We start from the raw sequence: 57,671 nt of genomic DNA on the forward strand, positions 1-57,671 counted from the left end.
TAAAAGCGTCATCTCAACGGCATAACTCTCTTCATACCAATCAAAGTTTGCATCACCAACGACTACTTTTAACTTTGATCTTCCGTAAATATCAATAATTAACTCATTGTTTTTAATAATGTTATAATCATTAGACAAATGAATGCTTCTGGGGTTCCATGCTGTGATTATCGCGTATTGTTTAGCTCGCCATTCTCCTTCAAACCTAAAGCAAGCATTTGCATAAGAATCCCATAACTGCGCATTAACACACATATTGATTACCGCACTCGATTTACCTATTACTATTAATATTTGTTACAAGTCAGCTATTGATTTAAATCAACAAACTGCAAGTAATTAACATTTGACCATTGTTAGCATGCTGTTAACATATTAGAATTCGCCTCAATGACCTAGCGGAATAATAAGAGATTTAAGGGATTTCTCGTTAGCTGGCAGCTTCATGGATGGCGACACATATCGTAACTGTTTCTCTGATTGTAAGCAGAACATCCAAGAAACATTACCTATATGTTAACTTATTGCCTAGAATTTATTCTACTACAGCCCGATTTATCACAAGTTTAATTTAGGTACAGCCAATGCAAAGCCCGCAAATTCTTATTGTTGAAGATGAGCAAGTAACACGTAACACTCTTAAGAGCATTTTTGAAGCAGAAGGATATGCTGTATTTGAGGCCAGCGATGGTCAAGAAATGCATCAGGTCTTGTCTGACAACTCTGTAAACCTTGTTATCATGGATATCAACCTTCCAGGTAAAAACGGTCTGCTTCTCGCTCGTGAACTGAGAGAGCAAGCTAATGTTGCCCTTATGTTCTTAACGGGACGTGACAATGAAGTGGATAAAATCCTTGGTTTAGAGATCGGCGCAGATGATTATATCACTAAGCCATTTAACCCACGTGAGCTAACAATTCGTGCTCGTAACCTGCTTACTCGCTCTATGAGCAGTAACGTATCTCAAGAAGAGAAACGTAGTGTTGAAAAATACGAGTTTAATGGTTGGGTACTTGATATCAACAGCCGCTCACTGGTAAGCCCTAGTGGTGATGGTTACAAGCTACCACGCTCAGAGTTCCGTGCCCTGCTTCACTTCTGTGAAAATCCAGGAAAGATTCAAACTCGCGCCGACCTTTTGAAGAAAATGACAGGCCGTGAGCTTAAACCTCATGATCGTACTGTTGATGTGACAATTCGTCGTATCCGCAAGCACTTTGAGTCAGTTTCTGGTACGCCAGAGATCATTGCGACGATTCACGGTGAAGGCTACCGCTTCTGCGGCGACCTCGAAGAATAATCACAACATAACTGTAAAAAAGGGACGCATCGGCGTCCCTTTTTATTACGTATCGTTTTTGTTGCTTCCGTTCGCTTAGTAAACGGTATCAACCGAAACATGCGTATTGAGCAGCCATGTTTCTTTACCTTGATCCACCAATAGCAGTGCCACATCGACCGGCTCTGAGTTATTGAATTCTAATTGCCACTTAAAAGCCACTTCCCATTGCTGTTCACTATGGCTACGCAGCTCAAAATCATCAGCACCTAATTCCCAGACCTCATCGCCTTGCTTCAAGAGCACCTTAAGTACATCCATATCCGCAGGTAACTGATCTTCTCCACTTAGATTTATTGCGCCGTGGAGCATTTGCTCCTTCATAAGCGGTTGTGCTTCACCCACCTTTGGCATCATATCAATCCACAAGTTCGAGGCCATTGAGATCGACTGCTGCTCAACCATAACGGTTTCCGTTGCCGTCCAGGCATCTACGTGACTATTCGACGATGATACGCACCCACCAAGCGCAATGGCCAATGCCACTGCTGTGATCATTCTTTTCATTATTAATCCTTACTTTCTAACCAAGACTTTAAAACTTGAATATCATTACGGTATTCATTTTCTATTTCTTCGATCCAATCTTCTATATTTTCCCACCAAGCCGGTAACTCTGGTGATTGTGCTTGTTGTGCCACGGATTGAATTCGCTTCAGACCAATAGATCCTGCTGCACCTTTAATTTTATGGGCTTCAGACGCAATCCCAGGCTGATCCCGTGCCGTCATGTTGGAATGTAAGATATCCATATAGCCCGGCATCATATCTTCAAACATTGTGATGCTATCAAGTACAGGTTTTGTTCCCACGATATCAACGTACGAGTCTAACATCCCAATATCAAGTAAGCGTTCGTATAAATCACGGTTAGTGTTCATCAACTCTTCATCCTCTTCTTTAGGTACCAGTGCTACACTAGGCTCGACAGTGGATGATAATTCACTGATCACCTCTGTTAGTGCTTTCACATCTAATGGCTTACTCAGCGCATCATCCATTCCTTGCTCGAGATAATCTTGCTTATTTTTAACGACGTTCGCAGTCAACGCTACGAGTGGAGGCAGTTGGTCATAATGGTTTCGATAGTATTGGGCAACATCAAAACCTGTCATGTCAGGTAACTGAATATCCAATAGCGCTAAATCGTAATCTTGAGGCTGAAATAGGCTAATGGCTTCCTTACCCGTCATCGCAACCGTCACGGTGTGTCCTAAGCTTTCTAGAAGACTACGTGCTACCGTTATATTTAATTCAATGTCCTCAAGCATGAATATTCGTAACCCCCGCTGGGAGTGAATAGGCTCTACAACCAATTGTTTCTCATCAGCACAAGGAACATTAATCGAAATAGTAAAGGTGCTACCAAACCCTTCTTCACTATCAACGGTAATCTCTCCATCCATCATATGAATCAACTGCTGCGAAACGGCGAGTCCGATACCAGTACCCACGGCATGCAAATTGTCCGTTTTTGACTTCACCTGATAGTACATGGCAAAAATCTTATCAACCTCAGCTTGCGGTATACCAACACCAGTATCTTCTACCTCAATAACGATGTGAGCAATGCCATCAATGACATCAGCGCTGACCGTCATCACAACCCCACCTTGTTTAGTGAATTTCATCGCATTGCTGACAAGGTTCCATATCACTTGCCTTAATCGCGTCGCATCCACGCAGATCCCTTCTGGCAGTTCCGTTAATCGCTCTAAATCAAAGCGTAAACCTTTCTGTTCTGCCATCAATGCCGAAATACTCTCGATCTCTACAATGAAATCTTCAAATTTTAAGGGTTCTGGATAAAGCTCCAATTTACGGCGGTCAAATTTATCCATATCGATAATGTCATTAAAAATATGACCCAGCGTTATTGCACTTACATTAATCGTTTGCATGTGACTGCGCTGTTCTTTATCTAACGAACTCTCTAACAGCATTCGGCTTAAGCCTACGATGCCATTAAGCGGTGTTCTTAATTCATGACTAATTGTCGAGATAAACGTTGTTTTATCCCGACTGGCTTTTTCCAGTGACTCTTGATGGCGTTTTCGCTCAGTAATGTCACGTCCAAACCCCACAAGGCCAAGGTGGCGCCCATCTTTGCTATAGAAAGGAACTTTACGAAGTTCGTAATAGCTCTTCTTACCATCAGGGTACTCTAACCACTGTTCATACGTCAGAGCTTGATTGTTACTCATTACTTTATGATCGGTTTCGACCACCTGTTCTGCAATTTCTTCCGAGTAAACGTCCCAGGGCGTTAAACCGACCAATTCTTTTTCTTTTTTGCCCGTGAGTTCTTCCATCGCCTTGTTGCAGCCAGAAAACACACCTTCTGCATTGCGGTAATAGATCAAATCAGGGGATGCATCGATAAAGGAGCGTAATAACGCGGTTCTCTCCGCTAATTCAAGCTGCGTTCGTTCGCGTTGATACACTTCATTTTCTAGATCCTTGATGGCCTCTTCACGTGCTTCTTCTGCCTTTTCTCGCTCTTCTATTTCCAGATTAAGTTTACTGATGTTTTGTTGAAGCTTGATGTTCAACTCTTGGTCACGAGAACGCATGTCTTTAAGCTTGGACACCATTTTGGCTAATCGTTGTCGCGACTCTTCCAACTGATCGACAACCACTGACAAGAAATAAACGGCCCATGGGGTGATAATGAGACCAAAAAATACCGAGCGAACGATATCAATGTCATCCACTCGACCGTTTAGTACCAAGGTAATGCCAACCTGCACAACCACGGCAAGAGCCACGAGTGCAAGGGCAAGTAAAATAGAGAAACGAACAATGCCAAGTCTCACTAAGAGATCGACATAATATTGCGCGAGATTTTTGATGGGTTTCATTCAGCACTCCGTGCATGGCAACTCAGCTAAGTGTATCACTTCGCCTAGTTGCCATGCACGAATGCTCGATTATTTGAGTTGAGGTTTGTGATAAGTGAAAGGATTATCAAGGAGCGCCCCTTGCGGGCCTTCAATACAAAGCTTTCTACCTAATTCAGTCATCGCTAACCAGCGATTTTCACACCAAAGTGGCGCAAGCAGTGTTGGTCTTCGCGCAGACGATGCCACACGGTGGAAAACAATGTCGGGTGGCGTGCGACGAATCATTTCACTGGCGACATCAAGATAGAAATCTAATGTTGGGGCTTCTAACCGACCAGCATGCCATGCTTTAGCCATGGTACTGCCCTCAACAATATGCAATCCGTGCAACTTTATTCCATCCGTCCCCGTTAGCAGAACTTTGTCTAACGTATCGAGGTTATCTTGTTTACTTTCTTTTGGCAGCCCAACAATGAGGTGAGTACAAACCTTAATACCTAACGCCCGTGCGCGCTTGGTAATGGCATCATACACTTCAAAGTCATGACCACGATTAATACGTTTCAATGTCTGATTGTTTGCCGTTTGCAGACCCAACTCTAGCCATATTTCATAACCTTGTTTGACATAATCCGCTAATAAATCTAACACAGCATCAGGAACACAATCTGGACGAGTCCCCACACATAATCCTACTATGTCAGCGTATTTTAGTGCCTCTTCATACATGTTTTTAAGAACTTGCACTTCGGCGTAGGTGTTCGTATACGCCTGGAAATAGGCGAGATATTTTTTAGCTCGTTTAACCTCGCCTGCTCGGTCGGTTAATTGCTCGTGAATCGATTGTATTCTCGTGTTTTCATTTGCAAACGATGCGACATTACAAAAAGTACATCCACCACGCCCAATGGTACCATCTCTATTTGGGCAACTAAATCCACCATGCAAGGTCAGCTTATGTACTTTTTCGCCATAGCGACGCTGAAGATCTTGACCAATCGTATTAACTAATTCGTGTAACTGCATATCAAACAAACTCGATTAAATAAGAATGACTATCACTCTAATTTTTGAAACTAAATTACATCCCTGCAAAATAAAACCAGGCACAGTAGCAATCCCCCCCTACTGTCAACTTAATCAAAATCAATAAATATGCACAAAAACAATAAAAAAGCGCCAAATGTTAGCGTTATGTTACCAATTGTATTCAATTTCAAATAAAAAAAATGGGTTACAGAAGTAACTTTAGTTGGAATTACCGAGAACAAAATTGTAGGATACTTACACAATTCTTCTGATTATGCTGTTAGGATTACAGGTTACATTAGTAGAATAAAGGCGATATTCCTTTCCCACCAAAATAATTCACTAGAAAGTGAGTATACGTTGCGGAATATCACCACGGATTGTTTTTCTCGCAATACTTTTCCTGCGAGATGCAGAATGGAATCGACACTGCCCCCTCTGGCAGTCAAGAATCAAAATTACAAAGGACAAGGCACAACCACACACTTTTGTTGTGCCTGGATTTAACTGGAAGGAAGTATCTATGGTAGATAGAGAGCAGAATACACAAGGTCTGTATACTCCAGAACTGGAGCATGACGCTTGTGGTATCGGTTTTGTTGCTCACCTTAAAAACCGTAAATCGCATGATGTAGTAACGCAAGCCCTAGATATGCTTGCGCGCATGGAACACCGTGGCGGTCAAGGCTGTGATCCATGCAGTGGCGACGGCGCTGGCATTTTACTGCAAAAGCCCCATGAATTTCTTTTAGAAGAAGCGGTTAAACTTGGTATCAAGCTGCCATCTTTTGAAAAATATGGTGTTGGTGTTGTACTTTTCCCTAAAGATGAACACAAACGTGCACAGTGTCGTGACATTCTAGAACGCAATGCACAACGCCTTGAGTTAGAAGTTATCGGTTACCGTGAACTTCCAACTGACAATTCAATGATTGGTGCTGACCCACTAAGCACTGAACCTCAATTTGAACACGTATTTATTTCTGGCGGCCCTGGTATCACACCAGAAGAGCTTGAGCGTAAACTGTATGTTCTACGTAACTACACGGTTCGTGTATGCCTAGAAAGCGTTTCAAATATCGGTGATGACTTCTACATCAACTCTATGTCTTACAAGACATTGGTGTACAAAGGTCAGCTAACAACTGAACAAGTTCCTCAGTACTTCCTAGACCTGCAAAACCCAACGATGGTGACAGCTCTAGCACTTGTACACTCTCGCTTCTCTACCAATACTTTCCCTCGCTGGCGTTTAGCTCAGCCTTTCCGTTACATCGCGCATAATGGCGAAATCAATACGGTACGAGGCAACCTAAACTGGATGAAAGCACGTGAAGCAATCCTAGAATCGGATCTGTTTACACAAGCTGAAATCGATATGCTTCTGCCTATCTGTCAAGAAGGTAGCTCGGATTCATCAAACTTCGATATGGCGCTTGAGCTACTTGTTCTTTCAGGTCGCACTCTGCCCCATGCGTTGATGATGATGATCCCGGAAGCATGGCAAGAAAACAAAAACATGGATCCAACTCGTCGTGCGTTCTACCAGTACCACGCGAACGTAATGGAACCATGGGATGGTCCGGCTTCAGTGTGTTTCACTGATGGCGTACAAGTCGGTGCGACACTCGACCGTAACGGTCTACGTCCATCTCGCTATACCGTGACTAAAGATGACTTCCTAGTAATGGCGTCTGAATCTGGGGTAGTTGAAATTGCACCAGAGAACGTTGAATACCGTGGTCGTCTACAACCAGGTCGTATCTTCGTTGCTGATCTTGAGCAAGGCCGCATCATTTCTGATGAAGAAGTGAAAGATGGCATCGCTAAAGCACAACCTTACGAGAAATGGGTTGAAGAGAACCTTCTGAGCTTGAAAAAGCTACCAGATGCGAGCAACGAATTTAGCCAACCTTCTCCAGAGAAGCTTCTGCACAAGCAACAATCGTTTGGTGTGAGCTCTGAAGAAGTAAACGAAATCATTCTACCTCTTGCGAAAACGGGCTACGAGCCACTTTCTGCAATGGGGGCTGACTGGCCGCTAGCGATTCTTTCTCACCAATCGCAGCACCTTTCAAACTACTTCAAACAGTTGTTTGCACAAGTAACCAACCCGCCAATCGATCCGATTCGTGAGCGCATGGTTATGTCTTTGAACACTTACCTAGGTAAAGATCAGAACCTCCTTGCTGAAACACCTGAGCACTGTCAAAAAGTAGAGCTTGAGTCTCCAGTACTGTCTAACTCTGAACTAGAAAAGCTACGTGCTATTGATAATGAGCACCTTCAAGCGAAGACGCTAGACATCGTATTCCAAGCAAATGGCGACCAAGGTAAGTTAGAGCGTGCACTGAAACGTATTTGCCAATATGCCGAAGATGCAGTGAACGATGGTTACTCCATTATTCTACTGACAGACCGTGCGGTAAACTCTAACCATGCTGCTATTCCAGCAATGCTTGCGGTCGGTGCTGTACATCACCACCTGATCCGTAAAGGCTTACGTGCTAAGTGTGACATTGTTGTTGAAACGGGCGACGCTCGTGAAACACACCACTTTGCAACGCTGATTGGTTACGGTGCAAACGCAGTTAACCCATACCTAGTTATTGAAACGATTGTTGAACTGCAACGTACTAAGAAGCTAGATCCAAACGTACACCCACGTGAGTTATTCGATAACTACCGTAAAGGTGTCAACGGCGGTCTACTGAAGATCTTCTCTAAGATGGGGATCTCTACGCTGCAGTCTTACCACGGTGCACAAATCTTTGAAGCACTGGGCGTAAGCAAGTCAGTCGTTGAAAAATACTTCACTGGTACTGTTTCTCGTATCCAAGGTCTAACGATCGACGATATCGCACGAGAAGTACTGGTTCGTCACCGTGTTGGTTACCCTACTCGTGAAATCCCAGCTCAGATCCTTGATGTTGGTGGTGTTTACCAGTGGAAACAACGTGGTGAGAAACACCTATTTAACCCTGAAACCATTTCTCTACTTCAAGAGTCGACGCGTAACAAAGATTACGGTCAGTTCAAGAAGTACGCAAAAGCAGTCGATGACCAAGGCGACAACGCAGCAACGCTACGTAGCCAACTGGATTTCATCAAAAACCCTGCAGGCTCTATTCCTCTAGCAGAAGTAGAACCAATCGAGAACATCCTTAAGCGTTTCGCAACCGGCGCAATGAGCTTTGGTTCAATCTCGCATGAGGCTCACTCAACACTGGCTGTTGCGATGAACCGCATTGGCGCGAAATCAAACTCAGGTGAAGGTGGTGAAGATCCAGCACGTTTTGAACGTAAAGAAAACGGTGACTGGGAACGTTCAGCTATCAAACAGGTGGCCTCTGGTCGCTTTGGTGTCACGTCTTACTACCTATCTAACGCTGATGAGTTGCAAATCAAGATGGCTCAAGGTGCGAAACCAGGCGAAGGTGGTCAACTACCTGGTGATAAGGTTGATGATTGGATCGGCGCAACGCGTCACTCGACTCCGGGCGTAGGTCTTATCTCTCCACCGCCACACCACGATATCTACTCAATCGAAGATTTGGCTCAGCTGATCTACGATCTGAAAAACGCGAACCGTAACGGCCGTGTAAACGTGAAGCTAGTATCAGAAGCAGGCGTAGGTACGATTGCATCTGGTGTAGCGAAAGCGAAAGCTGACGTGGTACTTATCGCAGGTTTTGATGGTGGTACAGGTGCATCTCCGATGTCTTCTATCCGTCACACCGGTCTGCCTTGGGAGCTGGGTCTAGCGGAAACGCACCAAACACTACTGAAAAACGGCCTACGTAACCGTATCGTTGTTCAGTCTGATGGTCAGATGAAAACACCACGTGACCTTGCAGTAGCAACGTTACTAGGCGCTGAAGAATGGGGCGTAGCAACAGCAGCATTGGTTGTTGAAGGCTGTATCATGATGCGTAAGTGTCACAAGAATACCTGCCCTGTTGGTATCGCAACACAGAATAAGACTCTACGTGAGCGTTTCGACGGCCGCGTAGAAGACGTAGTGACGTTCTTCCAATATATGGCGGAAGGTCTACGTGAAGTGATGGCTGAACTTGGCTTCCGTTCTATTGATGAAATGGTTGGTCAATCTCATAAACTTAAAGTTCGTGATGACATCGGCCACTGGAAGTACAAGAACCTAGACCTAACACCAGTACTGCATATTGAGCAGGCTCGTGCAGAGGACGGTATCTACAACCAGACGCAACAAAACCACAACCTAGAAGATGTTCTAGACCGTAAGTTGATTCAAGCTGCTATTCCTGCGCTTGAGAAAGGCGAAGCCGTTGACGCAACCTTCCCTATCATCAACACAGACCGCTCTGCGGGTACCATGCTGTCGAACGAAATCTCGAAGGTTTACAAAGACCAAGGTTTACCGCAACCAATGAACGTCAAGTTCTACGGTAGTGCTGGTCAATCTTTCGGTGCGTTCCTTGCGAAAGGCGTTAAATTCGAAGTAGAAGGCGACGCGAACGATTACTGGGGTAAAGGTCTATCTGGCGGTACGCTAGTGCTGTATCCAGATGCGAAATCTTCTATTGTTGCCGAAGACAACATCGTGGTTGGTAACGTATGTTTCTACGGTGCAACTTCAGGTGAATCTTTCATTCGTGGTATGGCTGGCGAACGTTTCTGTGTTCGTAACTCAGGTGCGAAGGTTGTTGTTGAAGGCGTCGGAGACCACGGTTGTGAATACATGACTGGCGGTGCCGCAATTATCCTTGGCTCAACAGGTCGTAACTTTGCGGCAGGTATGAGTGGTGGTGTGGCTTACGTTTGGGATAAAGCAGGGGATTTTGAAACCAAGCTTAACCCAGAATTAGTCGACCTAGATCCAATCGAGCAAGAAGATAAAGATCTTCTACTCGATATGCTAACTAAGCACGTTGAATTCACAGGAAGTGAAGTTGCTCAGTCTTTCCTTGCTAACTTTGAAACCAACCTAGCCTCTTTGGTTAAGGTGATGCCGCGTGACTACAAAGCGGTTCTTCAAAAACGCAAAGCTGAAGCACAACAAGCACAATCGGAAGAAGTGGAGGCAGTATAATGGGTAAGCCTACTGGATTTTTAGAACACGGCCGCGAGCTACCAAACAAGCTTGATCCGTCGGTTCGTATTGAAAACAACAAAGAGTTTGTTCTCAATGAAGAGTTTGGTTCAAAAATCAACACTCAAGCATCTCGTTGTATGGATTGTGGTGTGCCGTTTTGTCATAACGGCTGCCCAATTGGTAACATTATCCCTGAGTTCAATGACGCGGTTTTTCGTGACAGTTGGGAAGAAGCATGGAACATTCTAAGCTCAACCAATAACTTCCCTGAGTTTACCGGTCGTGTTTGCCCTGCTCCTTGTGAAAGTGCCTGTGTACTGGGTATCAACCAAGACCCGATTACGATTTGTAATATCGAAAAAACAATCGTAGAGACAGCATATCGCGAAGGCTACGCTAAACCGAAAAAGCCTCGTATTCGCACTGGCAAGACAGTCGCAATTATTGGTTCAGGCCCCGCGGGGCTTGCAGCTGCAGAGCAGCTCAATAGTGCGGGTCACTCTGTCACTGTATTTGAGCGAGATGAAAAAGTTGGCGGTCTACTTCGATTCGGCATCCCTGACTTTAAACTCGGCATGGACATCATTGATCGTAAGATCAACCTAATGACCGATGCTGGCGTGAAATTTGAAGTCAATGCGCACATTGGTGTCGACATCAATGCACAGCAGCTACGCCAAGATTTCGATGTGGTTCTGCTAACCGGTGGCTCAACGGTACCTCGCGATTTACCTATTCCAGGCCGCGAGTTACAAGGTGTCCATTTTGCAATGGAATTCTTAGGTCAAAACAATCGTCGTGCAAACGACCTTGATCTTAAAACCAAAGAAATTCATGCAAAAGACAAGCACGTTGTGGTTATTGGTGGTGGTGACACAGGTTCAGACTGTGTGGGTACCTCTAACCGCCACAAAGCCAGCAGTATCACTCAAGTGGAAATCATGCCGATTCCACCAGAGAAACGTCCTGCTAATATGCCTTGGCCTCAATACCCAATGATCATGAAAACCACAACCTCTCATGAAGAAGGCTGTGAGCGTCATTGGAATATCTTAACCAAAGAATTTATTGGTAATGATAAAGGCGAAGTCACAGGCTTACGTATTGCCGATATCGTATGGCAAGACGCAAAACCAGGCGAACGCCCAGGCTTTGACGAAGTCGCGGGTAGCGAGCGTGTTATTCCATGTGATTTAGCTTTCCTTGCGATGGGCTTTCTACACCCTGAACCAACAGGTGTACTAGCACAATTGGACGTGAAACTTGATGATCGTGGCAATGTAGCAACGCAAGATTTCCAAACTAACCAACAAGGCGTATTTGCTGCTGGTGACATGCGTACTGGCCAATCTTTGGTCGTACGTTGTATCAACGAAGGGCGTGAGTGTGCACGTTCTATCGATGAGTTCCTAATGGGTAACACCAACCTTGAAGCGAAAGCCAATTCGTTGATGCTTTCTGCATAGCAATAAAGGCATGGCTGCATCAATAAGCAGCCAGCATATTCCTTCCTAATTTGGCCAGCGTTTGCTGGCCTTTTTTGTCGCTTTTCCTCTTGTTTTATTCGTCACTTTTCTAGCAATGTTTCAATATTTGCTGCAACACTTCCTGACGATTCAGGTAAATGCATGGTTTTTCTCAGTTCTACATGATGACATGCTGAATACTTGACGTTTACAACCATAAGCTATACGTTGTGAAGTTGGTGCAAACAAAATTCGCACTATTTGTTAACAACATAACTCATAAATTTTTGATTCTTATAAAAAGAAAAGTCATTAAAAAGCATCAACTTACTGTCAGGAAGACAGCACGCTCAAAGGGAGAAAGGCAATGGCTCTTTATGATCCAAGTCTTGAGAAGGACAACTGCGGATTTGGCCTTATCGCACATATGCAAGGTCAACCCAGCCACAAATTAGTTCGAACTGCAATTTCTGCGCTCGATCGCATGACTCACCGTGGTGGTATCGCTGCGGATGGAAAAACAGGAGATGGTTGTGGTCTACTACTGCAAAAACCCAACACCTACTTCCGTCTACTTGCCCAAGAAAATCAATGGAATCTAAGTAAGCAATACGCCGTCGGCATGCTGTTTCTATCCAATGATCCTATACAAGCGCAAGCCACCAAAGACACCATCGCAAAAGAACTCGCGCAAGAAACCCTCACTATTTCTGGGTGGCGCAAGGTTCCAGTCAATCCAGACGTTTTAGGCCCAATCGCGGCAGAGTCACTACCTAACATCGTGCAATGTTTTGTCTCAGCACCAGCAGGCTGGCGTGAGCAAGACGTTGAGCGTCGCCTTTACATTGCGAGAAGACGCATCGAGAAAGCGACCACTGACGACCCTGAATTCTATATTTGTAGTCTATCTACACAGGTTATTGTCTACAAAGGTCTTTGTATGCCTGCGGATCTTCCGCGCTTCTACCTTGATCTGGCCGATCTTCGAATGGAGTCAGCGATCTGTTTATTCCACCAGCGATTCTCTACCAATACCCAGCCTCGCTGGCCGCTGGCACAACCCTTTCGTTACCTGGCTCATAATGGTGAAATCAATACGATTGAAGGCAACCGTCAATGGGCAAAAGCACGCGCTTACAAGTTTTCCTCCCCCTTGTTACCCGATTTACAAACCGCCGCTCCCTTTGTTAACGAAACAGGTTCAGACTCTTCAAGCCTAGATAATATGCTTGATCTGTTCTTGTCGGGAGGAATGGATATATTCCGAGCGATGCGAATGCTCGTGCCACCAGCATGGCAAAACCACCCAGATATGGACCCGGATCTGCGCGCTTTTTACGACTTCAACTCAAAACACATGGAGCCGTGGGACGGCCCGGCAGGTATTGTACTTTCTGATGGGCGCTACGCCGCATGTAACCTTGACCGAAACGGATTAAGACCTGCCCGCTATGTCATCACGAAAGACAACCTTATTACCCTCGCATCTGAGGTAGGAATTTGGGATTACGCCCCAGATGAAGTCGCAGAAAAAGGACGCGTTGGTCCAGGAGAGTTATTGGTTGTCGATACTCAAGATGGCAAATTATGGCATTCAAATAAAATTGATGACGATCTAAAAAGCCGCCACCCTTATCGAGAGTGGATGGAAAACAATGTCCATAAGTTGACGCCTTTCACTGAGCTATCGGACGATGAGGTGGGTAAACGCAGTTTCGATGCTACACAGCTCAGTACTTATCAGAAACAATTTGCCATGAGCAATGAGGAAACCGATCAAGTACTACGAGTATTAGGCGATATGGGACAAGAAGCGGTGGGATCCATGGGTGACGATACCCCTATGGCTGTCCTATCTTCTAAAGAGCGCCTCATCACTGACTATTTTAGGCAAAAATTTGCTCAAGTGACCAACCCGCCTATCGATCCACTGCGTGAAAAACATGTCATGTCACTCGCGACCAGCGTAGGGCAAGAGATGAACGTCTTTTGTGAAACAGACGGGCACGCTTACCGCGTAGCCTTTAACTCCCCCGTACTGCTTTACTCAGACATGCAGCAACTACTCAACCTAAGTGAAGAGCATTATCGCCACACCGTTCTAGACATTAACTTTGACCCGCAACAAAAAGATCTAAGGCAAGCCATTATCGACTTATGTGCCCAGGCCGAAGAAGTGGTGAAAGCTGGGACGGTATTGCTGGTGCTTTCCGATCGAGCGCTAACGAAAGGTCACTTACCTATTCCTGCGGCAATGGCAGTTGGCGCGGTACAAACGCAACTGATTAATGCCAACGTACGTTGTGACACCAATATCTTAGTGGAAACCGCGACCGCAAGGGATCCCCATCAATTTGCCGTCCTATTAGGTTTTGGGGCAACGGCGGTATACCCTTATCTCGCCTATGAAACACTCAGCAAAATGGTCGAAGATGGCGTACTCGACAAAAGCTACCGTGTTGCTATGCAAAATTATCAAAACGGCATTAATAAAGGTCTGTATAAGATCATGTCGAAAATGGGCATTTCGACCATCGCTTCCTATCGATGCTCACAGCTTTTCGAAGCAGTTGGCCTCCATGACGACGTTGTTGACCTCTGCTTCAAAGGAGTGACGGCTCGAATTCAAGGCGCCAGCTTTGAGGACTTCCAGCAAGATATTTTCAATCTATCACGTAAAGCTTGGACAAAACGTAAACCAACCGAGCATGGCGGTTTATTAAAATATGTGCACGGTGGCGAATATCATGCGTACAACCCTGATGTGGTTGGCACCCTACAACAAGCAGTAAAAACCGGTGATACCCAAGATTATCAGACGTTTGCGACGCAAGTGAATAGTCGCCCCATTGCCATGTTGCGCGATCTCATGACCTTGAAAAAGCCTGCGTCTCCGCTTTCCTTATCGCAAGTTGAGCCTGCTAGCGAATTATTCAAACGCTTTGATTCTGCTGCCATGTCTATTGGTGCGCTAAGCCCTGAAGCACATGAAGCACTCGCAATGGCAATGAATCAGCTCGGTGGCTACTCAAATTCTGGTGAAGGCGGTGAGGATCCAAGACGATTTGGCACCAACCGAAATTCACGAATCAAACAAATCGCTTCTGGCCGATTTGGCGTCACGCCGCACTATCTAAGTAATGCCGACGTACTACAAATCAAAGTTGCGCAAGGCGCAAAACCCGGAGAGGGCGGCCAACTCCCTGGCCACAAAGTGACGGCTGAGATCGCGAAGCTTCGCTACTCCGTTCAAGGGGTGACATTAATTTCGCCTCCTCCTCATCATGATATCTACTCCATTGAGGATCTTGCCCAACTTATTTTCGATCTCAAGCAAGTTAACCCGAACGCCTTAGTTTCGGTGAAGCTCGTTTCTGAGCCCGGTGTGGGCACCATCGCAACAGGCGTCGCCAAAGCTTACGCCGATCTTATTACTATTTCAGGCTATGATGGCGGCACCGCAGCAAGCCCTCTAACGTCCGTTAAATACGCGGGATGCCCATGGGAGCTAGGGCTTGCGGAAACTCAACAAGCCTTAGTTGCCAATAGCTTACGTCATAAAATCCGCCTACAAGTGGACGGCGGTCTAAAGACAGGGCTTGATGTGGTCAAGGCGGCTATTTTGGGTGCTGAAAGCTTTGGGTTTGGAACGGCGCCAATGGTCGCTATGGGTTGTAAATTTTTAAGGATCTGCCACCTAAACAACTGCGCCACAGGGGTGGCAACTCAAGATGAAACCTTACGAAAAGAGTACTTTAAAGGGCTGCCAGATATGGTGGTTAACTACTTCACTGGCTTAGCCGACGAGGTGCGCTCGCTCCTTGCCCAACTGGGTGTAGAAAAACTAACGGACCTTATTGGACGTACGGATCTCTTGCAAGCGGTGGAAGGATTAACGGCAAAACAAAGTAAACTGGACCTATCGCCAATATTAGAAGCCCCGGTATCACCACAGAATTTCCCGTTGTACTGGACCCAACCCAACAATCCGTTTGATAAGGCCGAACTCAATAGCCAGATAGTGGAAGATGCACGCACCGCCGTGGAAGGTAAACGGTCCACCAGCTTGTATTACAACGTTCGAAATACTGATCGCTCCCTCGGCGCACGTTTGTCCGGTGAAATTGCCAAGCGTTATGGTAACCAAGGCATGGCAAGCTCTCCCATTCAGTTACACCTTGACGGAACGGCCGGTCAATCTCTCGGCGTTTGGAATGCTGGCGGCGTTGATATCACGCTAACCGGTGATGCCAATGACTATGTAGGTAAAGGCATGGCAGGCGGAAAGATTGTTATTAAACCTCATGTCGGCACAACCTTTGTCTGTAACGAAGCAACCATCATAGGAAATACCTGTTTGTATGGTGCCACGGGTGGCAAGCTGTTTGCGGCAGGCACCGCCGGTGAGCGTTTTGGCGTGCGTAATTCTGGCACCATCACGGTAATTGAAGGGGCTGGCGATAATGCCTGTGAATACATGACGGGAGGAATTGTCGCTATCTTGGGTGCAACAGGGGTGAACTTTGGTGCCGGTATGACTGGCGGATTTGCTTATGTCCTTGACGCCAATGAAGACTTCAATGGTCGCGTCAACGAGGAATCCGTTGAAGCCCTTGCTCTATCTGACCTTTACATTCACCAAGAACATTTAAGAGGGTTAATTGCAGAGCACCTTGAAGAAACCGGATCGGTACACGCCGAGAATATCCTAGCGAATTTTGATGAATGGATTCCGAAATTCTACCTAGTTAAGCCAAAAGCTGCGGATTTACGTACGCTTTTGGGTCACCAAAGCCGAAGCGCTGCCGAGCTGCGCGTTCAAGCCCAATAATTGCAAGGAGCGAAAATTATGAGCCAGAACGTCTATCAATTCATCGACGTTAATCGTGTAGACCCGGCAAAGAAACCGATAAAAATTCGTAAAATTGAATTTGTCGAAATCTATGAGCCTTTTACCAAACAGCAAGCGACTGCCCAAGCTGATCGGTGCCTAGACTGTGGTAACCCCTATTGTGAATGGAAGTGCCCAGTCCACAACTATATCCCTCAGTGGTTAAAGCTTGCCAATGAGGGACGGATTATTGAAGCGGTAGAGCTGTCACACCAAACCAACAGCCTACCTGAAGTGTGCGGAAGAGTGTGCCCACAAGATAGACTTTGTGAAGGTGCCTGTACCCTAAATGATGATTTCGGTGCAGTCACCATTGGTAATGTGGAAAAATACATTACCGACAAAGCGTTTGAAATGGGTTGGAAACCAGATACCTCTCATGTTGAGTGGACGGATAAAAAAGTCGCGATCATTGGCGCAGGGCCAGCTGGCCTTGCTGCCGCGGATGTCTTGGTTCGCAATGGGGTCAAGCCCGTTGTTTTTGACCGATACCCTGAAATTGGTGGGCTGCTCACCTTTGGGATCCCATCCTTCAAGTTAGAAAAAGACGTGATGACCAACCGTCGCCAAATTTTTAACGATATGGGGGTCGAATTCCAACTCAATACTGAAGTGGGTAAAGACGTCAAAATGTCGGATTTACTCGACGAGTATGACGCCGTCTTTTTAGGTGTTGGCACCTATAAAAACATGCGCGCAGGGTTAGCTAATGAGAATGCCCCTGGCGTCTACGATGCACTGCCCTTTTTGATATCCAACACTTACAAAGTCATGAATCTCCCTGATGCCCAGCCATTTTTGGACATGAGCGGTAAAAATGTAGTGGTATTAGGTGGTGGTGACACGGCGATGGACTGCGTACGCACTTCTATTCGTCAAGGAGCCAATAACGTGGTGTGTGCTTACCGCCGTGATGAAGTGAATATGCCAGGCTCTCGACGTGAAGTAAAAAATGCCAAAGAAGAAGGTGTTAACTTTATGTTTAACTTACAACCTCTTGGCATTGAGCTTGATAACAACGGTAATACCTGCGGCGTCAAAGTCGTCAAAACGGCACTTGGTGAACCCGATGAAGCAGGAAGACGTCGACCCGAGCCCGTTGAAGGCAGTGAGCATGTATTAGCCGCCGATGCCGTTATTATGGCGTTTGGTTTTCAACCACATAAAATGACATGGTTAGAACCTTTTGGTGTTGAACTTGACCAATGGGGGCGAATTAAAGCCCCATCAACGCAAGAATTTATGTATCAAACAACAAATAAAAAGATCTTTGCTGGCGGAGACGCCGTAAGAGGATCCGATTTAGTTGTCACGGCAATAGATGAAGGGCGTAAGGGCGCGGAGGGTATACTAGACTTCTTAGAAGTCTAAGCGCTTTATTAACACGTATGACTACCGTCACCTTTGAAAATAAGGGTGACGGTTAGCGTCGCAGCTTGGCACAATAAACCAAACGATATCAATTGGGTATCGGCAATGTGGATAAACCTAACACGCTCTCGTTCAAGACCATGCATGACAAGGAAGCTCAATGAACAAAATCACCATCATCCCCCTATCTCTTATATTACTCACCGCATGCGGTGCAGGGACTACGACTATGACCGACCGCTCCCATCAACCTTGTGGCGACAGCCCTCGCTGTGTCTCCACTCAAGATGACCGCGAAGACTTCAATCTCGCGCCATTTGAACTCACTGACGACGCGAATATTAACCAGATAGAAACCGTCGCGTTAAGTTTTCCTCGCTCAAGCGTTGCCGCAAAAGAAGGTAACTATTTACGCATAGAATACAAATCAAAAGTCTTCCGCTATGTCGACGATATGGAGTTAAAAATCGAAGATGGAAAACTACTGGTGCGCTCAGAAGCTCGTATCGGCTACTACGATTTCAAAGTGAATAGAAAACGAGTCGAAGAATTTAGAGCAAAACTCATCGAAACCGGCCTCATCGTAAAGCCCTAATTGTATGGGGCAAGAGAAAATAACTAGGCTGAGCGAAGATAATTGGGGGGAGCAAAGATAGTTGGGGTGAACCAAGACTATTGCTATACTGCACGCCGAATACGTTTTCCAACTTGAGAGAGTCTCTATGAAAATCGGCGTAATTGGCGCAATGGAACAAGAAGTTTCTATCCTTAAATCCGCTCTAGAAAATTTAGTTGAAGTGAAAAAAGGCGGCTGTACTTTTTTTACTGGTCAACTCAATGGCGCAGACGTTGTGTTACTTCAATCTGGCATTGGTAAAGTCGCGGCGGCGGTAGGCACCACGATTCTTCTTAGTGACTATCAACCCGACGTCGTTATCAACACAGGCTCTGCAGGCGGTTTTGAATCATCACTTAACCTAGGTGATGTTGTTATCTCTACTGAAGTTCGCCACCACGATGCTGACGTCACGGCATTTGGTTATGAGATTGGCCAAATGGCAGGTCAACCAGCAGCATTTACGGCTGATAAAAAGCTAATGGACATCGCTGAACAAGCCCTTGCTCAAATGAAAGATAAGCACGCAGTACGCGGTCTTATTTGTACTGGTGATGAATTTGTATGCCGCCCTGAGCGCCAAGCAACAATCCGCGCAAACTTCCCTGGCGTTATTGCCGTTGAGATGGAAGCGTCTGCGATTGCTCAAACTTGCCATCAATTCAATACTCCATTCGTGGTTGTCCGTGCAATCTCTGATGTTGCAGACAAAGAGTCTCCAATGAGTTTTGAAGAATTCCTACCATTAGCCGCGCAAAGCTCATCTGAGATGGTTGTGAAAATGGTCAGCTTACTAAAATAAGCTCAGCTATACCTAGGCAGCGCTTGTCAAAAGAACTGGATAACCCGCTTCTAACAACAAGGGCCGAATAACAAGGATTCGTTAATGAGCTCTTTTCTAGAGAGTTTCTATGCCAATGGTGCGCTTCTCGTCATGTGGGGCGCACTTATTTTTCATCTGTTGCTCCCTATTCCCCAAAGTGCTCACCCGGTCCATTTCTGGCAGCGCTTAGCGATAGCTGTCGCAGATAAAGTCAATCAGCCAACCAATACCGCTCGCCAACAAACGCTTTCAGGGTTGCTGGCATGGACACTTTTTATCATCCCTACCGTCGTCGTATTACTCGCCATGCAGTCACTGGCTTGGCAGGAGCAATTCTATCAATTAGCTTTACTACTTTTAGCATTAGATTGGCGAGGTAATGAAACCTTAACGCAGCAACTCATACGCGGTTTATCGAATGAAGATAAAGACTATGTACGCACCACACTAAAAACGAGTGTGAATAGAGAAACCGCGCCTTTATCTTTGATCGGATTAGGGAAAGCGTCAGCAGAAACCCTCATACTAGGCTACTCTCGCCGCGTTATTGGTGTGCTATTTTGGTATGGCCTACTTGGTGGAATTGGCGCGCTCATCTACCGCTTGGCGATGGAACTCGCTCGCAGTTGGAGCCCTGCTCAACCTCAATTTCAAAGCTTTGGTAAGCCTGCTGCTCTTCTCTTTGCTGTACTTGATGCCATTCCACAGAAGCTATTTGCATTGCTTATTATGATAGGGGCATCGCGACAAAGTATGACATCAGCTATAGAGCAAAGCCGGACTTGGCATAACTCAATCACCAATTGGTTGTTGTGTGGATACGCGAATAAGTTTGGACTTTCATTTGGTGGGCCAGCAATGTACGACGCGACGAAATACCAACGCGCTCGTATTGGTGGAAAAGTCGTGCCTTCGGCGTATCACATTGCTTTATTACAAAAAGATATCGCATGGCGAATCTATGCTTGGTTGATGCTACAAAGCGCCATCATATTTATAATTAATAAAGGGTTTTAGTCAATGAAACGTATTTTGACGGTCATGGTTATGGCATGTCTTTCTTCACCAGCATTGGCCGCTGCGCAACGAGTCATCAGCCTTGCTCCGCACGCCACTGAATTAGCTTATGCGGCTGGATTAGGCGAGCAACTCATTGCCGTCAGCGAATACAGTGACTACCCGGAAGCGGCAAAAAATCTGGAGCGTGTGGCCAACTATCAAGGTATTAAGCTAGAGCGCATCGTCGCATTACAACCCGACCTGATCCTCGTTTGGCCAGCTGGAAACCCTGCTCGAGAATTAGACAAGCTCCGCCAGCTGGGCTTTAACCTTGTGTATTCAAAAACTAAAACACTTGAGAATATCGCCGATAACATCGAAGCGCTCAGTGTTTATGCCAACGACCCTACTATCGGTCAACGAGCCGCTGCCGATTTTCGACAGCGATTGGACTCACTCAAATCATCCTCACAGACGAATAAACCCGTTCGTTATTTTTATCAACTAAGTGAAAAACCGATTATCACTCTGGCGCAAGGCAGTTGGCCGAGTGAAGTTTTTCGCTTCTGTGGCGGGGAAAATATCTTTGCTAACAGTAAAGCGCCATACCCTCAGGTTAGCCCTGAACAAATTATTGTTCGCCAACCGGAAGTTATTTTCACTTCAGAGCATGCCATTAAAAATGGCGGCATGTGGCAGAAATGGTCTGCCGAACTGCCTGCGGTCGAAAAGAAGCATCTGTGGACACTAACGTCTGATTGGCTAAATAGGCCAACACCACGTACTTTGCTAGCAATCGAACAAGTTTGCCAATATTTCGATACGGTTAGAGAGTCTCGATGAGAATTCACTCGCACTATGACAAGATCAGGTGCGAAGTGTCTATAATTACCGTAAAATTGCCGCACTTTTAATAAGACATTTTTCAATGAGTATATAACGTGGACTCCATGCTCTATTTAGTCGATTTATTCGGCACAATGGTATTTGCGATTTCAGGAGTGATTCTCGCAGGAAGACTAAGGATGGATCCTTTTGGCGTTATGGTATTAGGCAGTGTCACCGCGATTGGTGGTGGCACCATAAGAGATATGGCGCTAGGCGCGACGCCAGTATTCTGGATCACCGATACCACTTATTTATGGGTTATCATCGTGACCTGTTTGCTCACCATGATGCTAGTCAGACATCCTCGACGATTGCCATGGTGGGTGCTACCAGTTTCTGATGCTATTGGGCTAGCTGTCTTTGTTGGCATCGGTGTAGAAAAAGCACTTAGCTATCAAGACTCGGCCTTGGTTGCCATTATCATGGGCGTAATAACCGGTTGTGGCGGCGGTATTATTCGAGATGTACTCGCAAGAGAGATTCCAATGATTTTACGCCGCGAAGTCTATGCGACCGCTTGTATTATTGGCGGCGCATTTTACACCACGACCCTAATGCTCGGTGCGACCCCAGAAAGCGCCTTTCTGAGTTGTGTCATAACCACGCTCATCATTCGGCTTGGCGCGATTCGCTGGCAACTCTCTTTGCCTACGTTTGCACTCGATAAATAACGAAATTTCACCACATGAATGTCAGAGTTACGCCATTCTCTGACATTCATACTTCAATTTTCCTTATTGCTCTAGTATGTTGAATACCTGACCGTTTTTTATTCAAATAAAGCGGAAAGATGGATTCATTCGGGATAAGGAGATCTCATGGCGATCACGTTCAATCAAGTTCAATTCAATCACTCTCAACAGCTATGTATTCCCTTTTGGCAACTTAAGCATAAAGAGCACTGGGGTGTCTTCGAAACCCAAGGCAATGTTGGATCCGTAATTGGTGATCTACTCTGTCAGGAAATCGAATCTGACACAGGTTGGGTCGACACCAACAACTGCCACATTGCTCAAGTCTCGCTTGCCGAACAACAACGATTACTCGAATTAGAACATGCCAACGATGACACCGACTTCTTAGACAGAATCGATCACGGGCGCAGTGTGATGCAACTTATTTCTGAACATTGCGATAACCCTGTGATTATCGAACAACTACTGCAAGAATTAGACTTATTACACTTAAAAGAACGTGGCTTCAAACAGCTTTCAACCGGTGAAACTCGCCGCGTGATGTTAGCTCGTGCGCTCTCTTCTTCACCACAAGTACTTGTGCTTGATGAGCCTTTTGTGGGTCTTGATCATTCCCACAGAAAAATACTCGCAGACTATCTTTACAGCCTATCTGCTCATGTCCAACTTATTCTCATTACCTCAAGAGAAGATGAAATTCCAGCTTGGGTCAATCATATTGCTTTATTTGAAAACGGTACGTTAAAAGAGGAGCTCAGCTATCAGCAATGGACTAGCCACCCTGTTATTGCCCAATTACTGTCGCAATCAGCGATTCAGAGTGAACAATGGATGGAATTAATCCGTAAGCACCAGCATACATCGGCATTTAGCGACCCGCTCATTCAAATTACCAACGGCTGTGTCGAATACGTTGACCAAAAGATATTCTCCAACGTTAACTGGCAGATCAATCATGGCGAACACTGGCAAGTTCGAGGTCCTAATGGTTGTGGAAAAAGTACCTTACTGGGTCTAATTTTTGGGGACCATCCACAGTGTTACAGTAACGATATTCAAATTTATGGCATGAAACGTGGTAGTGGCGAAACCGTGTGGGACATCAAACAACACACTGGGATGGTTTCATCCTCACTGCATTTGCAATATCGAGTCAGCTGCAACGCCCTTGATGTATTGCTATCGGGCTTTTTTGACTCGATTGGGCTCTACGATAAACCAACAAAAAAACAAATTGATACCGCAAAAGAATGGCTAACCTTGCTGCACATGGCACACCTTGCCCAATCTTCATTTAGGACGCTTGAATACAGCCAACAACGGCTACTGTTAATTGCGCGCGCCATTATAAAACAACCGACTATTCTCATTCTGGATGAGCCGTACCAAGGGCTGGATTACCTGGGTCGAAAACTGGTCATGAACGCGCTCAACATGATTGCCAAAGAGAACCTGAGCCAACTGTTATACGTCTCGCATTACACCGAAGATACGCTAGACAGTATCCAGAACTTTGTTGATTTTATTCCTAACCTTCAAGAAGATAGCTATCAAATAAAAATCACCAACAAGGCTAAGGTCACTAATGAGTAAGAGAATGGCCATCGTGTATTTTTCTCACACTGGCGCAACGAGAATGCTGGCAGAAAGAATATCCTCGGGATCCACTGCTGCCGGAGTGACCACTACTCAGATTGAGATTCTATCTAGCGACATTGTCGAAGGTCGCTATATCCGTAAGGACATCTTTAACGTCCTGCAGCAGCAGGATGCCATTGTGTTTGGTAGCCCCACTTATATGGGGTCTGCCGCAGCGCAATTTAAAGCATTTATGGATGCCAGTAGCAATGATTACGTCGACCTGGCATGGCGAAATAAGTTAGCAGCAGGCTTCACCGTTGGAGGAAGCCTCAATGGAGAACAACAGCAAACCTTGCTTAGTTTTTTCACTTTAGCCTGCCAACATGCCATGCTTTGGGCGGGTTTAGACACTTCACAGCACAACGACCAACTTAAACTCAATAGAACTGGCTCCTCTATTGGACTTGTTGCCAGCACCCTAAGCGATTCCAATTTAGTCAATGACAATGACCTAGCCACGGCGTACTACTTTAGGCAACGACTCGCTCGCTGTCTATAACACCATAATCACTAAAATCGTGATAACCTAGTCATTATCTATTCCCAAATTTCATTAATAGCTATGCTACTTGAAGGTATTGAAACACTCTTAGTCTTATCGCAAGAGAAAACCATGAGTCGCACCGGCAGTCGCCTTTACATCGGGCAGTCTGCGGTGAGTAAGCGCATTGCTAACTTAGAAAAGCGTCTGGGGAAAAAACTCATCGAACCGGATGGTCGACAGATTAAGCTCACACCAGATGCGTTAGTTCTCATTGAGCGCATTGGTGCCAGCGTTAATGAACTGAAAGGATTGATATCAGAAGAGCAGCAACATAGCGACCAAACCCTGATCCGCCTTGACTGTTCTGAAACGCTCGTAGCTGGCTATCTTAGTGAGTTTATTAGCCCATTATTGGCTCAAGATCCATACCTCACCATCACCACTAATCACACTCCAAGAATTGTTGAGCATGTTCGTTCCGGTGATGCCATGATTGGTTTCTGTGCGGGGCACCTAAGTGCTCAATTAGGGCTACACGCGACACATTTATTTGATGAGCCTTTTAAAATTGTCAGTCACAAACCGTTAAATCGTGCACCAAAAACTCTCATCACCAACGATCTCACTAACCCCGCCAACACATACCAAGCCGCCTTACTGCAGCAATCCCAAATTGTTCCTTGCATGCAAATGGACTCGTACACGGCCGCCGCCCAGCTGGCGATAAAAGGGGCTGGACCTGCTCTGGTACCGATGTCCATTATTAAGACATTGCATATTGATGATTCACTGTGTTTTGACTTTGCTTTTTTGTCCGCGCTAACTCGGCCTATACACATCATTTACCGACCAACAGTATTAAAAAACAGTCGAGCTAAAACAGTGATTGAAACCATTGAGGATGCTGTTCCAAGAGTAGTTTTATCGCCATCACCATTGACATGATAACCACCAATGGGCGAATGAACTTCTTGCCCTTTGTCACCACCATCTTGGCTCCCATTCTGGCGCCAATGAAGCCTCCCATCGCCATTACCAGACCAATCTCCCACACGGGAAGACCCGCTAAAATAAAGAACAATAATGCGGCAATATTTGATGTGAAATTTAGAACCTTAGTGCGCGCCGTGGCGTGTACAATAGAAAGCTGCGCAATCGCGACAAAACAGATAGTAAAAATAGAGCCAGTTCCGGGACCAAAAAAACCATCATAAAATCCCACTCCTGTCCCGACAGAGAAAGCGAACATGGTTTCAGACAGCTTTGGTTTCCCTCCCCCCTCTCCCGCCTGAGGAGCAAGTAAAAAGTATAAAGAAATACCCAGGAGCAAGACCGGTATTAAACTCGTCAATATACCAGCATCAATATGCTGAACCAATTCTGCACCGACAGCTGAGCCAACAAAAGTACACGCAATCGCTAGGCGCATCTCTTTAATATCAACAATACCGTTTCGAACGAAATACCACGTTGCAGAAAAGCTCCCAAATGAGCTTTGCAGCTTATTAGTAGCCAGCGCTTGGGTCGGGGGAACCCCAACAGATAAGAGTGCTGGCAAGGTTAATAATCCGCCGCCTCCTGCCATAGCATCGATAAAACCGGCTAAACCAGCGACAAAAAATAACATCATCAATATGTCGAAAGTAACGTCCATGAATTCCACTCACCAGTATCAAATTAAACAAAATTGTACGTGTTCGAGTCACGAATAAAAGCGAAACAATGGACAACAACCTATTCCAGATAGGAAAGAGTATGGCGTGTCATTTTTCACTAATATAGCGACAAAAAAAATCCCGCTCGAGAGCGGGATTTCAAGGAAGCAGAATTCAACCTAGGCTGATTTTACGACATTACGCTTTCGCAGCGTTAACCTGTGCGTGCAGTTCTTGAACTGACGTCACTGATGTCTTTGCATCCGCAGTGTGAGCCATACACGTTGCAAACGCTGCATTTAGCGTAGTCGTGTAGTTCACTTTCTCAGCCAAAGCGCCGCGACGAAGAACTTTCGAATCTTCAATCGCTTGACGACCAGCGGCGGTGTTCACAATGTAGGTGTACTCATTGTTCTTGATACGGTCAAGAATGTGAGGACGACCTTCGTGCACTTTGTTCACTAGGCGTGGGTTGATACCCGCTTCGCCTAGAATGACTGCCGTACCATGAGTCGCATCCAACTGGTAACCAAGCTTAGTCAACTTAGAAGCTAGGTCAACAACACGCTCTTTGTCGCCTTCGCGAACAGAAAGAAGTGCACGACCGCCTTCTGGGTAGATGTTGCCACAACCCAATTCAGCTTTAGAGTATGCTTCTGCGAACGTCGCACCAACACCCATAACTTCACCAGTAGAGCGCATTTCTGGACCTAACAGTGGGTCAACACCAGGGAACTTGTTGAATGGAAGTACCACTTCTTTCACTGAGTAGTAAGGTGGGATGATTTCTTTCGTAAAGCCTTGAGACTCTAGAGATTGACCCGCCATTACACGAGCGGCAATCTTAGCGATTGGCGCGCCAGTTGCTTTAGATACGAATGGAACCGTACGTGCTGCACGAGGGTTAACCTCGATTAGGTACACTTCATTGTTCTTAACAGCAAACTGTGTGTTCATTAGACCACGAACACCCAACTCGAACGCTAGCTTTTCAACTTGCTCGCGCATTACGTCTTGGATTTCTTGGCTTAACGTGTATGCAGGAAGAGAACATGCTGAGTCACCTGAGTGAACACCCGCTTGCTCGATGTGCTCCATGATACCGCCGATGACCACGCGCTCACCGTCACAAATCGCATCTACGTCTACTTCAATAGCGTCATCTAGGAAGCTATCAAGTAGCACTGGAGATTCGTTTGATACGCTTACTGCTTCGTTGAAGTAGCGACGTAGGTCTTGCTCGTCGTATACGATTTCCATCGCACGACCACCAAGTACGTAAGAAGGACGTACAACCAGTGGGAAGCCGATTTCGCGAGATTTCTCTACCGCTTGCTCCATTGTTGTTACTGTTGCGTTTTCTGGCTGAAGTAGGCCTAGACGGTCTACAGCAACTTGGAAACGCTCACGGTCTTCTGCACGGTCGATTGCATCTGGGCTAGTACCGATGATTGGTACGCCTGCTGCTTCAAGAGCACGAGCCAGTTTAAGTGGCGTTTGACCACCGTACTGAACGATAACGCCTTTTGGCTTCTCAACACGAGCGATTGCTAGTACGTCTTCCAGAGTGACTGGTTCGAAGTACAGACGGTCAGACGTATCGTAGTCTGTAGAAACTGTCTCAGGGTTACAGTTAACCATGATAGTCTCAAAGCCATCTTCACGTAGCGCTAGTGATGCATGTACACAACAGTAGTCAAATTCAATACCTTGGCCGATACGGTTTGGACCGCCGCCTAGAATCATGATTTTTTCTTTGTCTGTTGGGTTTGCTTCACACTCGTCATCGTAAGATGAGTACATGTAAGCCGTATCTGAAGAGAATTCAGCCGCACACGTATCTACACGCTTGTATACCGGGTGGATATCGTATTGGTCACGTAGACGACGGATTTCGCTTTCTGCTACACCTAGAATCTTAGACAGGCGCGCATCAGCAAAACCTTTACGCTTAAGCTTGTTTAGCTCGTCTTTGTTCAGACCAGCAAAGCCTTTCGCTTTAAGTTCTTGCTCTAGCTTAACGATGTCTTCGATTTGAACTAGGAACCAACGGTCGATTTGCGTTAGGTTGAATACACCATCTACCGACATACCAGCACGGAATGCGTCAGCGATGTACCAAATACGCTCTGCGCCCGCTTCTTTAAGTTCGTGACGGATAGTCGTTAGAGCATCTGGTGCGTCTAGGTCTACCATTTCGTCAAAACCAGTCGCGCCAACTTCTAGGCCGCGAAGTGCTTTTTGTAGAGATTCTTGTTGGTTACGGCCGATAGCCATCACTTCACCAACAGACTTCATTTGCGTCGTTAGACGGTCGTTAGCACCTGCAAATTTCTCGAAGTTAAAACGAGGAATCTTAGTGACTACGTAGTCGATTGTTGGCTCGAATGATGCTGGCGTTGCGCCGCCAGTGATGTCATTCATTAGCTCGTCTAGCGTGAAGCCAACAGCCAGTTTCGCTGCAATCTTAGCGATTGGGAAACCCGTTGCTTTAGAAGCTAGTGCTGAAGAGCGAGATACACGTGGGTTCATCTCGATGATAACCATACGGCCATCTTTCGGGTTGATACCAAACTGTACGTTTGAACCACCTGTTTCAACGCCAATCTCGCGCAGTACTGCTAGAGATGCGTTACGCATTAGTTGGTATTCTTTGTCTGTCAGCGTTTGTGCTGGAGCCACGGTGATTGAGTCACCCGTGTGAATACCCATTGGGTCGAAGTTTTCAATCGCACATACGATGATGCAGTTGTCGTTTTTGTCACGAACCACTTCCATCTCGTACTCTTTCCAACCGATAAGTGATTCATCGATTAGAAGTTCGTTTGTTGGAGATAAGTCCAAACCACGACGACAGATTTCTTCAAATTCTTCTTTGTTGTAAGCGATACCGCCACCAGTACCACCCATCGTGAACGATGGACGAATGATACAAGGGAAGCCAACCAACTCTTGAACTTTGTAAGCTTCTTCCATCGTTTTCGCGGTATCAGCAGTTGGACACTCAAGGCCAATGGCTTTCATTGCTTTATCGAAGCGTGAACGGTCTTCTGCTTTATCGATAGCGTCAGCCGTTGCACCAATCATTTCAACACCGAACTCTTCAAGAACGCCGTGCTTTTCTAGGTCTAGAGCACAGTTCAATGCAGTTTGGCCACCCATAGTAGGTAGAACTGCATCAGGCTTCTCTTTAGCGATGATGTTACGCACAACTTCCCATTGGATAGGCTCGATGTAAGTTGCATCGGCCATATCTGGGTCGGTCATGATTGTCGCTGGGTTCGAGTTTACGAGAATAACTCGGTAACCTTCTTCGCGAAGCGCTTTACAAGCTTGAGCACCAGAGTAATCGAACTCACATGCTTGGCCGATAACGATCGGGCCAGCACCTAGAATAAGAATACTTTTAATGTCAGTACGTTTTGGCATTGTCTACTACTCCGAATTACGCTGTGTGCTGTTTGATTAGTTCAATAAAGTGGTCGAATAACGGCGCTGCGTCTTCTGGACCTGGGCTCGCTTCAGGGTGACCTTGGAAGCTAAATGCTGGTTTGTCTGTACGGTGAATACCTTGTAGAGAACCATCAAATAGTGATTTGTGCGTTGCACGTAGTGTCTCTGGAAGGGTTTCTTCGTCAGCAGCAAAGCCGTGGTTTTGCGAAGTAATCATCACAACATCACGATCTAAATCTTTAACCGGGTGGTTTGCACCGTGGTGACCAAACTTCATCTTCACTGTCTTAGCGCCTGACGCAAGAGCAAGAATCTGGTGACCTAGACAGATACCAAAGATTGGTAAGCCTTTTTCTAGGAACACTTTTGTCGCTTCAATTGCGTAAGTACATGGTTCTGGGTCACCAGGGCCATTTGAAAGAAAAACACCGTCTGGGTTCAGAGCGAGCACTTCTTCTGCAGAAGTCTCAGCAGGAACAACCGTTAGGCGGCAGCCGCGGTCAACAAGCATTCGTAGGATGTTTCGTTTTGCACCGAAGTCATAAGCAACAACGTGGTATGGCAATTCTGAGTCTGCTTTCGCTTCAGGAAGTCCACCCGTAAGCGTCCACGAACCTTGTTTCCATTGATACGCTTCTTTTGTTGTAACTTCTTTCGCAAGGTCCATACCTTTCAGGCCAGGGAATTCTTTTGCTTTCGCTAGCGCAAGAGCTTCATCAATATTGTGACCCGCAACAACACAACCGTTTTGAGCGCCCTTTTCACGTAGGATACGCGTCAACTTACGGGTATCAATGTCTGCAATACCAACGATATTTTGCGATTTAAGATAATCAGAAAGAGATTGTTCATTACGGAAGTTAGAAGCGATAAGAGGAAGATCGCGAATCACAAGGCCTTGAGCGTGGATTGAAGAAGATTCTTCATCTTCGGAATTGGTTCCGGTATTGCCAATGTGAGGGTAAGTAAGAGTAACGATTTGCTGAGAATAGGAAGGATCAGTGAGGATTTCTTGGTACCCCGTCATCGAGGTATTAAAAACAACTTCACCAACGGACAACCCGTCTGCTCCAATGGAAATACCGTGGAACACAGTCCCATCTTCTAGGACTAACAGTGCTGGTTTACTCAAGATAACCTCCAGAATAAAGATGCAAAAAATATAAATAAAATATCAATGCTGACACCCTACATACGGCTAAAAAGCACCATGAGGTAGTACAGACAAATTGGCGGTATTCTAATTAGCACTGTGACGAGTGTCAACAACAAGATAAAAAATAAGCTAACTTTTATTGCATCTGAGTACGTTTTTAAGCTAAAGCCTCAAAAAAACACATTTAAAGAACAAAATTCAATCGGTTAGCGAATTGCATTTATTTAACGGACCGCATTTCCCTAGCTAGGTTCTCATTACTTCACATATAGGAAAGCAAACGTTAGCCAAGCAAGGTTAACTTACAAAAACAACGCAAAAACAAGACAAACTCAATAAGACGGTCATTATTACCATTAAAAATCATTAATTACGGCTAAAATTCACTCATTGCTCTTTTTTGTCGTTCAACATACCTGCACGTAGTACTAAGCTTGGATTTAAGCATAACTATGTAGCTTAGCTCACTCGAACACCGTCTTTTTGAAACAAAAAAAAAGCACTTCATTATGAAGTGCTTTTTCATTTAAATTTGGTCTAATCCTAAAACTTCGGTCATGGTATAAAACCCGGCAGGTTTATCATCTAACCAAACCGCCGCTCTCACAGCACCATTAGCAAAGGTCATCCTATCGGTCGCCTTATGCGTGATCTCAACTCGCTCACCGATATCAGCAAACATTGCAGTATGCTCACCAATAATGTCACCCGCTCGAATTGTAGCAAAGCCAATTTCATCTCGGCTACGCTCGCCGGTGATCCCTTCACGCGCATAAACAGCAACATCATTTAATTCGTTGCCCATCGCGCCGGCAATCGCTTCGCCCATACCAATAGCCGTACCAGAAGGGGCATCGACTTTGTGGCGGTGGTGCGCTTCTACTATCTCTACATCACAGTAGTCACCCATCACTTTCGCCGCCTTTTCAAGCAACTTAAAAACGAGGTTTACCCCTACGCTATAGTTTGGTGCCATCACTAAAGGCACCACTTTCGCAGCTTCATCGATTTGCAGTTTCTCTTCATCTGAGAACCCAGTCGTACCGATAATCATTTTTTTTCCATGCTGCTGGCACAACGCAAGATTTGCCAAAGTACTTTTCGGCGCAGTAAAGTCGATAATGACATCAAACTGATCGATAGACTTCACTAAATCATCGACTAACGCGACATCAAAGCGCCCTTCACCGCACAACTCACCGACATCAACGCCAACCAGCGATGATTCAGGTCTTTCTGAACCAGCCCCCACTGTCGCCGATTCATTATGAAACGTTGCTTTTACTAAGTTGCGACCCATTCGGCCCGCTGCTCCTGCAATCGCAATTCTAACCATTGCGTCATTCTCCGTTGATTATTTGCTACCAATGTAACGTAAAGTATTTCTAGCCGCTATAGGCTAAGTCAGGTTAGCGGTATTTTTCGATGACTTTATTTAATATTGGTACGTTTGCTTCTGGGAAAGCATAATCGGCAAGATCAGCAATATTGACCCAAACACCTTGCTGCCCTTCCTTACCGTAAGGCTGGCGCTCAAAAGCGGTCACTTCAAAAAAATCGAACGCCAAAGATTTATCGGTATAATCATGAAGTAAATGCTCAAATAACGTAAGAGCCGTCACTTCTATATCTATCTCTTCATATAACTCACGCGTTAACGCATCTTCTGCCGTCTCATTCGCTTCAACTTTACCCCCTGGAAATTCCCAAAGCCCACCTTGATGCGCTTTGTCAGGACGCTTAGTAATGTAGATCTTTGATTTGTCGTCATTAAATATAATAGCAGCGACAATATGTACCCGTTTCATTGTCAATTTTCCTTAAAAAAAAGAGCCGCGAAAGCGGCTCTTTTTAATCACATCATTAGTTAATCAATTTTACCATGACATTGCTTGTACTTTTTACCTGACCCACAAGGACAAGGTTCATTACGGCCAACTTTACGCTCTTCACGAACAACAGGCTGATGAGCATCATCGCCCGCTTCTTCACTGTGATCGGCAAGTTGGTTTTCAGCAGTAGCATGTTGAGGTTGAGCACGACGTGCTGCCTCTTCAGCTTGCGCTTGACGCTGTGCTTCCATTCGTTCAACTTCTTCTTGCTGCTGAACTCGAACTTTAGACAAAATGGTAACCACATCCAGCTTCAAGGATTCGAGTAACTGTTCAAACAACTCGAATGATTCGCGCTTATATTCTTGCTTCGGATTCTTTTGCGCATAGCCACGTAAGTGGATACCTTGACGTAAATGATCCATGGCAGCCAAGTGCTCTTTCCACAATGTATCGAGCGTTTGCAGCATGACTGATTTTTCGAAATTGCGCAGTACAGAAGCTCCAACGGTTTCTTCTTTTTGGTTATAAACGGTAACGGCTGTTTCTAGAATCTTCTCTCGAAGAGCTTCTTCATACAGCTTGTCATCTTCTTCTAGCCATGTAGTAAGAGGAAGATCTAAGTCGAAATCGTTTTTCAGGCGCTCTTGAAGACCTTTCACGTCCCACATATCTTCCAGAGACTGCGGGGCAATATATTCATCAATGACCGACGCAAATACATCTGCACGGTTATGCTCAAGCATGTCACGAATATCTTCTGCGGTCATAAGCTCGTCACGCAGCTCATAAACAACCTTACGTTGATCGTTGGCAACATCATCAAATTCGAGTAGTTGCTTACGAATGTCGAAGTTACGACCCTCAACTTTACGTTGCGCTTTTTCTATAGAGCGAGACAGCATCTTACTTTCAATTGCTTCGCCTTCATCCATACCGCTTTGAATTAATCCAGCCATACGATCAGAAGTGAAGATGCGCAGTAGCTGATCTTCCATTGATAGATAGAAACGCGAAGAACCAGCATCGCCCTGACGACCAGAACGACCACGTAATTGGTTATCAATACGACGTGATTCGTGACGCTCAGTACCAATAATGTGCAAGCCACCTGACTCCAGCACTTTATCGTGCACCACTCGCCAGTCTGCTCTGATCGCATCAATTTGTTCTTGCGTTGCATTGCCTAGCGCTTCAACTTGCGCCTGCCAGCTACCACCTAGCACGATATCCGTACCACGACCCGCCATGTTAGTTGCGATAGTTACCGCGCCTGGCGTCCCCGCTTCAGCTACAATCTCGGCTTCTTTTTCATGGAATTTCGCGTTCAGTACGTTGTGTTTTACATTTGCTTCTTTCAACGCATTAGAAAGCAGTTCCGATTTTTCAATCGACACCGTACCGACAAGGATCGGTTGACCATTTGCCGCGCGCACTTTGATATCTTCAATGATAGCATTGAATTTTTCTACTTCAGTACGATAAACCACATCTGGCATGTCATCACGAACCATTGGCTTATTGGTTGGGATAACCACGGTTTCCAATCCATAGATAGACTGGAATTCAAATGCTTCTGTATCAGCGGTACCTGTCATGCCAGACAGTTTGTCATACAAACGGAAGAAGTTTTGGAACGTGATCGAAGCTAGCGTTTGGTTTTCATTCTGAATCTTAACGCCTTCTTTGGCTTCCACTGCTTGGTGAAGACCTTCTGACCAACGACGACCTGGCATAGTACGGCCAGTGTGCTCATCGACGATAACGACCTCACCTTCTTCTGTAACGATGTAGTCGACGTTAACTTCAAACAACACATGAGCACGCAAAGCAGCATTCACGTGGTGCAGCAAACTAATGTTAGTTGGAGAATACAAGGTATCTCCTTCTTCCATCATGCCATTTTTAATCAGTAGTTCTTCAACGAACTCCTGACCAGTCTCGGTTAAATGTACCTGTTTTGATTTCTCATCAACAGTATAGTGACCGTCGCCGCGGTACTCTTCTGAGTCTTCCTGCTCTTGCACCTGAAGGTGTGGGATTAACGTGTTGATACGAGTATAAAGCTCTGAGCTATCTTCTGCTGGACCTGAAATGATAAGCGGCGTACGCGCTTCATCAATCAAGATCGAATCCACTTCATCGACAACTGCAAAGAAACGAGCGCGCTGTACACGGTCTTCTTCACGGAACGCCATATTGTCACGTAGATAATCAAAACCAAATTCGTTATTTGTTCCGTACAAAATGTCCGCTTGATAGGCTTCTTTTTTCTCTTGCGGGTGCATATTAGGAACATTGACACCAACAGTCATGCCAAGGAATTCAAACAAAGCTCGGTTTGTTTCGGCATCACGTTTTGCAAGGTAATCGTTGACGGTAACGATATGGACGCCTTTGCCTGGTAGAGCGTTTAGGTAAGCAGGAAGTGTTGCCGTCAGTGTTTTACCTTCACCGGTTCTCATTTCAGCGATTTGACCTGAGTTCAGTACCATTCCACCGATGAGCTGCACGTCAAAGTGGCGCATGCCGAATACACGCTTCGATGCTTCACGTACCGTTGCAAATGCTTCTGGCAAGATACGGTCTAGGTCTTCACCTTTATCCAATCTCTCACGGAACTCAATGGTTTTCGCTTTTAAATCTTCATCCGATAGTGACTCAAACTGAGGTTCAAAGTCGTTAATCTGTTTAACAATTTTTTTTAGTCGACGCAACGTTCTATCATTGCGACTACCAATGACCTTCGTCAGTAGCTTAGTAATCATTGTGAATTTTTTCTCTCTACCATTAGATCATACTGACCTATTAAAATTGCCTTCCGTCTCGACTAGGGTCTATTTACCTAACAGAGATAAAATCTATATAAGCTGATATTGAGTTCAAACTTAAAAATTTCAAGGCAGCCTTACCAATTAATGGCCATAGTGTAAGGAATTTTTGGCCTAACAACCAAGTAACTAGGCAAACTAACCTCAATTTGTTTGATGTATTTGGAAGTTTTTACATTTTGAGTGTTTAAAAAACAAAATTGTTGCCGAAATAACGCATGAACATACGGGTGAAACTTGTTAAAAATGCAATCTAAGCATGCAGCAATGCTATCCCACGGATCACATATAAAGCCCATATAAGCGCAACTATGTCGTTCAAAGTTTTTCAACAAAAGAGTTTAATAGAGGCAAAGATTTGCCGTTGTTAGTGATGGACAGGTAAAAGCGCTTGGTGATGCCATTTGCAGAGATAAATGGAAGAAGTGAACGCCCCAAACAAAAAAATCAGGCATAAGCCTGATTTTTCATTTAGATTCTTATTATGCTAAAACCATCGCTGGGTCAGCAAAAGCAACCGGAGAACCAACCTCTTCTTCGAATGTTGCCCACTCCCAAGCTTCTTGGTCCGCTAGAACTGCGCGCAATAATTGGTTGTTGAGACCGTGACCTGACTTATAAGCAGAGAACTCACCAACAATGGCATGTCCTGCCATATATAGATCGCCAATTGCATCCAGTACTTTATGAGTCACAAATTCATTCTCAAAACGAAGGCCTTCTTCGTTCAAGATGCGATACTCATCAAGTACGATAGCGCAGTTAAAGCTGCCGCCTAGACATAGGTTTTGCGATTGAAGATACTCAATATCACGCATAAAGCCAAAAGTACGGGCGCGTGAAATTTCTTTCACAAAACCTTGAGATGAGAAATCAAACTTTAATCGCTGCTCATCTGAATCGATAGCGGGGTGATTAAACTCAATTTCAAAATCCATACGGAAGCCGTTGTAGGGGCGAAGTTCGGCCCATTTATCTTCATCTTCAAAGCGCACTGGCTTTTTGATGCGGATAAAACGCTTCGGTGCACTCTGCACTTCGATACCAGCTTGTTGAAGTAGGTAAACAAACGGACTTGCACTGCCATCCATGATTGGGATCTCAGGCGCATCAACTTCAACAATAATGTTATCAATACCCATACCTGCTAAAGCAGCACTAAGGTGCTCAACCGTAGAGATACGAATACCTTCGTCGTTCACCAGTGCAGTACAAAGCATTGTATCACGCACTGACAATGGGTCTGCAGGGAAATCCACGGGTGGATTTACGTCTGTACGACGGTAAATAACACCAGTGTTAGCCGCAGCTGGTCGTAGAGTTAGTGTTACTTTACGGCCTGAGTGGAGGCCCACCCCCACTGTAGTCACTATTTCTTTCAGCGTACGTTGTTTGATCATCTGCAAACCTCTTAATCTACGTTACATATCACTGTTGATAATGTAAGCAATCGCGAATCCTACCAGAATTTTGAGCTATGTCAAATTCAAGCGGATTTGTTAGTCCGCTTGACGACGCAAAAATGCTGGAATATCTAAGTAGCCATTTTCCTTTTCAGGCTTTGGTACAGCGTTGTTTGCTGAACTCGCCGGCGCGCTTGCCGATGGTGCAGGTTGCTGTTTAACCTCTGGCTTCTGAGTATTTACATGCACATTTGGTGCCACTTTCTCTTCTACTTTCGCAGCTTGAGCTTGTGGTGCCGACTGTGGCTGAGCTGTTGCAACGGGTGCTTTACCACCGGCCACTAAAGTAATATCAGGTTTACGCTCATTGCCAATACCAGTAGCAACAACCGTTACTCGAATTTCATCGCTCATGTCTGGGTCAAGAGACGTACCAATAACAACCGTTGCATTGTCAGAAGCAAATGCTTTAACCGTGTTACCAACCGTTTCAAACTCGTCTAAGCGCATGTCTAGACCAGCAGTAATGTTCACAAGGACACCACGAGCACCAGCAAGATCGATGTCTTCTAGAAGTGGGCTAGAAATAGCCATTTCAGCCGCTTCTTCCGCTCGGTCTTCACCTTTAGCGACACCACTTCCCATCATTGCATGCCCCATTTCAGACATCACAGTACGAACATCGGCAAAGTCGACGTTAATCATACCAGGGCGAGTAATTAACTCGGCAATACCTTGAACCGCATTTTTAAGTACATCATTTGCACTTGCAAACGCTTCAAGTAATGTGACACCGCGACCCAGTACTTTGAGAAGTTTTTCGTTCGGGATCGTAATCAAAGAATCAACATGCTTAGAAAGCTCTTCAATTCCTTGCTCAGCAAAAGCCAAACGTTTTTTACCTTCAAAGCTAAATGGTTTGGTTACTACGGCAACAGTTAAGATGCCCAGTTCTTTCGCCACTTCAGCAATAACAGGTGCAGCACCAGTACCCGTGCCACCGCCCATACCTGCTGCGATAAACACCATATCGGCGCCAGTAATGCTTTCTTTAATTCTTTCTTTATCTTCTAGAGCTGCATCACGTCCAACTTGTGGGTTTGCACCCGCACCCAAGCCTTTTGTGATATCTCCACCAATTTGAATGACGTGGTTAATACTCGTTTTGCGAAGCGCTTGTGCGTCTGTATTTACACTGATGAAATCAACCCCTTCGATTGATTCACGCACCATGTGCTCAACAGCGTTACCACCGCCACCGCCAACTCCAACTACCTTGATTACCGCTTCGTCAGACATTTCCATCATCGGTTCAAACATTTGTTATCTCCGTTTCCCTGCAACTCAGGTTAAAACTCTTTTTGTATCCAATTACGCAATTTACCGAATAGTGTCGACACCGATTGACGTTTAGGTTCGTTATAATCATTGTCGTCATTAATCTGACTATCTCTTGCGTAATGAAGTAATCCTACAGCCGTCGAATGATACGGCTCTTTAACATAGTCCGTGAGGCCACTAACCTCAAGAGGCTTACCTACACGAACTTGGTTGCGAAAGACGCGTTCTGCACATTCAACAACCCCTTCAATTTGAGCGGCGCCACCTGTTAAGACGACCCCAGCAGCAAGATGGTGTTTTACACCACTCTCTCTCAACTTAATCTGTACATTATCAATAGTCTGATTTACCAGCCCCATTAACTCTGTATAGCGCGGTTCAATCACTTCCGCCAGCGTTTGACGCTGTAAACTACGGGAAGGACGTCCTCCCACACTAGGAACATTAACCGTGTCGTCTTTGCTCACCAACTCGCTTAATGCACAGCCATACTTCACTTTAATCTCTTCTGCATCACTTAAGGGCGTACCGAATGCAAACGCAATGTCACTCGTGACCGCATTACCTGCGTATGAAAAGACTTCTGTGTGTCTTAAAGCACCACCGGTCCAAATAGATACATCCATCGTACCCGCGCCAATATCAACGACACATACGCCCAACTCGCGTTCGTCCTCAGTAATAACCGCATTACTTGATGCCAAACCAGAAAAAACAAGCTGCTCGACTTTTAAGTCACAACGCTCTACTGCCTTAATGATATTCCGTGCCATATCATTATGGCAAGAAATCAAATGGACGCTCACTTCCATACGAACACCAGACAAGCCAAGAGGGTTTTTAATGCCTTCTTGATAGTCTATGGTAAATTCTTGAGGAATTACATGCAGAATACGTTGTTCATCACCAATTTTTATGGATTTAGCGGTATGAATCGCCCGATCCATATCATCTTGTGATACTTCTTCTTCAGAAATGGTTCCCATACCTTTTTCGATACGGCTGGCAATGTGACGACCTGAAAGAGAGATAAAGACATTAGTGATCTTACATTCGGCCATTAACTCAGCCTGATCAATAGCACGCTGCACCGACTTGACGACAGATTCAAGATCGTTCACACCACCTTTGTCCATCCCTCTAGATGGACTGGAACCTGCACCAATAATGTTCACCTGGCCATCAGGTAGAATCTCTCCTACCAAGGCCGACACGGTAGCAGTGCCTATATCAAGACCGACAATTAGATTGTCATCCATGGTCTTAGTCATCTGTACTCTCTTATTATAAAGTTTCAATTACCATTCAAGTCATTCATCAGATTGATAATTACACTGACAAAAAGGCTTAATCGCAAGACTGAATTTATGTATCAACACGTGAAATATCGATACATAATGTCAGTCACTAACTTGCTATGTTATTCGTGGTGCTACCGCTACTATTTTCCATCAATTTAGAATCAGGAAACCAACCGACAGCTGCACCTGTATCGTAGCGCAAATCAATGTAGCTCACTTGAGAAACTTTCTCACCGAGTCGTTGATATAGAAAAATAAATCGCTGTAAACGATCGTTCAGCGCATCTTTCCCTAACTCGACCCGAATTCCGTTATTTAGAATGACTTGCCAAGCGCGACGTTCGTTCAATACTAAAGATGAGATAGACAACCCTAGTGGCGACAGTTTTTTGCTACTTTCTCTATAGGCATTCAACACTTTCAGTTGTGTGCCTGCAGGCCCATAAAGTTTCACCTTTTCTTCTTCAATTAGCGAAACATCGCCATTAAAGATAACACCAGAAGCATCAAGCATTTCAAGGCCATTCCAGATAGCACTCGCTTGATACTCTGTTAAGAATACTTTAACAGTATCTGGCCATTGCTTTCTAACGGAAGCTTGAGAGACCCACTCAATATTCTCAACACTGGCTTGTAATACATTGATGTCCTGAGACATAAATGTACCAATATGGTCAAGGTGCGCAAATGCATCCTGCACGTCTTTCGCCGACACATGCGTCAGTTCACCCTGTAACACAATTTTAGACAAAGGGAGTCGTTGATCATCCCACATCCAACTTATTGTAGCGTAGAGCATAGAGCCGATAGCAATAATGACAATAAACAAAAATGCCAGACCTAAACTATTTTGCTTCAACAACGTGACAGGTTGTTTAAGCAAAGTGGCTGTTTTTTTGTATGTTGCACTGCTCGCAGAAGCTTCTGTCAAACCTATTGGTCCCTAATTAGTCTCTTCACCTTCAAGATTGCAGAGTAAGCGTCTAACCCATTGTCTATAACCTTAGGATTATACTAACGAATATCAAACTATTAAACACTGAACCACACAAATCTGATGATTTGAGCGGGAAATTCGCAAAAAATCGGCCTGGACAACTTTAATAAGTTACACCCAAGCCGTACAGCGTACTTTTATTTAATAGAATACACAATAACTAACGATCACTATTCTGCATCGTTTTGATGCTTAACTCCATCGCTTGTAACTGTTTAGCAACTTTACCTATATCACCAGCGCCTTGAGTCAGCACTAGGTCTCCATCTTGCAAGAGATTAGATAAAACAGCAGGTAAACTGTTAATTTCCGGAACAAAAACCGGATCCAACTTACCTCTCGTACGTATTGTCCGACACAGGGCTCGTCCATCTGCACCAACAATCGGAGCTTCTCCTGCAGAATACACATCCAACATGACTAATACATCAACCTGCTCTAAAACATTGGCAAAGTCTTCATACAAGTCACGAGTTCGGCTATAACGGTGAGGCTGAAACACCATAACAAGTCGCTTATCACTCCATCCATTACGTGCCGCCTTAATGGTCACATCAACCTCTGTAGGATGATGTCCATAGTCATCTACCAGCATGACATTACCATTACCGGTATCAAACTCCCCTAAGTGTTCAAAACGGCGCCCTGTACCTTCGGTACCTAACATGGCTTTGACGATCGCTTCATCAGAAATGTTATCTTCGGTCGCAACCGCAATCGCCGCAGACGCGTTCAGGGCATTATGCTCACCAGGAATATTAAGCGTAATATCTAAATTATCTCGGTCTTTTCTGACAACCGTAAACTTGCCTTGCTGCCCTTGCTGACGGTAATTTTCAATACGAACGTCGGCATCTTCAGAGAAACCGTAGGTAATGACTTGGCGACTGATACGAGGAATAAGCTCTCGCACCACAGGGTCATCGACACATACAACGGCTTGACCGTAAAATGGCAAATTATGCAAAAAATCGATGAAGGTCTGTTTCAATGTATCGAAATCGCCTCCATAGGTATCCATGTGGTCAGCTTCAATATTAGTAACAATGCTTACCATTGGTTGCAGATGAAGGAAAGACGCATCACTCTCGTCGGCTTCCGCAATCAAGATACGGCTTGAACCAAGGCGAGCATTAGTGCCAGCGCTTTTTACTAACCCGCCATTCACAAACGTCGGATCCATGCCTGCTTCAGAATAGATCTGCGTCACTAAGGCCGTGGTTGTCGTTTTACCATGGGTCCCTGCCACAGCAATGCCATGACGAAATCGCATCAGCTCCGCTAACATTTCCGCGCGCTGTACCACGGGTATGCGTAACTCTTTAGCCGCCAGCAGTTCTGGGTTATCAGCATTGATAGCCGTTGACACAACAACAACACTCGCTTGGTCGATATTGCTCGCTTGGTGACCTAGGTAAATGGTTGCGCCTTTCTGTAACAAGCGTTCGGTCACGGCATTACTTCCAAGGTCGGAGCCGGTAATTTGATACCCCTCATTGAGTAATACCTCGGCAATCCCGCTCATTCCCGCTCCGCCGATACCAACAAAGTGAATCGTTTTCACTCGTCGCATTTCCGGTACCAAAGCACGAATTTGTGCTAAATCTTGTTTGTGCTGCTGTGTCATTAAAAACGTCTCATTAATCTAATTTGTTAATTCTATAATTTCGTTGGCTACACGTGTATCTGCGTCAAGTTTAGCGGCTTTTCGAGCATTTATCGCCAAACTCACTAACTGCGCTCGATCTAAAACACGAACTTGTTCTGCCAGAGCATCCACCGTTAAGTCTGGTTGCTCAATCATATACGCAGCAGCACTATTGACTAGATGATCACCATTTAGCGCTTGTTGTCGGTCTTTATGCATAAATGGTACAAAAATAGCACCAACGCCAACCGCGGCCAGTTCCGAGACCGTTAGGGCACCTGAACGACATACGACTACATCTGCCCATTGATACGCAGCGGATACATCATCAATAAAATCACTAACGGTAGCATTCGCTACGCCACATTGTTGGTACTCACGACTCACCGACTCTTGATTGCCTTTACCTGCTTGATGACGGACCTCGTAACCGTCCCCTAAAACCTGCAATACAGGAGGAAGGGTCTTATTCAGAATCTGAGCGCCTTGGCTACCACCCATCACAAGAATGCGGATATTACCCTCTCGCTGAGCAAGGCGAGTCTCTGGTGGTTCAACATTCAATAAATCTTGTCTGACCGGATTGCCTACCACTTCTGCATCAGGAAATGCACCAGGAAAAGCTTGGAATACTTTTTGGGCAATCTTTGATAGCCAGCTATTCGTTAAGCCCGCAACACCATTTTGTTCATGCAATACGACTGGAACCCCTAAGCTCCAAGCGGCAATGCCCCCCGGACCACTAACGTATCCGCCCATACCGAGTACCGCATCGGGTTGCCAATTTTTAAGGTGGGCTCTGGCTTGCAGAATCGCACTAAATATTTGAAATGGGGCCTTGATAAGCTTCGCAATACCTTGACCACGCAACCCTTTAACCTTGATAAAATCGATTTCAATACCATGCTTTGGTACCAAATCGGCTTCCATTCGGTCCGCCGTGCCAAGCCAGCGAATATCCCAATCTTGCTCCTGAAGCCTTTTTGCAACAGCGAGGCCAGGGAAAACATGACCGCCAGTACCACCAGCCATCACCATTAATCGTTTATTTTTCTTCATTATTCACTACTTTTTCTTCTGGCTCTTTTTGCGGTTTCTTAACCTCAACACTATCCGGCAACAGGCGACATTCATGGTCAATTCTCAGTAAAATTGACACCGCCACTGACATAATAATCAAACTCGAACCACCGTAGCTAATCAGTGGTAACGTTAAGCCTTTGGTTGGTACCATACCTGCCGCAGCGCCCACATTAACAAGGGTTTGAAAAGCAAACCAGATGCCAATAGCAAAAGAGAGATAGCCACCAAAGAGTTCTTGTTTTTCAAACGCTCTTTTACCAATAAATAGTGCTTTGATCACCAAACTAAAGACTAACATCAAGACTAATACTACGCCGATATAGCCCAACTCTTCAGCCAGCACGGCAAAGACGAAATCGGTATGAGCTTCTGGTAAGTACTCCAGTTTTTGAACAGAATTACCGAGTCCTTGCCCCATCAAATTACCACGACCAAATGCCATCAGTGATTGAGTCAGCTGGTAACCACTTCCAAACGGATCTTCCCATGGATCTAAAAATGATGTCACTCGTCGTATACGGTAGGGCTCTGCTAAAATAAGACCTATTACTGCTGTCACGCCAGCCACAAGAAGCGCAATAAAGTGAGATAGTTTTGCTCCGGCAACAAACAGCATCCCAAATAACGTCACTAGCATCACGACAACAGACCCTAAATCAGGTTGCCCCAATAAGAGTACCGCCAATGTCATGAAGACCAAGATAGGTTTAATGAACCCACCAAAAAATGACTGCCGGACTTCATCTTGTTTACGAACCAAATAACCAGACATAAAAATAAATAGCGACAATTTCGCGACTTCTGCTGGTTGTAAGTTAAACAGTCCTAACGGGATCCAACGAGAAGCACCATTTACCGATTTACCCGCGACCAATACCACTACGAGCAAAAAAACAGAAATTGCCAGAAGATAAGAGCTGTATTGAAACCATTTGTTGACCGGTATTTGTAGCACCACCGAGGACACACCGATGGCTAAGCACAAAAAGATGGCGTGCCTGAACATAAAGTGGAAAGGCTGGTCGGTTAATCGAGAGCTGATGGGAAATGATGCTGACGTCACCATCACTAGGCCGATTAACATTAAACCAAGTGCTAACCAGACAAGCTGTCGGTCATAAAGCGCCTTCGGTGCTGGCAGTGATAACCAATCTGAAGTGCGTTGTCTAACTTGATGAAACATACTCGACCTGTCCGTATTAACTAACTTGTGGTGCGTAGTGCAAAGCTAATGCTGAAAAATGATCACCACGAGCCATAAAGTTGGCAAACTGATCAAAGCTTGCACATGCAGGAGAAAGCATCACCATATCGCCACCGGTAAGCTGAGGCGTAATATGAGCAATCGCGTCATCAAGCGAAGTGAATTGCTGAGCGTCCGAAGTAAGCTCGCTAAAACGCGCTTTGTCGCGGCCAAAACAACAAAGCATGACATTTAATCGAGACAACGGCTTCGCCAAAGCACTAAAATCCGCACCTTTACCATCTCCACCAACAAGAAGATAAAGCTTACCCTCTAATGTTAATCCCGATAACGCGGCTAAGGTACTCGCGACATTTGTCGCTTTGGAGTCGTTGACCCAAGTTACGCCTTTATCCTTTACCACTACTTGGCAGCGATGGCTCAAGCCAGCATAGAGCATCAATGTGTCCATAGCGCGACGATAATCAATGCCCGCAAGCTTGAGTAACGCACAAGCCACAAGCGCATTCGACCAGTTATGTTTTCCGACAAGACTCAAGCGTGCTGTATCGATGATCGACTCACCATGATCCATTAACCATGTCGAGCCTTGTGCCTTTAACATACCAAAGGCTTGATTATCAAAACCAAATGTCTCTATCAGGCAAGCGCTACCTAACTCGTCTGGGTATGTTTCTGGCTCTGCACGATTGACCAGGGCGTATTCAGCATTCATGAAAATACGGCGCTTTGCTTGCGCGTAATCGCTCATACCTTGATATCTGTCCATATGGTCTTCTGACAGATTTAAAAATGCTGCGACCGTTACCTTTAAACTCTCCGTTGTTTCCAGTTGGAAACTCGATAACTCTAAAACATAGAGATCGGCATCCATAGCAAGCAAATCTAAAGCAGGCACGCCAATATTGCCGCCAACACCAACCGACAGTCCCGCCGCTTTAGCCAGCGCGCCCGTCAGATCGGTCACCGTGCTTTTACCGTTAGAGCCGGTAATGGCGATGACCGGTTTGGTATTTGCCCAGGCAAACAGCTCAATATCCCCCACCACAGGAACGCCAAGCTGCCTTGCCACAACAATTTCAGGCGTCGCCAAAGCTATACCAGGATTACAAACCACAAGATCAGCCTCATTTAACCATTGCTGGTTAAAGCTTCCACAATGCAGCTCAATTCCGTCTGCGAGCGCATCTGCTCCTGGAGCTTGAGACCGAGAATCCATGACTCGAATATTAATCGGGTGCGGCAGTTTCTTTAGGTGGTTAACGACTGAGAGCCCGGTAATACCGAGCCCTACAACAACAACATTGTGAATATTTTGCCAACGTTCCATGCTTACTTTTCCTAACGCGACTTAGCGTACTTTTAGCGTGGCTAAACCAATCAAAACAAGAACAATAGAGATAATCCAAAAACGTACGATAACGCGAGGTTCTGGCCATCCTTTCAGTTCATAGTGGTGATGGATAGGCGCCATACGGAAAATACGTTGCCCACGTAGCTTGTAAGAACCTACCTGCAAAATCACCGACAGCGTTTCCATAACAAAAACACCCCCCATGATCACTAATACGAACTCTTGGCGAACCAATACCGCGATGACACCAAGCGCGCCACCCAATGCAAGTGAGCCCACATCGCCCATAAACACTTGAGCTGGGTAAGTGTTAAACCACAGAAAACCAAGCCCCGCCCCAACGATCGCAGTACAAACAACCACCAGCTCAGACGTATAAGGGATATGAGGAATGTGCAGATAATTGGCAAAGTTCACGTTACCCGTTGCCCATGCAATAACTGCGAAACCAGCGGCTACCAACACTGTTGGCATAATCGCCAAACCATCTAAGCCATCGGTCAAATTCACCGCATTGCTGGTACCCACAATAACAAAGTAAGTGAATACGATGTAAAACAGCCCCATTTGTGGCATAACATCTTTAAAGAAAGGCACCACTAGTTGGGTTGCAGCAGTATCCTGTCCATGAGCATACAAGGCAAATGCTACCACGAGAGCAATCATGGATTGCCAAAAATACTTCCAGCGCGCAATCAAACCATCGGTGTTTTTACGTACTACTTTACGGTAATCATCGACAAAGCCGACAGCTCCATAGCCAAGCAGGACAAAGAGAACCGCCCATACATAAGGGTTACTCAAGTCAGACCAAAGCAAAATGGTAATGGTAATGGCAAACAAGATCATTACGCCGCCCATTGTCGGTGTGCCGCGTTTGCTAAAGTGGGATTCTGGACCTTCGTTACGAACCACTTGACCGATTTGCAGCATCTGCAATTTAGCGATCATTTTTGGTCCCATCCATAAGGATATGCCTAGCGCCGTCAATACACTGACAATCGCTCTAAATGACAGGTATTCAAAAAGACGAAAAAAAGAAAAGTATGGCTGAAGCAGCTCTGCAAGCCAAATAATCATGTAAAGTTCTCCTTCAGTGCTGTCGCTACTTTAAACATACCGGCACTGTTCGCCCCTTTCACCAATAAGGTGTGAGAGGTCTGATTTAATAATAGATGTTGCTCAATATAATTAAGCATAGTGTCGTGACTTTTAAAATGCTGACCACCGCAAAGGTCACTGATCACTTTCGCATCTTCACCATAGGTTAAAACATGCTCGAAAGCGAAAGGTGCAGCATGTTGTCCGACTTCTTTGTGAAGTGCAAGGCTTTCATGCCCCAATTCCGCCATGTTACCCAAAATCAACCAGCGCTCTCCTTCAAACTGGGAGAGCAGGTCTACCGCGGCTTTCATCGCGGGCACACTGGCGTTGTAGCTATCGTCAATCAAGGTGATCGTGTCGGTGAGTGCTTCTACCTCAACACGGCCTTTCACTTTCTCTAACGTTTTCAATCCAAGTTGAATATGCGCTAATGTCCCACCACATTGCACCGCAAGTGCCGCGGCCGCAATCGCATTACTCACGTTGTGAGCCCCCACTAAACCAAGCTGAATCGCAACTTGTCCGATAGGCGTATGCAGTGTAAATGAGGAGCTACCCTTTGATGACATTGCTATGTCAGAAGCAAAATAGTCTGCGTCAGAGTTTTGCTGAGCAAAAGTGACCACGCATTTATCACGCAGTACGTCTTGCCACATTGCTCCACCTTGGCTATCAAGATTAACCAAAGCCACTCCTCCCGCTTGCAAGCCTTGGTAAATTTCACCTTTGGCTTGTTTTACACCATCAAGAGAACCAAACCCTTCAAGGTGAGCTTCTGCGACATTATTCACTATCGCGATATCAGGGTGGGTAAGTTGCGTGGTGTAAGCAATTTCACCAATATGATTAGCACCCATTTCAATCACAGCGAAATCATCATCTTTGGTGCTTCTTAATAGCGTCAAAGGCACACCGATATCATTGTTGAAGTTGCCAGCGGTATATAGCACCTGCCCCTGCTGGTTTAAAATGCTCGCCACCATCTCTTTAACGGTCGTTTTTCCACAACTGCCAGTAATCGCGATCGTTTTAGCGTGGCAGCATTGATGCACGTATTCACCGAGCTGACCCAGAGCCTTCAAAGAATCGTCAACGATAATTTGCGCAATATCGATGTCGAGCACTCGCTCGACAATAACGGCGGTGGCTCCATTGTCTTTGGCCTGACCAACAAAGTCATGCGCATCAAAGCGCTCACCAACTAAGGCAATAAACAGCGCACCCGCTTCGATCGCTCGAGTGTCGGTTGTGACGTTATCAACCTGTGCATCTTCACCAACCAATCGTCCATCGACAACTTGCGCCAGCTTAGATAAAGCAAGAGTAATCATAAGTCTATCCCTAACAAAGTCGCGGCTGATTCACGATCAGAGTAATGCCGAGACTCTTGACCAATCACCTGATAATCCTCATGCCCTTTACCGGCTAGTAAAATAATATCGGCAATCCCAGCATTAGATACGGCAAGCTTAGCCGCTTCAAACCGGCTATGTTGCACCAAAATGGAGTCAGGACTTTGCACACCGGCTAGCATATCAGCCACGATGGCGGCAGGATCTTCACTACGAGGGTTATCATCACTAAGAATGACATGATCGGCTAACTGTTCGGCAATACTGGCCATAAGCGGTCGTTTACCTTTATCACGATCACCACCACATCCGACAATCACCCAAAGCTTACCCTCACAGTGTACACGCAGTGCTTGAAGCGCTTTTTCTAGTGCATCTGGCGTGTGCGCATAATCCACCACAATTTTCGGCTTCGATACGGCGTGAAATAATTCCATTCGCCCTAAGACCGGCTGTAAGTGTTGAGCACACTCAATTAATTGTTGTTTATCAAAACCTAAACGAAGCAAAGCGGCAAATGCCAGCATGACGTTACACGCGTTAAATTCACCAATAAGCGGCGCCTTTAGGTGACCTTGGCCAAAGCAACCATCAAAGTCGATTTCAATACCACTTTCACTGTATTTGACCTGACTTGCCCACAACGCATGTTGCCCTATTGGGTGACCATTAACGGAAACCGCTATCGCATCAGGGCGAGCTTCAAGCCAACGCAATCCCACTTCATCATCGACATTAATAACCGCGTGCTCACAGTGATGTTGTGTAAACAGCTGTTGTTTCGCCGCTTCATAATCAGCCATTGTGCCATGGTAGTCCAAGTGATCTCGGCTAAGATTGGTAAAAATGCCCAACTTAAAAGGCACTGCGGCGACACGGCCTTGGATCAAACCGTGAGAAGAGACTTCCATTGCGGTATACAATGCACCCTGCGCATCTAAAGAGGCGAGTGTTTTTTGCACTTCAATGGCATTACCCGTGGTGTTCTTTGCCACTTCAAGCGTCTGCAAAAATCCGTTACCCGTTGTTCCCATCACTGCCGCACGTAGACCAAGTAATTCGATCCACTGGGCGATGAGTTGAGTGATGGTGGTCTTGCCGTTCGTCCCGGTAATCCCAATCACATCTTGCTGATAACGGTAGAGACGTGATGCGAGTACTGATAGAAAACCGTCTAAGCCATAAAGATAAACAATCGGCACTGAACCCGTTAAGGATACTTGCCCATGTTGACTTTCTTCATCGGCTTGAGCAATCACGCTACTGGCGCCAGCCGCAATGGCCTTTTCGATGAAGCGACGACCATCCATTTCATGGCCAATAATGGCAACGAAGGTATCTCCTTGGGTAATAGCACGGCTATCCAACTCAAGGTTAGCTACGTCAATAGCATCAAGGGTTTTATTGTCGATCTTAAGCCAAGGCTCAAGCAACGCTGTCAATGTCAAAGACGTCAACATAGAAATAGCTCACTTTTATTGAAACTGATTTTCATCAGGCGCAACATTCAAAATCTGCAACGCCCCTTTCATAATTTCTGAGAATACGGGTCCGGCAACCGAGCCACCGTAGTATTGATCACCCTGCGGCTCATTAATCACAACCACCAACGACACCCGAGGCCGACTGACCGGCGCAACTCCGGCAGTTAACGCGACATATTCATCGCTGTATCCACCGGCACTCGCTTTACGTGATGTTCCGGTTTTCGCCGCAACACGATATCCCGGCACTGCCGCTCGAGTAGCGGTTCCGCCAGGCTGAGTAACCCCTTCAAGGTAGTGCAGAACTTGCAGCGCATTATCGTGCTCCATTACCTGCTTAGAGAGATCTTGTTGATTATTTTCAATGATATGCACTGGCTGGTACAGGCCGGCATTACCTAACGTCGCGTACGCATGTGCGAGTTGTAATGGTGTAATTGAGATACCGTAACCGAATGCCAGTGTCGCAATTTCAAATTTAGACCAACGGCGGCGATTTGGAAAAATCCCCGATGCTTCACCGATAAGATTAAGTCCCGACACTTGCCCAAAACCAATCGAGCTGTACATGCCCAATAACGCTTCCAAAGGCATATCTAACGCCAATTTCGCCACGCCAATGTTACTCGACTTTTGCAATATTTTGGCGAGATCGGCTTTCCCTACCTTAGACGTATCTCGTACTCGGCTGCCGCCAATCTGCATAATACCATTGCCGGTATCAATCACTGTTTTATCGTCAGCGATGCCCGCTTCTAATGCGGCAAGCACAACAAACGGTTTCACCGTAGAGCCGGGCTCCATTGAATCGGTAATCACGCGATTTCGCATAGTGAACGACTGGCGCGACGTTCGGTTATTAGGGTTATAAGAGGGGGCATTCACCATGGCGAGTACCGCACCCGTTTCAACATCTATCATTACCGCGCTGCCCGATGTGGCACGATAGTCGGCGACCGCTTGCTTAATCGCACGATACGCTATCGCCTGCAGGCGTTGGTCAATCGTTAACTCTAATGGTTTGCCTTCTTCTCGCTCCTCGAGAGAGATATTTTCAACCACTCGTCCATAGCGGTCTTTACGAATAATTCGCTTACCGGCTTCACCCGTTAACCATTTATCATAACTGCGCTCGACGCCTTCAAGTCCATGACCATCGATGCCCGTCACACCCACTAAGTGCGAACTCACTTCCCCCGCGGGATAATAACGGCGAGATTCTGCTTTAAGTCCAATCCCAGATAGCTTGAGTTCTTTAATATACTTCGCCATCGCAGGACTGACTTGGCGTTGAAGATAGATAAAACGACGTGATTTATTCTTGTTAATTTTTGCGATTAAACCTTGGCGGTCTAAACCTAAGACATCAGCAAGAGCATGCCAGCGGTCAATTTCTCGAAAACCACCATCTTTAAAAATAGTCGCAGGGTCGGCCCAAACCGCTTGAACAGGTACGCTCACCGCAAGTGGCTCACCATTACGATCAGAAATAATACCACGCGCTGACGGTAAGGCTTTGACTCGGACAGAACGAAGATCCCCTTGCTTAATCAAGTTATCGGGTTCAATCACCTGGATATAACCAATTCTCGCCAACAGAGCGATAAAGATAACAATGACCGCCCCTAACACCGTACGAAAGCGCCACGGTATCATGGTTGGTGATGGAGGTTGAGGGGTGGGCTTTTTCTTGGTGGGGTTGCTAGCTTTTTTGCCTTTCATTTGAGAGAAACCACTACTTCCTTGCTTGCATCTGGACGCTTCATATCAAGCTCTTGCTTCGCCATAGCTTGAACACGGCTATGTTCAGAGAGGGCGTTTTCTTCTAACAGCAAGTTTCGCCACTCATTATCCAATCTTTCACGTTCTTGCAACGCCATGTCTTTTTCGTTCACAGCTTGTCGGGTATGGTGAGTGGCAAACACCACTCCCATCGCCGTCGCAAAAATAAGCATAAGCGCAATAAGAGGTAATCGACCTACCGTGATAAGATCGAAAAAGATAACTTTCGCAAGATTATGCTTAGGCTCGTTAGACATCCACTTGTCCGTTACAGTTTTTCGGCCACACGAAGCACAGAGCTTCTTGAGCGTGTATTGACTTCCACTTCTTGATCGGTCGGTTTTAACGCTTTACCCACCGCTTTAAGATTAGCGCTACCTAAGGCACGAATTTGAGCTTCTGTCATCGGAATACCATGAGGTACTTGTGGGCCTCGACTCTCTTTACGAATAAAGTGCTTCACCATGCGATCTTCTAACGAGTGAAAACTGATCACTGATAGACGCCCTTCTGGCGCTAAAATACTGGCCGCGCCTTTCAATGCTGTGTCTATTTCATCAAGCTCGCTGTTGATGTAAATACGAAACGCTTGAAAGCTGCGTGTCGCAGGGTGTTTTTTCTCTTTAAAACTCTTTGGTGCCGCCTCAGAAATTAACTTAGCAAGCTGGCTAGTACGCGTGAGCGGCTCTTTGTCTTCATCTGCACGATGAGCCACAATCGCTTTCGCGATGCGGCGAGCGTGTTTGTCTTCACCAAACTCGCGAATAACCCAAGTAATGTCATCTAAGTCCGCTTCTGCTAACCATTGCGATACAGGCATACCCGACGTTGGGTCCATACGCATATCAAGCGGACCATCTTTCATAAAGCTAAATCCACGTTCCGCATCATCAAGCTGCGGTGAAGACACCCCGAGATCGAGCAACACACCATCGACTTTACCGACGAGATCATAACGCTCTGCGTATTCCGCCATGCCAGAAAATGGACCATGGATGATAGTAAAGCGAGGATCGTTAATTTTACCCGCCTCTTCAATCGCTTGTGGATCGCGGTCAATACTATAAAGGCGACCACTTTCACCTAATTGTGAAAGAATTTGACGACTGTGACCACCACGACCAAACGTGCCATCTATATAGATACCGTCAGGCTTAATGGCTAGGCCGTCGATGGATTCATGCAGTAAAACTGAAACGTGTTGAAAGGATTCGCTCATGGGTGATCTCAAGAGTTGCTTAGGGCAAAGATGACCAGTGTACTGATTTCACGAAGTAACGTCATCTGGTTAAGTTCAGCCTAACGTAAAGATAGGTGATAAAAAAGCAAAAAACCCATCACAAAATCAATTTGTAATGGGTTTTTCTTAAAAGGTGAAGTTGACCTATAAGCCGGGTTCTGTATCCGCCTAAGCGGTGATAGCCATTCGTCTAGGCCAGCAATCGCTCACTGGCTCAAGCAACCTACCCGCTTCCTTACGCGAGCCGCGCAATGTGAAAGCCTATTTGGTCTTGCTCCGGGTGGAGTTTACCCTGCAACGAACTGTTACCAGTCGTCCGGTGCGCTCTTACCGCACCCTTTCAGCCTTACCTGTGCTCTTTCCGAAGAAATAGAGCCATCGGCGGTCTTCTCTCTGCTGCACTTGTCGTGGGCTTGCGCCCCCCAGGCGTTACCTGGCACCCTGCTCTGTGGAGCCCGGACTTTCCTCCCCTCCGTCAGTCTCCCCCAAGACAAGCTCAAGGGGACGTCAACGAAGCAGCGACTATCTGGTCAACTTCAGGCCGCGGATTGTATAGGAGCACGAGCAATTACTCAAGGTTTTCTAGTCCCCATTTGTAAAGTGCGTTCTTTTTCAGGTTATAAATCTCAGCCGTCATCGCCGCAGCTTTCTTTAATGGCAGCTCTTTCACCAAAATGCTTAGCGCTCGTAGTGCTTCATCAGGTAACCCTTCCACGGCCGCTTCACGGTGACCGTGAATCAGAAGAACCATCTCGCCGCGCTTACGGTTATCGTCTTCAGCAATCCACTCAATCAACTCTCCCAACGGCAAACCTTGAATAGTTTCAAAGGTTTTGGTGAGTTCTCGAGCTAAGACAACTTCACGATCGGGCCCCAACACTTCTAGCATATTTGCCAAAGATTCCGTAATACGGTGTGGTGATTCATAGAAAATACAGGTACGCTCAGCTTTCGCAATTTCTAAAAACTTATCCTTACGTCCTTTACTTTTGGCTGGCAAAAAGCCTTCAAAACTAAAGCGGTCAGAAGGCAAACCTGATGCGCTCAGCGCAGTGATAACCGCACACGCACCCGGTAATGGCACAACCTTAACGCCAGCTTGACGACATTGAGAAACAAGATGGTATCCTGGATCGCTGATTAATGGCGTCCCCGCATCGGAGACCAATGCGATAGACTCGCCAGCTAACAATTTTTCAACTAAAACTTGTGCTTTTTGTTGCTCGTTGTGATCATGGAGCGCAAATGTTCTAGTTTGTATATTGAAGTGAGAAAGAAGTTTACCAGTATGCCTGGTGTCTTCAGCGGCAATAATATCCACACTATGCAACACCTCTAGTGCCCTATGTGTAATATCACCAAGGTTCCCAATGGGAGTTGGCACAATAAAGAGCGTTGGTTGCTCAATATGAATGGTTTTGTTGCTTGTCATTTGTTTACCATCACTTCAACGATTAATATAATGATTTTACACGAATAGTGATTAAAGAGCTCATGGCAATGATGAACCGTAAAAAAAATAGTGTAACGCGCCTGCTAACACCCATCGCACTGGCTCTGTCCATTGCCGCATGTTCTACGCAACCAAGCGCGCCGACCAGTGTTGATATCACAATGGCTCCTACCGCCTCTTCTGAAACGTATTTAATGCGTGCCGATAGCGATCAGGGTGGTTTTGCCAACGAGTGGCTCATCCTTGCCTTTAAAGCGTCAATCCAAGAAGGCAACTACGACCAAGCCCAGCGTTTGTCTAACCGTCTAGCCAAGCAAAACTTGAGCACCATTCAACAAGCAGAATGGCAATTGGCTCGCGCTGAACTAAGTCTTGCTCAAGGTAAAGCACAAGAGGCTTACTTAGGGCTTAACCTACCAGTAGAGTGGCCTTTACCACAGCAGCAATGGATGCAGTATCACAATTTGCGCGGCCAAAGCTTAGCCATCATGGGCGACTACGTAGAGTCAAGTCGTGAATATATTGCTATGTCAGGTTTTGCACCGCGTGAGCAGCAGCAAAACATTAACGACAATATTTGGCAGAACCTTAATCAATACTCAGCCGAGCAGTTGTCGCAGCTAACCATCAAACCAGAGGAAGACATCCTTGATGGTTGGGTACAACTTGCCAGCTACATGAAGGCGCTTGGGAGCAGCTTACCTCAGTTGCAAAATACGCTAGAAAAATGGCTTGCGGAAAATAACAACCATCCGGCTGCACTTTATACGCCACAAAGCATCTATGATATTTTGAGCCTCGAGATTTCTACACCGCATAGTACAGCGCTATTGCTACCGTTGACGGGTAAGTACGCTAAACAAGCGCAATTAGTTCGTGATGGCTTCATGATGGCGACCATGGATGATGAACAACGCGATCCTGACGCAACCTTCACTGTCATCGATACCAACGAAGCAACACCAGCTGAAATCAAGGCTCGACTCATTGCCAATGATGTCGACTTCATTGTCGGTCCACTTATCAAAGATAATGTCGAAAAATTGCAGCAAGCACAACTAGCGACAGACACACCGATCCCAGCTCTTGCGCTGAATATCCCAACCGTTATCGAACCCAGTCAGTCGATGTGCTATTTAACCTTGTCTCCTGAGCAAGAAGTCTCACAGGCGGCAAAACATCTCGCGCAAGAAAACTATGCCTACCCACTGATTTTGGCTCCTAAAAGTAGCCTTGGAAACCGCGTAGTAAAAGCTTTCGAGGAAGAGTGGAGCAAACTAAGTACCAATAATATTGCCGTCGCCCAATACAGCAATCGTGCCCAGTTGCAAAAAACCATTAACAACGTCTTTGGTCTGCAAGACAGCCAACAACGAATTGCACAAATGGAAACCCTCACGGGTCTTAAGTTAGAAAATCAACCAAGAAGTCGCCGCGATATTGACTCAGTTTATATTGTGGCTAACGGCGCCGATCTTACGCTGATCAAGCCCTTTATCGAAGTTGCCATTAACCCAGATGCAAATCAGCCGAAATTGTTTGCCGATTCTCACAGCAATTCTAGTAAGCGACAATATGAAGACCTCACCGGCGTTGTGTATAGTGACATTCCGATGCTCATTGAAGAAGATGAACAGCTTGACGCCCAAATGACCAAATTTTGGCCAAAGAGCTCCAACGCAGAGAAACGCTTACAGGCATTGGGGATGGACGCCTACGCTCTAACCAAAGAACTGCCACAACTTAAAGCCGTAGAGGGGTACTCCGTCGATGGTCAAACCGGTACCCTTTCGATCGATGGTAACTGTGTGGTTCAACGACAAATTGCATGGGGTGTTCATGGGCAAGCTAAATCCCAAACCACTGATGCGCCTGAGGAGGCGACTGATAACGCCACTAACGTAAATAACACCGATGAAAGCGGTGCATTGGAACAAAATGATACGCCAACTGTGGAATAAAACCCGGGCAAGTATCGAGCAAAACGCTCCAAAGAACAAACGACAGATAGGTCAGCATTACGAAGACCTAGCACAAGCGTATTTGGGCAAACATGGCCTAAATACGCTGACAAAAAACTACACGGTAAAGTGTGGTGAACTCGATCTCGTCATGCAAGATGCTACATGCCTTGTCTTTGTTGAGGTAAAATACCGAAAAAGCCGTCAATATGGCCATGCGCAAGAGATGGTCACAGCATCCAAAGCGAAAAAACTACAAAAAGCAGCCATGGTTTGGCTGATGAAAAACGGCTTGTCACCTTACGATACTGAATTTCGATTTGATGTCGTCGCCATTCATAACAATGGTGAAGACATTGACTGGATAAAAAACGCGATTACTCAAGGATAACCATGCGCGATAGCATTAAAGAAAGCTTTACTGAAAGCATTCAGATTCAAATTGCAGCAGCAGAAGCGCTGCCAGACGTCATCACCCACGCTGCACAAGCGATGGTCGCCACCCTGCTTAATGGCAATAAAATTCTTTGTTGCGGCAACGGGGGATCTGCCGTCAATGCCCAGCAATTTGTTTCGTGTTTACTTAACCGCTTTGAAACCGAGCGACCAAGCCTGCCAGCGATGGCACTGACAACCGACAACACCACAATGACAGCCGTCGCCAACGACTATAATTTTGAAGATATTTACGCCAAGCAAGTGCGCGCTTTCGGCCAAACTGATGATATTTTACTTGCCATTTCTACCAGCGGTAATAGTAAAAATGTCCTAAAGGCAATGGAAGCGGCAGTGACCCGAGACATGACGATTATCGCTTTCACCGGGAAAGACGGCGGCGAAATGGCCGGGCTACTGGGCGAAAATGACGTAGAGATCCGTATTCCTTCTCACCGCACTTCTCGAATTCATGAAGTCCATATGGTCACCCTTCATTGCCTGTGCGATCTTATCGATCAGGTTCTATTCCCTGCTCATGAAGAATAACGCTATGAAAATATACAAAACCGTCGCTTTACTAGCGATGAGCTTAGCACTCTCTGGTTGTGCTGGATTGTTTGAAGTTACCGATACCCGATCAGCTAAAGAACTATGGAATGACAGCGCATTAGAATCAGAAGTGGCGGGAATGACCAACAAAGCCCCATTCGTTGGCAAAGTTCGCGTCGTTGCGAGTTCACAACGTGGCACCGTGGTATTAATGGGCCAAGCTCAAACCGAAGAGTTACGAAACACACTTAATGAACGCGTATCTGGGATTGATGGAGTAAAGCGTGTTTACAATCAAGTCCGAATTAATAGCCCACTTGGCTTTACCCAAATGAGTAATGACAGCTGGTTAACAACAAAAGTGAAGTCAGCATTATTGACGGATGATCGTCTTAATGGCGTTAAAATAAAAGTCATCACTGAAAACAAAGAAGTGTTTTTACTCGGGTATGTCTCCAAAGAACACGCCGATATCGCCACGGATATAGCGCGTAATATATCCGGCGTATCTCAGGTTATTCGTGCTTTCCAATTCAGTGAGACACAAGAGAAACTTAATACTGAAGCAGAAGCAGAACCGAAAAAAGAGAGCAACACTCAACAAAGTGTCGACTCAGCACCGGTTACTGCAGAGGAAGAACCGATGCGCCCGATTATTGAAGAGCCAGCACCTTTCGTAGAAGTGGAAGGCTAACGTTCAACCACTACCGACTTAAATTCGTCATCACGCATAAAAAAACCAGCCTATTATTTACAGGCTGGTTTTTTATTGGACTGCGTCTTGCTGTGTTTGAGTGCGATTGAAAGGCGCTACAGCAAGATAAAGTTAAGAGTTAAGAGTTAAGCCTTTAGTGCTCTCTCGCCACGCGCAATACCAACAATGCCGCTTC

General features: G+C 45.7%; 43 protein-coding genes and 1 other RNA gene (2 of these 44 only partly in view). 17 read left to right on the plus strand and 27 right to left on the minus strand.

Going from position 1 to position 57,671, the window contains the following annotated elements:
• Nucleotides 1–255, minus strand: partial view of a DUF3293 domain-containing protein gene (locus M9196_RS01285; protein WP_250615721.1) — the 5' portion only. 138 nt of this gene lie to the left of the window's left edge; only the first 255 of its 393 coding nucleotides appear in the window; the start codon lies at nt 253–255; its stop codon lies beyond the left edge, outside the window.
• 329 nt (nt 256–584) lie between these two features.
• Here M9196_RS01285 and arcA point away from each other — a divergent pair, with 329 nt between their 5' ends.
• Nucleotides 585–1,301: a two-component system response regulator ArcA gene (gene arcA, locus M9196_RS01290; RefSeq protein WP_250615722.1), complete on the plus strand. Its 717-nt coding sequence runs from the start codon at nt 585–587 to the stop codon at nt 1,299–1,301.
• Nucleotides 1,302–1,376: 75 nt separating this feature from the next.
• Here arcA and M9196_RS01295 read toward each other — a convergent pair whose 3' ends face one another.
• The 3 genes from M9196_RS01295 to M9196_RS01305 all read right to left on the minus strand — a co-directional run bounded on the left by M9196_RS01295 (nt 1,377) and on the right by M9196_RS01305 (nt 5,209).
• The gene (locus M9196_RS01295; protein WP_250615723.1) at nt 1,377–1,847 is read right to left on the minus strand and encodes a hypothetical protein; all 471 of its coding nucleotides are present in this window, start codon (nt 1,845–1,847) and stop codon (nt 1,377–1,379) included.
• A 2-nt stretch (nt 1,848–1,849) separates the two neighbouring features.
• Nucleotides 1,850–4,201 carry an aerobic respiration two-component sensor histidine kinase ArcB gene (gene arcB / locus M9196_RS01300; RefSeq protein WP_250615724.1) on the minus strand — a complete coding sequence of 784 codons (2,352 nt, stop codon included), beginning with the start codon at nt 4,199–4,201 and terminating at the stop codon, nt 1,850–1,852.
• 69 nt (nt 4,202–4,270) lie between these two features.
• On the minus strand, nt 4,271–5,209 hold the full coding sequence (locus M9196_RS01305) for a TIGR01212 family radical SAM protein (RefSeq protein ID WP_250615725.1): 939 nt from the start codon (nt 5,207–5,209) through the stop codon (nt 4,271–4,273).
• Nucleotides 5,210–5,735: 526 nt separating this feature from the next.
• Here M9196_RS01305 and gltB (M9196_RS01310) point away from each other — a divergent pair.
• From gltB (M9196_RS01310) to M9196_RS01365, 12 genes are all read left to right on the plus strand, one after another.
• Nucleotides 5,736–10,283, plus strand: a complete 4,548-nt coding sequence (gltB, locus tag M9196_RS01310; protein WP_250615726.1) for a glutamate synthase large subunit — start codon at nt 5,736–5,738, stop codon at nt 10,281–10,283.
• Nucleotides 10,283–11,752, plus strand: coding sequence for a glutamate synthase subunit beta (locus M9196_RS01315; RefSeq protein WP_250615727.1), 1,470 nt, complete (start codon nt 10,283–10,285; stop codon nt 11,750–11,752). The genes gltB (M9196_RS01310) and M9196_RS01315 overlap by 1 nt, the downstream gene beginning before the upstream one ends.
• Before the next feature lie 367 nt (nt 11,753–12,119).
• Complete coding sequence (gene gltB, locus M9196_RS01320) at nt 12,120–16,583, plus strand: glutamate synthase large subunit (RefSeq protein WP_250615728.1); 4,464 nt, start codon at nt 12,120–12,122, stop codon at nt 16,581–16,583.
• A gap of 18 nt (nt 16,584–16,601) precedes the next feature.
• A complete protein-coding gene (locus M9196_RS01325; RefSeq protein WP_250615729.1) occupies nt 16,602–18,014 on the plus strand; it encodes an FAD-dependent oxidoreductase in 1,413 nt (470 codons plus the stop codon).
• Nucleotides 18,015–18,174: 160 nt separating this feature from the next.
• Nucleotides 18,175–18,609, plus strand: coding sequence for a DUF1499 domain-containing protein (locus tag M9196_RS01330; RefSeq protein WP_250615730.1), 435 nt, complete (start codon nt 18,175–18,177; stop codon nt 18,607–18,609).
• Nucleotides 18,610–18,736: 127 nt separating this feature from the next.
• A complete protein-coding gene (mtnN, locus tag M9196_RS01335; protein ID WP_250615731.1) occupies nt 18,737–19,432 on the plus strand; it encodes a 5'-methylthioadenosine/S-adenosylhomocysteine nucleosidase in 696 nt (231 codons plus the stop codon).
• Nucleotides 19,433–19,516: 84 nt separating this feature from the next.
• The gene (locus M9196_RS01340) at nt 19,517–20,470 is read left to right on the plus strand and encodes a cobalamin biosynthesis family protein (protein WP_250615732.1); all 954 of its coding nucleotides are present in this window, start codon (nt 19,517–19,519) and stop codon (nt 20,468–20,470) included.
• A gap of 24 nt (nt 20,471–20,494) precedes the next feature.
• The gene (btuF, locus tag M9196_RS01345) at nt 20,495–21,295 is read left to right on the plus strand and encodes a vitamin B12 ABC transporter substrate-binding protein BtuF (protein ID WP_406707608.1); all 801 of its coding nucleotides are present in this window, start codon (nt 20,495–20,497) and stop codon (nt 21,293–21,295) included.
• Nucleotides 21,296–21,393: 98 nt separating this feature from the next.
• Nucleotides 21,394–22,011 (plus strand): TRIC cation channel family protein, encoded by a 618-nt coding sequence (locus M9196_RS01350; RefSeq protein ID WP_250615734.1) that lies wholly within the window; start codon nt 21,394–21,396, stop codon nt 22,009–22,011.
• A 147-nt stretch (nt 22,012–22,158) separates the two neighbouring features.
• Nucleotides 22,159–23,628: a molybdate ABC transporter ATP-binding protein ModF gene (gene modF / locus M9196_RS01355; RefSeq protein ID WP_250615735.1), complete on the plus strand. Its 1,470-nt coding sequence runs from the start codon at nt 22,159–22,161 to the stop codon at nt 23,626–23,628.
• A complete protein-coding gene (locus tag M9196_RS01360) occupies nt 23,621–24,175 on the plus strand; it encodes a flavodoxin family protein (RefSeq protein ID WP_250615736.1) in 555 nt (184 codons plus the stop codon). Before modF ends, M9196_RS01360 begins: the two co-directional genes overlap by 8 nt.
• 63 nt (nt 24,176–24,238) lie before the next feature.
• A complete protein-coding gene (locus M9196_RS01365) occupies nt 24,239–25,105 on the plus strand; it encodes a LysR family transcriptional regulator (RefSeq protein ID WP_250615737.1) in 867 nt (288 codons plus the stop codon).
• Here the strand turns inward: M9196_RS01365 and M9196_RS01370 are convergent.
• From M9196_RS01370 to rsmI, 22 genes are all read right to left on the minus strand, one after another.
• Complete coding sequence (locus M9196_RS01370; protein WP_250615738.1) at nt 25,035–25,814, minus strand: TSUP family transporter; 780 nt, start codon at nt 25,812–25,814, stop codon at nt 25,035–25,037. The genes M9196_RS01365 and M9196_RS01370 overlap by 71 nt on opposite strands.
• Before the next feature lie 199 nt (nt 25,815–26,013).
• Complete coding sequence (gene carB, locus M9196_RS01375; RefSeq protein WP_250615739.1) at nt 26,014–29,244, minus strand: carbamoyl-phosphate synthase large subunit; 3,231 nt, start codon at nt 29,242–29,244, stop codon at nt 26,014–26,016.
• Nucleotides 29,245–29,260: 16 nt separating this feature from the next.
• The gene (gene carA / locus M9196_RS01380; RefSeq protein WP_250615740.1) at nt 29,261–30,400 is read right to left on the minus strand and encodes a glutamine-hydrolyzing carbamoyl-phosphate synthase small subunit; all 1,140 of its coding nucleotides are present in this window, start codon (nt 30,398–30,400) and stop codon (nt 29,261–29,263) included.
• Nucleotides 30,401–30,950: 550 nt separating this feature from the next.
• Nucleotides 30,951–31,760, minus strand: a complete 810-nt coding sequence (dapB, locus tag M9196_RS01385) for a 4-hydroxy-tetrahydrodipicolinate reductase (RefSeq protein ID WP_250615741.1) — start codon at nt 31,758–31,760, stop codon at nt 30,951–30,953.
• Between the two features lie 73 nt (nt 31,761–31,833).
• The gene (mutT, locus tag M9196_RS01390) at nt 31,834–32,232 is read right to left on the minus strand and encodes an 8-oxo-dGTP diphosphatase MutT (RefSeq protein WP_250615742.1); all 399 of its coding nucleotides are present in this window, start codon (nt 32,230–32,232) and stop codon (nt 31,834–31,836) included.
• 59 nt (nt 32,233–32,291) lie between these two features.
• Nucleotides 32,292–35,024: a preprotein translocase subunit SecA gene (gene secA, locus M9196_RS01395; protein WP_250615743.1), complete on the minus strand. Its 2,733-nt coding sequence runs from the start codon at nt 35,022–35,024 to the stop codon at nt 32,292–32,294.
• A gap of 545 nt (nt 35,025–35,569) precedes the next feature.
• Nucleotides 35,570–36,487: a UDP-3-O-acyl-N-acetylglucosamine deacetylase gene (gene lpxC, locus M9196_RS01400; protein WP_250615744.1), complete on the minus strand. Its 918-nt coding sequence runs from the start codon at nt 36,485–36,487 to the stop codon at nt 35,570–35,572.
• 99 nt (nt 36,488–36,586) lie between these two features.
• Nucleotides 36,587–37,810 (minus strand): cell division protein FtsZ, encoded by a 1,224-nt coding sequence (ftsZ, locus tag M9196_RS01405; protein ID WP_250615745.1) that lies wholly within the window; start codon nt 37,808–37,810, stop codon nt 36,587–36,589.
• 29 nt (nt 37,811–37,839) lie between these two features.
• A complete protein-coding gene (gene ftsA / locus M9196_RS01410; RefSeq protein WP_250615746.1) occupies nt 37,840–39,102 on the minus strand; it encodes a cell division protein FtsA in 1,263 nt (420 codons plus the stop codon).
• 136 nt (nt 39,103–39,238) lie between these two features.
• Entirely contained in the window at nt 39,239–40,015 is a 777-nt protein-coding gene (locus M9196_RS01415; protein ID WP_250615924.1) for a cell division protein FtsQ/DivIB, read from the minus strand.
• A 274-nt stretch (nt 40,016–40,289) separates the two neighbouring features.
• The gene (gene murC, locus M9196_RS01420) at nt 40,290–41,756 is read right to left on the minus strand and encodes a UDP-N-acetylmuramate--L-alanine ligase (protein ID WP_250615747.1); all 1,467 of its coding nucleotides are present in this window, start codon (nt 41,754–41,756) and stop codon (nt 40,290–40,292) included.
• Between the two features lie 18 nt (nt 41,757–41,774).
• On the minus strand, nt 41,775–42,836 hold the full coding sequence (gene murG / locus M9196_RS01425; protein ID WP_250615748.1) for an undecaprenyldiphospho-muramoylpentapeptide beta-N-acetylglucosaminyltransferase: 1,062 nt from the start codon (nt 42,834–42,836) through the stop codon (nt 41,775–41,777).
• Complete coding sequence (gene ftsW, locus M9196_RS01430) at nt 42,823–44,043, minus strand: cell division protein FtsW (protein WP_250615749.1); 1,221 nt, start codon at nt 44,041–44,043, stop codon at nt 42,823–42,825. Before ftsW ends, murG begins: the two co-directional genes overlap by 14 nt.
• A gap of 16 nt (nt 44,044–44,059) precedes the next feature.
• Nucleotides 44,060–45,394, minus strand: coding sequence for a UDP-N-acetylmuramoyl-L-alanine--D-glutamate ligase (gene murD, locus M9196_RS01435; protein ID WP_250615750.1), 1,335 nt, complete (start codon nt 45,392–45,394; stop codon nt 44,060–44,062).
• Nucleotides 45,395–45,415: 21 nt separating this feature from the next.
• Complete coding sequence (gene mraY / locus M9196_RS01440; protein WP_250615751.1) at nt 45,416–46,498, minus strand: phospho-N-acetylmuramoyl-pentapeptide-transferase; 1,083 nt, start codon at nt 46,496–46,498, stop codon at nt 45,416–45,418.
• Entirely contained in the window at nt 46,495–47,853 is a 1,359-nt protein-coding gene (locus M9196_RS01445) for a UDP-N-acetylmuramoyl-tripeptide--D-alanyl-D-alanine ligase (RefSeq protein ID WP_250615752.1), read from the minus strand. The genes mraY and M9196_RS01445 overlap by 4 nt, the downstream gene beginning before the upstream one ends.
• Nucleotides 47,850–49,334, minus strand: coding sequence for a UDP-N-acetylmuramoyl-L-alanyl-D-glutamate--2,6-diaminopimelate ligase (gene murE / locus M9196_RS01450; RefSeq protein WP_250615753.1), 1,485 nt, complete (start codon nt 49,332–49,334; stop codon nt 47,850–47,852). Before murE ends, M9196_RS01445 begins: the two co-directional genes overlap by 4 nt.
• A gap of 15 nt (nt 49,335–49,349) precedes the next feature.
• Nucleotides 49,350–51,080, minus strand: a complete 1,731-nt coding sequence (locus M9196_RS01455) for a penicillin-binding transpeptidase domain-containing protein (protein ID WP_250615754.1) — start codon at nt 51,078–51,080, stop codon at nt 49,350–49,352.
• Nucleotides 51,077–51,397: a cell division protein FtsL gene (ftsL, locus tag M9196_RS01460; RefSeq protein ID WP_250615755.1), complete on the minus strand. Its 321-nt coding sequence runs from the start codon at nt 51,395–51,397 to the stop codon at nt 51,077–51,079. The genes M9196_RS01455 and ftsL overlap by 4 nt, the downstream gene beginning before the upstream one ends.
• Before the next feature lie 11 nt (nt 51,398–51,408).
• Complete coding sequence (gene rsmH / locus M9196_RS01465; RefSeq protein ID WP_250615756.1) at nt 51,409–52,359, minus strand: 16S rRNA (cytosine(1402)-N(4))-methyltransferase RsmH; 951 nt, start codon at nt 52,357–52,359, stop codon at nt 51,409–51,411.
• Nucleotides 52,360–52,511: 152 nt separating this feature from the next.
• An RNA gene (gene rnpB / locus M9196_RS01470) (RNase P RNA component class A) lies at nt 52,512–52,918 on the minus strand.
• 30 nt (nt 52,919–52,948) lie between these two features.
• Nucleotides 52,949–53,812, minus strand: a complete 864-nt coding sequence (gene rsmI / locus M9196_RS01475) for a 16S rRNA (cytidine(1402)-2'-O)-methyltransferase (RefSeq protein ID WP_250615757.1) — start codon at nt 53,810–53,812, stop codon at nt 52,949–52,951.
• A gap of 62 nt (nt 53,813–53,874) precedes the next feature.
• Here rsmI and M9196_RS01480 point away from each other — a divergent pair, with 62 nt between their 5' ends.
• From M9196_RS01480 to M9196_RS01495, 4 genes are read left to right on the plus strand one after another with little or no spacing between them, the layout of a single operon-like run.
• Nucleotides 53,875–55,794 carry a penicillin-binding protein activator gene (locus M9196_RS01480; RefSeq protein ID WP_250615758.1) on the plus strand — a complete coding sequence of 640 codons (1,920 nt, stop codon included), beginning with the start codon at nt 53,875–53,877 and terminating at the stop codon, nt 55,792–55,794.
• On the plus strand, nt 55,772–56,185 hold the full coding sequence (locus M9196_RS01485; protein WP_250615759.1) for a YraN family protein: 414 nt from the start codon (nt 55,772–55,774) through the stop codon (nt 56,183–56,185). The genes M9196_RS01480 and M9196_RS01485 overlap by 23 nt, the downstream gene beginning before the upstream one ends.
• 2 nt (nt 56,186–56,187) lie before the next feature.
• A complete protein-coding gene (locus M9196_RS01490; RefSeq protein WP_250615760.1) occupies nt 56,188–56,778 on the plus strand; it encodes a phosphoheptose isomerase in 591 nt (196 codons plus the stop codon).
• Nucleotides 56,768–57,475 (plus strand): BON domain-containing protein, encoded by a 708-nt coding sequence (locus M9196_RS01495; RefSeq protein ID WP_250615761.1) that lies wholly within the window; start codon nt 56,768–56,770, stop codon nt 57,473–57,475. The genes M9196_RS01490 and M9196_RS01495 overlap by 11 nt, the downstream gene beginning before the upstream one ends.
• A gap of 146 nt (nt 57,476–57,621) precedes the next feature.
• Here the strand turns inward: M9196_RS01495 and ilvN are convergent, their stop codons facing one another.
• Nucleotides 57,622–57,671, minus strand: partial view of an acetolactate synthase small subunit gene (gene ilvN, locus M9196_RS01500; RefSeq protein ID WP_250615762.1) — the end only. 445 nt of this gene lie beyond the right edge of the window; 50 of the gene's 495 nt are visible here — the last part of the coding sequence; its start codon lies off the right edge, out of view; its stop codon occupies nt 57,622–57,624.

It is taken from the genome of Vibrio methylphosphonaticus, assembly GCF_023634655.1.
Taxonomy (GTDB): domain Bacteria; phylum Pseudomonadota; class Gammaproteobacteria; order Enterobacterales; family Vibrionaceae; genus Vibrio; species Vibrio methylphosphonaticus.

Excerpts from the sequence above, each read along its gene's own strand:
- arcA (WP_250615722.1), top strand. The coding sequence starts at position 585 with ATGCAAAGCCCGCAAATTCTTATTGTTGAAGATGAGCAAGTAACACGT.
- M9196_RS01295 (WP_250615723.1), bottom strand. The coding sequence starts at position 1,847 with ATGAAAAGAATGATCACAGCAGTGGCATTGGCCATTGCGCTTGGTGGG.
- arcB (WP_250615724.1), bottom strand. The coding sequence starts at position 4,201 with ATGAAACCCATCAAAAATCTCGCGCAATATTATGTCGATCTCTTAGTG.
- M9196_RS01305 (WP_250615725.1), bottom strand. The coding sequence starts at position 5,209 with ATGCAGTTACACGAATTAGTTAATACGATTGGTCAAGATCTTCAGCGT.
- gltB (WP_250615726.1), top strand. The coding sequence starts at position 5,736 with ATGGTAGATAGAGAGCAGAATACACAAGGTCTGTATACTCCAGAACTG.
- M9196_RS01315 (WP_250615727.1), top strand. The coding sequence starts at position 10,283 with ATGGGTAAGCCTACTGGATTTTTAGAACACGGCCGCGAGCTACCAAAC.
- gltB (WP_250615728.1), top strand. The coding sequence starts at position 12,120 with ATGGCTCTTTATGATCCAAGTCTTGAGAAGGACAACTGCGGATTTGGC.
- M9196_RS01325 (WP_250615729.1), top strand. The coding sequence starts at position 16,602 with ATGAGCCAGAACGTCTATCAATTCATCGACGTTAATCGTGTAGACCCG.
- M9196_RS01330 (WP_250615730.1), top strand. The coding sequence starts at position 18,175 with ATGAACAAAATCACCATCATCCCCCTATCTCTTATATTACTCACCGCA.
- mtnN (WP_250615731.1), top strand. The coding sequence starts at position 18,737 with ATGAAAATCGGCGTAATTGGCGCAATGGAACAAGAAGTTTCTATCCTT.
- M9196_RS01340 (WP_250615732.1), top strand. The coding sequence starts at position 19,517 with ATGAGCTCTTTTCTAGAGAGTTTCTATGCCAATGGTGCGCTTCTCGTC.
- btuF (WP_406707608.1), top strand. The coding sequence starts at position 20,495 with ATGGTTATGGCATGTCTTTCTTCACCAGCATTGGCCGCTGCGCAACGA.
- modF (WP_250615735.1), top strand. The coding sequence starts at position 22,159 with ATGGCGATCACGTTCAATCAAGTTCAATTCAATCACTCTCAACAGCTA.
- M9196_RS01360 (WP_250615736.1), top strand. The coding sequence starts at position 23,621 with ATGAGTAAGAGAATGGCCATCGTGTATTTTTCTCACACTGGCGCAACG.
- M9196_RS01365 (WP_250615737.1), top strand. The coding sequence starts at position 24,239 with ATGCTACTTGAAGGTATTGAAACACTCTTAGTCTTATCGCAAGAGAAA.
- M9196_RS01370 (WP_250615738.1), bottom strand. The coding sequence starts at position 25,814 with ATGGACGTTACTTTCGACATATTGATGATGTTATTTTTTGTCGCTGGT.
- carB (WP_250615739.1), bottom strand. The coding sequence starts at position 29,244 with ATGCCAAAACGTACTGACATTAAAAGTATTCTTATTCTAGGTGCTGGC.
- dapB (WP_250615741.1), bottom strand. The coding sequence starts at position 31,760 with ATGGTTAGAATTGCGATTGCAGGAGCAGCGGGCCGAATGGGTCGCAAC.
- mutT (WP_250615742.1), bottom strand. The coding sequence starts at position 32,232 with ATGAAACGGGTACATATTGTCGCTGCTATTATATTTAATGACGACAAA.
- secA (WP_250615743.1), bottom strand. The coding sequence starts at position 35,024 with ATGATTACTAAGCTACTGACGAAGGTCATTGGTAGTCGCAATGATAGA.
- lpxC (WP_250615744.1), bottom strand. The coding sequence starts at position 36,487 with ATGATCAAACAACGTACGCTGAAAGAAATAGTGACTACAGTGGGGGTG.
- ftsZ (WP_250615745.1), bottom strand. The coding sequence starts at position 37,810 with ATGTTTGAACCGATGATGGAAATGTCTGACGAAGCGGTAATCAAGGTA.
- ftsA (WP_250615746.1), bottom strand. The coding sequence starts at position 39,102 with ATGACTAAGACCATGGATGACAATCTAATTGTCGGTCTTGATATAGGC.
- murC (WP_250615747.1), bottom strand. The coding sequence starts at position 41,756 with ATGACACAGCAGCACAAACAAGATTTAGCACAAATTCGTGCTTTGGTA.
- murG (WP_250615748.1), bottom strand. The coding sequence starts at position 42,836 with ATGAAGAAAAATAAACGATTAATGGTGATGGCTGGTGGTACTGGCGGT.
- ftsW (WP_250615749.1), bottom strand. The coding sequence starts at position 44,043 with ATGTTTCATCAAGTTAGACAACGCACTTCAGATTGGTTATCACTGCCA.
- murD (WP_250615750.1), bottom strand. The coding sequence starts at position 45,394 with ATGGAACGTTGGCAAAATATTCACAATGTTGTTGTTGTAGGGCTCGGT.
- mraY (WP_250615751.1), bottom strand. The coding sequence starts at position 46,498 with ATGATTATTTGGCTTGCAGAGCTGCTTCAGCCATACTTTTCTTTTTTT.
- M9196_RS01445 (WP_250615752.1), bottom strand. The coding sequence starts at position 47,853 with ATGATTACTCTTGCTTTATCTAAGCTGGCGCAAGTTGTCGATGGACGA.
- murE (WP_250615753.1), bottom strand. The coding sequence starts at position 49,334 with ATGTTGACGTCTTTGACATTGACAGCGTTGCTTGAGCCTTGGCTTAAG.
- M9196_RS01455 (WP_250615754.1), bottom strand. The coding sequence starts at position 51,080 with ATGAAAGGCAAAAAAGCTAGCAACCCCACCAAGAAAAAGCCCACCCCT.
- ftsL (WP_250615755.1), bottom strand. The coding sequence starts at position 51,397 with ATGTCTAACGAGCCTAAGCATAATCTTGCGAAAGTTATCTTTTTCGAT.
- rsmH (WP_250615756.1), bottom strand. The coding sequence starts at position 52,359 with ATGAGCGAATCCTTTCAACACGTTTCAGTTTTACTGCATGAATCCATC.
- rsmI (WP_250615757.1), bottom strand. The coding sequence starts at position 53,812 with ATGACAAGCAACAAAACCATTCATATTGAGCAACCAACGCTCTTTATT.
- M9196_RS01480 (WP_250615758.1), top strand. The coding sequence starts at position 53,875 with ATGGCAATGATGAACCGTAAAAAAAATAGTGTAACGCGCCTGCTAACA.
- M9196_RS01485 (WP_250615759.1), top strand. The coding sequence starts at position 55,772 with ATGATACGCCAACTGTGGAATAAAACCCGGGCAAGTATCGAGCAAAAC.
- M9196_RS01490 (WP_250615760.1), top strand. The coding sequence starts at position 56,188 with ATGCGCGATAGCATTAAAGAAAGCTTTACTGAAAGCATTCAGATTCAA.
- M9196_RS01495 (WP_250615761.1), top strand. The coding sequence starts at position 56,768 with ATGAAGAATAACGCTATGAAAATATACAAAACCGTCGCTTTACTAGCG.